General features: G+C 49.0%; 38 protein-coding genes, 1 other RNA gene and 3 pseudogenes (1 of these 42 running past the window's edge). 13 read left to right on the top strand and 29 right to left on the bottom strand.

The window, feature by feature from the left end; translation table 11 throughout:
- From QZ311_RS07410 to QZ311_RS07360, 11 genes and pseudogenes are all read right to left on the bottom strand, one after another.
- A pseudogene (locus QZ311_RS07410) lies at window positions 1–4739 on the bottom strand (helicase-related protein); it reaches 1003 nt to the left of the window's first position.
- Complete coding sequence (locus QZ311_RS07405; protein WP_297066124.1) at window positions 4729–5175, bottom strand: DUF1896 family protein; 447 nt, start codon at window positions 5173–5175, stop codon at window positions 4729–4731. Before QZ311_RS07405 ends, QZ311_RS07410 begins: the two are co-directional and overlap by 11 nt.
- A gap of 194 nt (window positions 5176–5369) precedes the next feature.
- Window positions 5370–6437, bottom strand: coding sequence for a hypothetical protein (locus QZ311_RS07400; RefSeq protein WP_297066122.1), 1068 nt, complete (start codon window positions 6435–6437; stop codon window positions 5370–5372).
- 159 nt (window positions 6438–6596) lie between these two features.
- Window positions 6597–8021, bottom strand: a complete 1425-nt coding sequence (locus QZ311_RS07395; protein ID WP_297066119.1) for a DUF4099 domain-containing protein — start codon at window positions 8019–8021, stop codon at window positions 6597–6599.
- A gap of 89 nt (window positions 8022–8110) precedes the next feature.
- The gene (locus tag QZ311_RS07390; protein WP_297066116.1) at window positions 8111–8404 is read right to left on the bottom strand and encodes a helix-turn-helix domain-containing protein; all 294 of its coding nucleotides are present in this window, start codon (window positions 8402–8404) and stop codon (window positions 8111–8113) included.
- Entirely contained in the window at window positions 8401–8760 is a 360-nt protein-coding gene (locus QZ311_RS07385; RefSeq protein ID WP_148463865.1) for a hypothetical protein, read from the bottom strand. The genes QZ311_RS07390 and QZ311_RS07385 overlap by 4 nt, the downstream gene beginning before the upstream one ends.
- A 174-nt stretch (window positions 8761–8934) precedes the next feature.
- Complete coding sequence (locus QZ311_RS07380; RefSeq protein WP_123612530.1) at window positions 8935–10155, bottom strand: site-specific integrase; 1221 nt, start codon at window positions 10153–10155, stop codon at window positions 8935–8937.
- A 506-nt stretch (window positions 10156–10661) separates the two neighbouring features.
- Window positions 10662–11060, bottom strand: a transfer-messenger RNA (tmRNA) gene (gene ssrA / locus QZ311_RS07375).
- A gap of 111 nt (window positions 11061–11171) precedes the next feature.
- Window positions 11172–12209, bottom strand: coding sequence for an alpha/beta hydrolase (locus QZ311_RS07370; protein WP_297066109.1), 1038 nt, complete (start codon window positions 12207–12209; stop codon window positions 11172–11174).
- Window positions 12210–12335: 126 nt separating this feature from the next.
- On the bottom strand, window positions 12336–13043 hold the full coding sequence (locus QZ311_RS07365; RefSeq protein WP_107033005.1) for a response regulator transcription factor: 708 nt from the start codon (window positions 13041–13043) through the stop codon (window positions 12336–12338).
- Between the two features lie 6 nt (window positions 13044–13049).
- Window positions 13050–14546: a HAMP domain-containing sensor histidine kinase gene (locus tag QZ311_RS07360; RefSeq protein WP_297066103.1), complete on the bottom strand. Its 1497-nt coding sequence runs from the start codon at window positions 14544–14546 to the stop codon at window positions 13050–13052.
- Between the two features lie 413 nt (window positions 14547–14959).
- On the opposite strand from QZ311_RS07360, the gene ahpC reads away from it, so the two are divergent.
- Window positions 14960–15526, top strand: coding sequence for an alkyl hydroperoxide reductase subunit C (gene ahpC, locus QZ311_RS07355; RefSeq protein ID WP_297066100.1), 567 nt, complete (start codon window positions 14960–14962; stop codon window positions 15524–15526).
- Between the two features lie 141 nt (window positions 15527–15667).
- Here the strand turns inward: ahpC and QZ311_RS07350 are convergent, their stop codons facing one another.
- On the bottom strand, window positions 15668–17566 hold the full coding sequence (locus QZ311_RS07350; RefSeq protein ID WP_297066096.1) for a YgiQ family radical SAM protein: 1899 nt from the start codon (window positions 17564–17566) through the stop codon (window positions 15668–15670).
- Window positions 17567–17630: 64 nt separating this feature from the next.
- Window positions 17631–19730: an excinuclease ABC subunit UvrB gene (gene uvrB / locus QZ311_RS07345; protein ID WP_297066094.1), complete on the bottom strand. Its 2100-nt coding sequence runs from the start codon at window positions 19728–19730 to the stop codon at window positions 17631–17633.
- 261 nt (window positions 19731–19991) lie between these two features.
- Here uvrB and QZ311_RS07340 point away from each other — a divergent pair, with 261 nt between their 5' ends.
- Window positions 19992–21956, top strand: coding sequence for a KUP/HAK/KT family potassium transporter (locus QZ311_RS07340; RefSeq protein WP_297066090.1), 1965 nt, complete (start codon window positions 19992–19994; stop codon window positions 21954–21956).
- 93 nt (window positions 21957–22049) lie between these two features.
- Here the strand turns inward: QZ311_RS07340 and QZ311_RS07335 are convergent, their stop codons facing one another.
- The 6 genes from QZ311_RS07335 to thrA all read right to left on the bottom strand — a co-directional run bounded on the left by QZ311_RS07335 (window position 22050) and on the right by thrA (window position 32666).
- On the bottom strand, window positions 22050–23219 hold the full coding sequence (locus QZ311_RS07335; protein ID WP_297066087.1) for an iron-containing alcohol dehydrogenase: 1170 nt from the start codon (window positions 23217–23219) through the stop codon (window positions 22050–22052).
- A gap of 110 nt (window positions 23220–23329) precedes the next feature.
- Window positions 23330–25465: a methylmalonyl-CoA mutase gene (scpA, locus tag QZ311_RS07330; RefSeq protein WP_297066084.1), complete on the bottom strand. Its 2136-nt coding sequence runs from the start codon at window positions 25463–25465 to the stop codon at window positions 23330–23332.
- Between the two features lie 33 nt (window positions 25466–25498).
- On the bottom strand, window positions 25499–27361 hold the full coding sequence (gene mutA / locus QZ311_RS07325) for a methylmalonyl-CoA mutase small subunit (RefSeq protein WP_297066081.1): 1863 nt from the start codon (window positions 27359–27361) through the stop codon (window positions 25499–25501).
- Between the two features lie 290 nt (window positions 27362–27651).
- Entirely contained in the window at window positions 27652–28956 is a 1305-nt protein-coding gene (gene thrC / locus QZ311_RS07320) for a threonine synthase (RefSeq protein ID WP_297066079.1), read from the bottom strand.
- Window positions 28957–28987: 31 nt separating this feature from the next.
- On the bottom strand, window positions 28988–30226 hold the full coding sequence (locus tag QZ311_RS07315; protein ID WP_297066076.1) for a cofactor-independent phosphoglycerate mutase: 1239 nt from the start codon (window positions 30224–30226) through the stop codon (window positions 28988–28990).
- 7 nt (window positions 30227–30233) lie between these two features.
- Window positions 30234–32666: a bifunctional aspartate kinase/homoserine dehydrogenase I gene (gene thrA, locus QZ311_RS07310; protein WP_297066074.1), complete on the bottom strand. Its 2433-nt coding sequence runs from the start codon at window positions 32664–32666 to the stop codon at window positions 30234–30236.
- A gap of 256 nt (window positions 32667–32922) precedes the next feature.
- On the opposite strand from thrA, the gene prfA reads away from it, so the two are divergent.
- The 8 genes and pseudogenes from prfA to QZ311_RS07270 all read left to right on the top strand — a co-directional run bounded on the left by prfA (window position 32923) and on the right by QZ311_RS07270 (window position 43754).
- Complete coding sequence (prfA, locus tag QZ311_RS07305) at window positions 32923–34032, top strand: peptide chain release factor 1 (protein ID WP_297066072.1); 1110 nt, start codon at window positions 32923–32925, stop codon at window positions 34030–34032.
- Between the two features lie 54 nt (window positions 34033–34086).
- Window positions 34087–34917, top strand: a complete 831-nt coding sequence (gene pyrF, locus QZ311_RS07300; RefSeq protein WP_297066069.1) for an orotidine-5'-phosphate decarboxylase — start codon at window positions 34087–34089, stop codon at window positions 34915–34917.
- A 308-nt stretch (window positions 34918–35225) separates the two neighbouring features.
- Window positions 35226–36104 (top strand): annotated as a pseudogene (locus QZ311_RS07295) (hypothetical protein); the annotation flags it as partial.
- A gap of 1529 nt (window positions 36105–37633) precedes the next feature.
- Window positions 37634–38500, top strand: a pseudogene (locus tag QZ311_RS07290) (pectate lyase); the annotation flags it as partial.
- Between the two features lie 156 nt (window positions 38501–38656).
- Window positions 38657–40546 carry a M64 family metallopeptidase gene (locus QZ311_RS07285; protein WP_366511798.1) on the top strand — a complete coding sequence of 630 codons (1890 nt, stop codon included), beginning with the start codon at window positions 38657–38659 and terminating at the stop codon, window positions 40544–40546.
- A 123-nt stretch (window positions 40547–40669) separates the two neighbouring features.
- Window positions 40670–40924 (top strand): type B 50S ribosomal protein L31, encoded by a 255-nt coding sequence (locus QZ311_RS07280; protein WP_123614388.1) that lies wholly within the window; start codon window positions 40670–40672, stop codon window positions 40922–40924.
- A gap of 194 nt (window positions 40925–41118) precedes the next feature.
- The gene (locus tag QZ311_RS07275) at window positions 41119–43008 is read left to right on the top strand and encodes a LysM peptidoglycan-binding domain-containing protein (RefSeq protein WP_297066065.1); all 1890 of its coding nucleotides are present in this window, start codon (window positions 41119–41121) and stop codon (window positions 43006–43008) included.
- Between the two features lie 2 nt (window positions 43009–43010).
- Window positions 43011–43754: a porin family protein gene (locus QZ311_RS07270; protein ID WP_297066063.1), complete on the top strand. Its 744-nt coding sequence runs from the start codon at window positions 43011–43013 to the stop codon at window positions 43752–43754.
- A 119-nt stretch (window positions 43755–43873) separates the two neighbouring features.
- Here the strand turns inward: QZ311_RS07270 and QZ311_RS07265 are convergent, their stop codons facing one another.
- From QZ311_RS07265 to rplM, 8 genes are all read right to left on the bottom strand, one after another.
- Entirely contained in the window at window positions 43874–44734 is an 861-nt protein-coding gene (locus QZ311_RS07265; RefSeq protein WP_297066060.1) for an SDR family NAD(P)-dependent oxidoreductase, read from the bottom strand.
- Between the two features lie 199 nt (window positions 44735–44933).
- On the bottom strand, window positions 44934–45599 hold the full coding sequence (locus QZ311_RS07260; protein ID WP_297066057.1) for a hypothetical protein: 666 nt from the start codon (window positions 45597–45599) through the stop codon (window positions 44934–44936).
- Window positions 45600–46053: 454 nt separating this feature from the next.
- Window positions 46054–46788: a LytTR family DNA-binding domain-containing protein gene (locus QZ311_RS07255; protein ID WP_297066053.1), complete on the bottom strand. Its 735-nt coding sequence runs from the start codon at window positions 46786–46788 to the stop codon at window positions 46054–46056.
- Between the two features lie 137 nt (window positions 46789–46925).
- A complete protein-coding gene (locus tag QZ311_RS07250; RefSeq protein WP_297066050.1) occupies window positions 46926–48035 on the bottom strand; it encodes a sensor histidine kinase in 1110 nt (369 codons plus the stop codon).
- 234 nt (window positions 48036–48269) lie between these two features.
- On the bottom strand, window positions 48270–49262 hold the full coding sequence (gene tsf / locus QZ311_RS07245) for a translation elongation factor Ts (RefSeq protein ID WP_297066047.1): 993 nt from the start codon (window positions 49260–49262) through the stop codon (window positions 48270–48272).
- A gap of 39 nt (window positions 49263–49301) precedes the next feature.
- On the bottom strand, window positions 49302–50117 hold the full coding sequence (gene rpsB, locus QZ311_RS07240) for a 30S ribosomal protein S2 (protein WP_297066045.1): 816 nt from the start codon (window positions 50115–50117) through the stop codon (window positions 49302–49304).
- Window positions 50118–50287: 170 nt separating this feature from the next.
- Window positions 50288–50674 (bottom strand): 30S ribosomal protein S9, encoded by a 387-nt coding sequence (gene rpsI, locus QZ311_RS07235; RefSeq protein WP_123614377.1) that lies wholly within the window; start codon window positions 50672–50674, stop codon window positions 50288–50290.
- 7 nt (window positions 50675–50681) lie between these two features.
- Window positions 50682–51161 (bottom strand): 50S ribosomal protein L13, encoded by a 480-nt coding sequence (rplM, locus tag QZ311_RS07230; RefSeq protein ID WP_297066040.1) that lies wholly within the window; start codon window positions 51159–51161, stop codon window positions 50682–50684.
- A 368-nt stretch (window positions 51162–51529) separates the two neighbouring features.
- Here rplM and QZ311_RS07225 point away from each other — a divergent pair, with 368 nt between their 5' ends.
- A complete protein-coding gene (locus QZ311_RS07225) occupies window positions 51530–52489 on the top strand; it encodes a YitT family protein (RefSeq protein WP_297066037.1) in 960 nt (319 codons plus the stop codon).
- 355 nt (window positions 52490–52844) lie between these two features.
- Here QZ311_RS07225 and QZ311_RS07220 read toward each other — a convergent pair whose 3' ends face one another.
- A complete protein-coding gene (locus QZ311_RS07220) occupies window positions 52845–54032 on the bottom strand; it encodes a pyridoxal phosphate-dependent aminotransferase family protein (RefSeq protein ID WP_297066033.1) in 1188 nt (395 codons plus the stop codon).
- Between the two features lie 243 nt (window positions 54033–54275).
- Between QZ311_RS07220 and QZ311_RS07215 the strand changes: the two genes are divergently transcribed.
- Window positions 54276–55124, top strand: coding sequence for a lysophospholipid acyltransferase family protein (locus QZ311_RS07215; protein ID WP_297066030.1), 849 nt, complete (start codon window positions 54276–54278; stop codon window positions 55122–55124).
- Between the two features lie 40 nt (window positions 55125–55164).
- A complete protein-coding gene (locus tag QZ311_RS07210) occupies window positions 55165–56430 on the top strand; it encodes a sigma-54 dependent transcriptional regulator (RefSeq protein ID WP_297066026.1) in 1266 nt (421 codons plus the stop codon).
- Window positions 56431–56535: 105 nt separating this feature from the next.
- On the opposite strand, the gene QZ311_RS07205 is transcribed toward QZ311_RS07210, so the two are convergent.
- Window positions 56536–57375 carry an N-acetylmuramoyl-L-alanine amidase-like domain-containing protein gene (locus QZ311_RS07205; RefSeq protein WP_297066022.1) on the bottom strand — a complete coding sequence of 280 codons (840 nt, stop codon included), beginning with the start codon at window positions 57373–57375 and terminating at the stop codon, window positions 56536–56538.
- Window positions 57376–57671 lie beyond the last annotated feature (296 nt).

Below are 57671 nucleotides of genomic sequence, written 5' to 3'. Positions count from 1 at the left end.
GCGTCCAACGTGCGCTCAACAGCGTAAATATTGACATCTACACGGTTGGCGTTGTGGAATTTGGCAACGATATTGCCTGTACGGACAGCGCGACCCTCGCGCTGGTCGAGGTCGGACGGTCGCCACGGGCAATCAAGATGATGCACCGCAATGGCTCGTTTCTGGGCGTTGACACCCGTGCCGAGCATTTCAGTGGAGCCGAACAACACTCGGATTTTACCCTCGCGCATCGCGTCAATCACCGCTTTCTTCGCCTTCTGTGTCTTCGTTTCCTGAATGAAACGTATTTCATGCGCCGGAATACCGTAATCCTCAATCAACTTGCGTTTGATTTCGGCATAGACATTCCATTGGCCCGGCTGGAATGTACTTAAATCGCTGAACACAAACTGCGTGGCTTGGTACTGCTCAAAGCGGCGATAGTAGTCGGCTATCCATTTTGCACATTCCGAAGCCTTGTTGCCGGGGTCGTCGCCATAGGCGGGGTCGATAAGTCGCATATCCATCGCCATTTTGCGGGCATAGTCAGTGGCAATCAGCATCTTCGCCTTTTCCTCCGTTTCCGACAGCGGTTCACGACCGAGTATCGTGGCATCGCCGTCTTTGGCAAACGCCATCAGCTTGGGGATAAAATCCTCTTGGTCGGGTGTAGGCGGTATCTTGCGCAGTATCTCCTGTTTTTCCGGACGGTCAACACCGACATCGGCGGCGGTTCGGTAATCCGTTATCTCATTGTAGAACGCCGCAAGTTCCGGCACCTTGATGAAATAGCGGAAACGCTCCTTCTGAATGATGTTGTTTGTCACGGAAAATTCAAAGTCGGTGGTTTTCTTGGCGAAAATAGCCGCCCATGCGTCAAAACACCTTATATCCTGCATTTCAAGCGCATTGGGACGCAGGTATTTGAACAGCAGATACAGCTCCGTCAACGAATTGGAGATAGTCGTTCCGGAAAGGAATGTGGCTCCGAGGTCTTTGCCTGTACGCTCCTGAATGGTACGGATTGCGAACAGCAGGTTAAGCGCACGGTTGCTGCCCTCGGAGTTGCCCAATCCCGCAACGCGGTTGTGACGGGTATTGAACGTGAGATTTTTGAAACGGTGGCTTTCATCAACCAGTATATGGTCGATGCCCATGCTTTTGAAATCCACCACGTCGTCACGCTGCCTTTCAAGACGATAGCGCACTGTTTCCAGCCTTGATTCAAGATTTTTCTTTCTCGCTTCCAGACCTTTCAGCATACCTACCGATATGTCCTTTCCTTGCTGGCGCACGACTTCAAGGTTTTCTTCCACGGTGTCAAGTTCCTCCTGCAATATGCGCTCCTGCAATTCCTCCGACTGCGGTATTTTGCCAAACTGATCGTGCGACATTATCACGCAGTCATAGTCATTGTTCTGGATACTGCGGAAGAAACGCTGACGGTTCTCCATAGAGAATGACTTTTCATCGGCATAAAGTATGCGGGCATTGGGATAGGCTACCTGATAAGTCTGGGCAATTTCAGCGACATTGGCTTTCATGCCGATAATCATAGGTTTGTTTGCCATGCCAAGACGCTTCATTTCATGTGCTGTTATGCACATAATCAGCGTTTTACCCGTGCCCACCTCGTGGTCACATATCCCTCCGCCGTTCTGTTTCAGCATCCATACACAGTCTTTCTGTGACTGATATATTGAGCTGATACCGAACTGTTCTCCCAACATTTTCATGTTTAGGTCAGGAAATGTCTGATGTGAGCCGTCGTAGTGCGGACGCACGAAACAGTTGAACTTGCGGTTATACAATGCCACAAGTTTATCCTTGAAATCGTCCGTCTGCTGTTCAAGCCACTCGGTAAAACCGTTGCGTATCTCATCAATCTTGGTATGGGCAAGCTGGATAGCCTCGGCATCGGGCACCTTGATGTCGTTGCCCTTGTCGTCTTTGCCGATTGACTTTGTAATATCCGGCACGGTGTTCTGCAAGGCGTGTTTCAACAGGTGCATACCGTCGTATGTGCGGTATTGACCCCTTACCTTGAACTCATCGGTAATCTTGGTGGTGTATGACGCATTGGTTACGGAATACTCATCAAGCGACGGTGAGTAGGCTATCTTGATGTCGGTTTCATAAAGATAGCTCATGTACTTTGCATATATCCCCGTCGGTATCCAGCGCTCTCCGAAGTTGAAATCAAGCTGCTCAAAGCGTATCGGTTCGGGGTATGCCTCCTTGAGTGCGGCAAGCGATTCGTTTATGCGGGTGTCGTCGGCCTCATGGTCGGCTATCCACCGCTCGATCTGTTCCGCTTTGGCAATCACGTTTCCGGCTATGAACTTGTCGGAGATCTCATAATTGTTGACAAGCGGATTGTAGAATATTCGTCCTTTCAGGTTATCAACCAGTTCATCTTCCGTCATATCCACAAGACGGCTCATGTAGCCGAGGTCAACGGCCCCGAACTTGTTGAGCGATGCAGATAACGCCTCTATGGGGGAATCCACCGAGGTAAGCTCGTCAACGGAGAAAGATACCGGGTGGTCGAAAATATCCGCCTTGACAAACATTCCGTTTTCACCGCGCTCCAATGCCAGAGCGTCACAGCCGTTTGCGTCCATGCGGATAAATTTCACATTCGACTTTTCATTGAGGTAGCCGTAACGCCTTACATACTCGTCATAATACTGATTGAGGTGTTCGCGCAGATGTTCACTCGGCTCATGTGTCTTCGCCTCGTAATCATAGAGCTGCTGATATGTGTCGGACAGAGTGATGTAGAGCAACGCACGTTTCATCTGTTCCGGTTTGAGCTGGAGCGGCGTGAATGTCGCTCCATTCTTATTTACATCGGAAAGAAAACCTACCTGCCCCTTGTCGCATACCATAGCACCTTCCTTATGGTAGGTCTGCAAATCCTCGGAGAAGGGGCGCTGCGAAAGATCCGGTTCCGGCTCAATTTCTTCAAGCGGGATAACGGTGGTTTTCCGCACATCGGTATGCACACCCGGAATGAAATCACCTTCGGTCATTTCGATATAGGGAGCATCGGAATTTGCCTGCTGCGCGGCTTTATCCGCTTCCTCCTGCAACCGCTTTTATTCAAGCTGTCGTTGGGCGATAGACATCATGGTTTCATAAAAACCGTTGATGGGCTGGTTATCCTCCCAGTTTAACGAGCCGTAGAATTTCAATTCCTCGTCGGTAAGTTTACGGTTGCTGTTGCCGGAAACAGTTCTTTCCGACATCGTTTCCTTTTTGGCCGGAGATTGGGGCTGATTTGGATGTGACGCCGCTTTTGACTTTTGCCCTTGTGCTTTTTGCCGTTGATTGTGGCGTTTCTTCGCACCGGGTATCTCCACCAATTCACCGAAAAGATTATACATCATCACTTTCGGGTCTGGATTATGTGTATAATCCGGTGTCGGGGCCTGATAGGTGTCTATTTCGGCGGGGTCACTTATGGACGAGGGCTGCGGTGTGTCGGTGCGGATTTCCTCCGCCTCCACATCTTCAATCTGTGGCTGTTCAGGCGGCAATGGCTCCTTTTCCGGTTTCTTTTCAACCGTCACATCATTTATAATATGTGTGGTCTGCTGTTTGCCGTGATACATCTCTATGTTCAGGTTGAGCGAAAGGGCCATTTCCAATGCTCCGCGCATATCTTCACCTATGCCATCTACGCCACCGCCATGTTTATAGACATAAGCCGGCTTTCCGTATGGGTCGGTGTCGAGTTTGGAATCAGTGCAGATGATATGCTGGGGATTGTCGATGAAATAGCGGTTGGTGCTGACACCCGTACTTGCATCTTTTTCAGCGACTACAAAGGCTTCTTCCAACTTGCTCAATCCTTTTTTCGCGGAATTTTTTTGCAATACTATGACATCGCTGCCCACCTCGGTGTTGGCAGAATCGGTGAATGTGTTGTTGGGCAGACGCAGTGCGCAGAGTAAATCGGCTTGGTTAACAAGTGCGCCACGGAGCAAAGCGTTGTTGCCGTTCATAAGCCCCTGCGAGGTTATGAACGCCACAATGCCGCCGTCACGGGCCGCTTCCAGACCTTTCAGGAAGAAATAATTGTGTATCATCTTCACCGACTGACGGTAAACGCCTATTCTACTTGTCGCATATACCGGATCTGATACCGCAAAATCGCCAAACGGAATGTTTGACGAAACGACATCGAAATATCCGTTCTGTGATTTGTCGAGTTTTTCAAATCCCTCAATATTTACATGGCAGTTAGGATATAGTTTCGACAATATTTTGCCTGTCAGCAGGTCTTTCTCAAACGCTGTTATCTCCGCGTGCGGGTCAACCCATGTGAAAGCATCGACAAACGCTCCCGACCCTGCACTGGGGTCAAGAAATCGCTTGGGCGACACTCCGGCAAACTGGAGGCTCTGCGATATGGCTTCAACCACGGGCTTCGGCGTGTAGAACGCAGACAGCACCGATGATTTCAATGAATCCATATAGCGGGCAAACTCCCTGTCGTCCTTTGAAAAATCGTGGATTAGCTGCCGCAACTCCACGGTGGGAGCGAACAGTTCAAGGTCGCTCTTATTCCATTTTGCGGCGTCGGAAATTTCGTTGGCGTCCTGCAATATACATTTCAAGCCACCGAATCCGGCATATTTTGACAGCAATTCCCACTCGGCATCGGTAGGCGGCCTGCGCTCAACATCAAGCTGAAACGCAGTGCGTATCGCCTCGATATTGCCGCGCAGTTTCTCTTTGCGGTTATAACTCATCGCCGTCCAGTATTTCGTTTATGGCGGCAAGCAGTTCATAGCGCAATGGCGGATAATCCTCTCTTGTGAGAAAATCCCCGTTCACCTCGTGGCGGTCGAGAATGGAGTGGATTACCGGCTTGGTGAGCATATACAACGCCTTTACCTCCATTTCATCGGACGGGATACGGAGCCAGCAATCTTCCTCGATGATTGTATGCACCACGTCGTAGCGCGATACATACAAACCTTTAAGCAGTTCGCGCATGGCAAGCTCTTGGGCTATATGCTGTGGCTTGCCCTGAAGGAACAGTGTAACATAGGTGTCGAGTGCGTTGTCAGCCCGTTCTGCGATAAACCTGCGGTCAACGCTCTGTGGAAAATAATGGGCGGAAAGATGTGCTTGGAGATAAACTATATAATAGTTCAACTCCGAATATTCATCGTTGGATTTCATAATTTGGATGGATTTAGTGGGTCTGTAATGGTGTTTTTCGGAATAGACAAGAAAAAGGACACCGGGATCCCTCCCGATGTCCGACCACTAAATCCATGTCAAAAATGATTTGAAAACAATTTATGACGATGAATCAGTGGCGAAGTTACGAATTTTTTCGCAAACGGGAGGTATCGGTATCCGGCTTTTTCCTGTCATTCACCCTCGAATGGGGTAAAGGCGTCGATGACCTGTTTCACAATATGGTCGTAGATTATACGCTCTATTCCTGTGAGGTCGGTGGGGTGCAGCCCGGTGGTCACTATGCCGTATGTTTCATACGCACCCTCGGGCACACCTTTGATTACGCAGCGTCGGCTGAGCTTTTTGAGGGCTTTCGCCTGTTCGCCCCAGCGTGAGTTGTAGCGGAGCATACGCATATTGCGCTTCATGTTGCGCCATACGCTGTAAGGTACGCCGCTCTGAATATCGGACGGGAACGAAATCAGTTTCTTCAGGTAGAGGCGCAGCACGGCATCGGCTGTTTCGTCGTGGTTATAACCGAACTCGGCGGATGCGGTGACGAGTAGCGAGAGAAAGCTGGGTAACACAGGGTAATCGACCAACTTGACCTCCTGACCGCTATAGATTACCGGCTTTTCTTCGCCGTCCTCCTTGCCTTCGGCCGCTTTGAGAGCCAGTTGTGCCTGTTCCTCGGCCTCGGCTTCACGCCAAATTTCATCTTCTTCAAGGAATTTGTCGTAGATGACTTTGCTGATATATTGCTTGTAGCGTTCATCGTCGATGCGAGGATTGTAGATTGCCCCACGGATGGCGCGGTTTGTCAGCACCGGGAGCCACACACGGCAGGTCTTGACCGGCACGGCGAGATACCAGTAGAGGTTCCAGAAAACGAGGTCGCAGTAAGGCGTCGGCATAGTGGCGTTGATTACAAGGCTGCTGTTTTTGAACAGCACCTTTATAGCGTCGAGCCGGGCGAGGTCTTCCGCTTTCTTGTCGTAACCCACAACCTTGTCGTAGTCGCGCACGGCGAAATCGAAATTGTGGGCGTACACCTGTTGGGGTGTCATGCTGTCGGAGAGGATAAAGGGCTGCTTGGGATTGTAGCTTGCCTCGACGATGCTGCCGTTTGTCCATGTGACGGCATAGCCTTCCTTTGCATAGTGGTATTCTCCTGCTGGTGTTGCGCCGATTGCTCTTGCGATGTTGTCTGCCATAAGATGGCTGTCGGCGACTATGGTGATTATCTTTTCAGTTTTCATATTTGTTTGACATGAATTTGGTGGTTTGTAATTCTTGGATGGATTCAGTGGTGAGGTAAGGCGCAGGGAGTTCCGGACCTCCTTGCGTCTTTACTGGGAGGGATACGGTTCAGAAAACCGCAGTCTGTTTCAACGTGGATTCAGTGGTGTGTTGTGGCGTTACAGTTTCGGGCCTTTAGGCTTACGCTGCTGTTTCTGTTGCTCATCGTTCTTGGGTTCTGTCTGACCCTTGTCGAGCGGTTCTTTCACGCCTTTTGTCGCTTCCTGCGTCTTACCGTCGTTGTTGACCGCAAGCTGTGTCTTGCTTTCGTTTGACGGTGTGATTTTGGTTGCGAGGCGGGGATCGTCAAGCGATGTTTCGGGTCGCTGTTTCTCTTTGTTGAAATAGAGATACACGGTGCAGGGCTTTCCCTTGTCGTCAACCATCTGGTCGAGCTTGGCGACATTGCCTGAAACGTAGTCATTCTGCTGCTGTTCGGTAAGCGGAATCTTGTTCCACTGTTTCAGCCGCTTTATGCCGCCGTCTTTGGTTATCCATGTGGAGCGTTTTTCGGTCTTTTCGCCATCACCGGCTTTCTGCTCCTGCTTGTTCTCATTTTTCTGCGTGGTCTTCTGTGTGCGCTGCTTGGGCACAAACTCCACGCCGCGGCGTTCTGCGCTCACTTGGAGAGTGGCATGGTAGGTCTTGCCGTTCTTGCCGATAATCTCCTTGTTGGGGATAGCCATTCCGGTTTTCAGAAATTCTATCTCCTGATTGGAGAGTTTCGTTTTTCCGATGGTATCATTGATTTCAAGCGTAGCGGCAGGAAAATGATACATTTCATGGGTGTAGCGGTCGATGCTGACATAGGACGGGATAACCTCTCCGGTGGATTTGTCCACAAGGTCAACGACTTTTCCGAGGTTGCCTGTTGTGCGCAGGTTCTCCTTATCCTCGTCGGTGAACTTGTATCCGTTGTATTCCTCGTTGAGATTGGGATACTTGCGGATAAGATGGGGCACGAGGTTCACTTTGCCCTGCTCATCGGTCTGGAACGACAGGCGTGCGTCCACCTGCTGAACCTTGCCGCCCACATCGGTGGTGATGGTGACAAGCGCTGATTTGCGGTTGAACAGCATTTCGCGCAGGTCGCCCGACTTTTCAAGCTGTTCTTTGTCAACGCCCCAGCGTTCTTTCAGCTCCGCCCAGTCAATCTTGCTTTCGTCAACGGGCTTGTTCTTCTGGGTTTCGCTGATTTCATCGGACGGTTTTACCTCGCGGTCTTCAAGCATCGACTTGTGCGTTTCGGGGTCTTTGAGCATTTCGCCCATTACCGGCGCCTCTTTTTCGTAGTTGTCGGCGTCAACTTTGAAAAAGCTGAACATCGAGGGATTCTTGCATTGACGCAGGAAATTCGACATGAAGGCTTCCAGCGGATTCTGCCGGATGTTGAATTTCACAAGGTCGGAGAGCTTGGCCGATTTTACATCGGACATCTTGGGTGTGCCGTCATCGTTCATGCCGGTCACTGCACCGATTTTCCCGCTTTCGTTGTCACGGGCAATCAGCACCTGATCTTTTTCTTGGGTCTGGTCTTGTTCCATAGAAATAAAGAATTTTGTTGTTTGACTTTGCACCGACAGGCGGTGCGGTTATTTTGGTGTATGTGTGTTGTGTGCTTATTTTATGCGGGTTACAGGTCAGCAAAGAAAGCCCTTACATCTGCGGGCAGATAATAGATTTTGCCGCGCTCTCCCTTACGGGTGAATGGAATCAGTTCCATTTTGCGGTAATTATACATCGTCTTGCGGTCGATGCTGTACTTTTCGCAAACCTGCTTTTCAGTCCACATCTTCTCATCGTCAATGATGCCGAAGCCTTTCAGAGCATCAAGATATGACCGTTCCATTTGGCGAAGACGCTCCATAAAGGTGTTTTCAAGGCTCTTTATCATCGCCGACACCTGTTTCAGTTCGTAGGCATTCATAAGCGCGGACGGTTTTTGTAGTTTGTTCGGATTTTATCAAACACGTCAGGATCCCACGGAAGATGATACACGTTGATGGCTTCGATAAGTGGGCCAAGAAAGTACAGCACCTCGCGTCCGCGTTTGAGCCATTTCAGATTGTACTGCTTTCTTATGCGCTGTAATTGGCGCGTTGAAATCCGGAGCAATGCTGCCGCTACCGAATTGGGGATTGGTGGCATGGTCGGCTGATTGTCCTTTTCTTCTTTCTGCCGACCTGTTTTCCCTTTCTCTTTATTAAGAAGGGTGAGAACCGAAGAAACAAGTTCCCGGAGAGCTTCTTGATTATCGTGAAGCGTTTCAAGAGTTATTTCCATAATCATTTTTGGATTTAGTGTTACGCTTGCAAAGTTCGGCAATCGCGCAAAGGCTCATTCGGGACGTTCCATGGAATATTCCACGACTTTAACCTGCGTTAACATTTTCAAAAAGACACAAAGTGCCGGCCATTGATATATAGCCAGCACTTTGTCAGATAGTTAGCCTGTATATCAATTAAAATCTAAAACTCCGAGATTGTGAGATAAAATCTCCATATCCTTACTGATTTTGTCGTTTGTGATTCTGGCGTAGATTTGTGTCGTCTGAATGTTGGTATGGCCCAGCATCTTCGACACAGATTCGATTGGCACACCCTTCCCGAGTGTCATGGTCGTTGCGAATGTGTGCCTCGCCAGATGGAAAGTTATGTTCTTGTTGATGCCGCATATATCGGCAATCTCCTTCAGATAGCAGTTGAGCTTCTGGTTAGTGATGATAGGTAGCAGTTTCCCATCGGTAAACTCTCCCTCATACTTTTTGAGTATCTTCATCGCAGGCGGCAGCAGTGGCACCATTACCTTTGTATTGGTCTTTTGTCGGTGGGTCACAATCCACCAGCGACCGTCAAACATCTTTTGAATGTTGTCAACACGAAGGTGGGCGAGGTCGATATATGCCAATCCGGTGAAGCAGGCGAAGATGAAAATGTCGCGTACCTGATTGAGCCGTGCGGAAGCGAAATTCTTTGACATCATTTTCTCAAGTTCATCTTCGGTGAGAAAACCTCGGTCAACACGCTCTGTTGAGATTTTGTAGCCGTTGAACGGATCTACAAAAATCAGTCCTGCGCGGATAGCTTTGTTAATTACCTGCTTGAAGAATTTCATACACTTGTAGGTAGTGTTTTGGCTGTACTTGTATTCCGTGCGCAGGAAAAATTCCAGATCGGTGATGAAGGATAGTTTTATTTCACGGAGCGGAATATCCGTGATGTTGTATTTCATCTTCATGAACTCCACCACACGGCGGTACATACGCTCGTATTTCTGATAGGTGGGATCCGCCTTGCTTAATCCCACAAGTTTTTTGGTGTCTTCAAGATGCTGTTCGTAAAGTTTCAGCAATGATTCTTCGCGGGCTGTAATACCCATATAGGCGTTTTTCACCATCTCTGCGGTAACATAGCCATGACGACGCTGAATATCATAGTAGTGATCTTTCATTATCACTTGAATGTCATTCAGGCGACTGTTAAGTTCAAGTATTTTGGCTGACCGACCCTTTGCTTTGGATGCTGCGACATCCCATAGCTGAGGCTCGATGGTGAGCTTCGAGTTGAGCTGCTCTACCTCTCCGTCAATGGTAATTCGTATCATGATGGGAGCCTTTCCCTCCTTGTTGATTTGATTACCACGGATGTAGAACAAGACTTTGAATGTGTTCTTTTTCATCCTTTCTAAGAGTTGTGTTATCAATCTTTGCCGTTTGACCGGCTTCGATATGAAAACGAGTTAAACAATTAGTGGGATTGGTCGCTTTTCAGAAACAAAAAGACGTATATCGGACAAGATAATTCGTTGATTCACAACGATATTTATTAACACAAGCCAATCTTGTCTGATAGGTGGCAGCAATACTCGATTGAAATAGTAGCAGTTATAGTCGGATTTAGTGTTGGATTAGACCTGTTTGATGTCCGATATTTTCCGACTTACGACTAAGTTGCGTCTTTGTAACTATGTGTATATTAAAATCTTATCGTGGTAATCGTTACTAAATCGTTACTATTTCATTTTCCAAAATTTTAGTAACGAGTTAGTAACGAAACTATGTCTGTAACGGTCTTTTCTTGGTCTGATTTCGGTCCTGAATCGAAAGGATTAGACACGAAAAAACCGCAGAACTAATTGATAGTCTGCGGTTTGTCTGATTTAATCTACTGAGTGTCCGTAGTAGCAAGTGGAACTGGAGGGATTTGAACCCTCGTCCAAACGTGGAACTAATGAGCTTTCTACATGCTTAGTTTCTACTTGGTTTTCGAGTGGAGACAGGCAAGAAACCACCAATCTCTACCTTATCCTCTAAGTGTCTCGGCGAGTCGCGAGGCTTTCATCGCCATATTTCCGATTTACCTGCACCACCTGTTCGATCCGTCTCGGAAAAAGGACAATCGGGTGATGTCTCGTTTCCGCAACTGTTGCGGAAATAAAGTTAATCTACTGTACTTCGATTAAGCAGCGAGAGCGTAGTTGTTTTCGCCATTTGAAATTTTGATGTCCCTGATTTAAGAGCGTAGCCATCATTGCTCTGCATGCTTACTCACCACCTCTACACGCTGTCAATACCGGTCAGCCCCGTAAATTTGGATTGGTGTGTAATAGTTTGCAAAATTACTGATTATAATTATGTCTTCAAAATAAAAGAGTGAATTATTAACTATAATTAACTCTTGAACCTCCGAAACAGGTTACAACCCGTTTCGGGCGAGCCAGTTGAAAATGTAGCGGTATAGCGGTTCTCTCACTTCGGGTGCTGAAAGGACGAGGTCGTGGAGTCCTCCATCGACGCGCGCACATGTGACATCAGGCCCGAGTTGTCGGCCGTATTTTTTGATGTCGTTTACATCGAGCACACCGTCTGCACGGTTGTGTTCGGGAGTCCATTCCGCGCCATTGACACTTCTTGACGAGTAGAGTAGCAGGATAGGAATCCGGATGTCGGCTTTGCCGTTGCGAAGACCTTTCTGGGCTTTGGTGATTGCTCGCACCCATCCGGCGGTTACGGGTGGCGACTGGGTGAATTTCCAGTCTGTGCGATAGTTCCATTCACCATGATGCTCTTTGAGCAGACTTTCGGCATAGGCTGTCGATTTTCCCTGACTGATTTTAAAATCGAGGAATAATTTACCGAGCAGGCATACGGCAGGTATCATTTTTTCTTTCCATCCGAGATTCCAGTCAAGGAAAGGACTGTTGAGAATGAGCGCTTTGATATCCTTTGGATGGCAGCGGCTTTCAAAATATGCTGAAATTAATCCTCCTGTTGAGTGTCCGATGAGTATGATTTCAGAAAGACCGTTACGGCTCATTGAGACGAGTGCCGAATCTATGTCGGGGAAATAATCGCTGAGGTCGCGGACATCAAAATTCCGTTGACCGTTGGTGATTGAGCGTCCGTAGCGCCTGAGATCGACTGCATAGAAGTCATAGCCGTGATTGACGAAACGGTTGCCCATTTCGGCCTGAAAAAAATAATCGTTAAATCCGTGGACATAGAGCACTCCGCGATGTGTGCGCGTGCTGTCAATCGATACGTCGGGACAAAGTTTGCGGATTATTGTAGAGACAGCCTCGCCTGTATAGTCGGCCGGATGATTGACCTGTCGCATTTCGTAGCCGTCGCCAAGGATGTCCGGTTTCCATCCGTCGGATGTTCCGGGAAACGCCTGCAGTGTTATGCTCAGCAGCAAAAGGCTCAGAACTGTGCGCAGAGAGTGTAGTTTCATAGACATTGTGTGATGTGTGTGGTAGCTGGTTAAATTATCCGGCCCGGTGCGTTGATGTGGTGCACCGGGCCGGTAAATGACATTGTTCAGGGCTGCTATCGCCCTGACACAATCAATAGAAATTGATTAGTTTGACGATTCGAGTTCAGGAGCAATCAGCTTGTAGCCCTTGCCGTGGATGTTGATGATTTCGATGGACGGGTCATCTTTGAGGTGCTTGCGGAGTTTGGTGATGTAGACGTCCATTGAACGGGCATTGAAATAGTTGTCGTCAATCCAGATTGTCTTGAGCGCGAAGTTGCGTTCGAGAATCTCGTTGACATGGGCGCAGAGTAGGCTCAGGAGTTCCGATTCCTTGGTGGTGAGCTTGGTCACTTTGTCGTCGATGAGGAGCACCTGTTTCTGGGTGTCGAAAGTGAACTTACCGATCTTGTACATGGTGATTTCTTTACCTTTCTTCCCTTTGACACGGCGGAGGATGGCTTCGATACGGAACACGAGTTCCTCCATCGAGAACGGTTTGGTGATATAGTCGTCAGCACCGATCTTGAATCCTTCGAGGATGTCTTCCTTGATTGACTTTGCAGTGAGGAAAATGATGGGTACTTCAGAGTTTACGGTTCTTATTTCCTGAGCGAGTGCGAAACCGTCTTTTTTGGGCATCATCACGTCAAGGACGCAGAGGTCATATTTCCCCTTGAGGAATGCTTTGTAGCCGCTTTCCCCGTCTGCGAACAGATCGGCGTTGAACCCTTTGGCCTGAAGATATTCTCTAAGGAGCATGCCGAGGTTCTCGTCGTCCTCGCAAAGTAGTATGCGCAAACGTTCTTCCATAGTTCTTTAGTTTTTAGTTATTGGTAATGTTATTATAAATTTTGTTCCTACATTGAGTTCGCTTTCCACGTTGATTTCTCCGCCGAGTTCTCCGACCATTTTCTTGACATACGCAAGTCCGAGGCCGAAGCCTTTCACGTCGTGGCGGTTGCCGGTGGATACGCGATAGAATTTTTCGAATATTTTTTTCAAGTCCTCACGCTTCATGCCTATGCCATTGTCGCTGATGGTTATGGCTATGCGTTCGTTGTTGTGGACGCTTACATCGCGCGTGCTGACCGTCAGTCTGAGTGGGACATCTTCACGGCGATATTTGACTGCATTGTCGAGTAGATTGAAAATCACATTTGTGAAGTGCATTTCATCGACATTGACGGTTGATTCCTCGGCGTCAAGCACCGCATCGATTTTTCCGCCATATTTCTCTACTTTGAGCTTGAACGTCGAGGTGATATTTGCAATCAGGACGTTTGCATCGACATGTTGCAGGCGCAATGTGGCTTTCTGGCGTTCAAACATTGACATCTGTAACACTTTTTCCACTTGGAAACGCAGACGTTTTGTCTCGTCGTTAATCACCGTGGATATGTGTGAGAGCATGGCCGGAGATTTCAGCACGGCCCCGTCGTTGAGCATCTGTGCCGCGAGTGATATGGTCGAGATTGGGGTCTTGAACTCGTGGGTCATGTTGTTGATGAAGTCGTTTTTCATCTCGGTGAGTTTTTTCTGCCTGAATGCGAGGATAATCGTGCAGAGGAATGTCACAAGCAGTATGAACGTGAAGATAAACGACGGTATCATGAAGCGTATCGACCCGAAAATATAGTCACTCTTTGTCGGGAAGTAGACTTTGAGATAATACATTTTGTTTTTCGGGTCGTTTGGAAAGAGTGTCTGTATGAACATCGAATTCTCATCGCTCAGGGTTGGATGGTATCCTCCCGAACGGTAGACTATCCCTCCGACACGGTTGACTACGGCGAATTCAAAGGGGAGAGTAAGCCCGTTGTTGTCGAGTTCTGAACGCAGGTAGCTGTTGACTTCGGCCGAGTCGGCGCGTTCGCTTATCGGACGGTTGCTGGATTGGGTGATGATGTTGAAAATTACTTCGTCGAGCAATCCTTTCTGATATAGATATTTCCCGCGCATGATTTCGCGCATCGAACTGTTGCCTTTGGGCTTGTCGTTGCTTCCTTTAAGCGTGAGGTCATAGTTTGTCCCGTCGTAAGTGGTGAAGTTATAGTTCATATCGACAGTTCCGTCGGCATTTGTGCGCGGATAGAACTGGGTCTCCATCGAAGCGATGTCTTCTTCAAGAAAATGTTTGGTCTCATCCTGTTCAAGGCGGGTGCTGACGGCATAGAGGGAGCGTTTCACGCCCTCCGCAAACTGGTCGTCACGCATTTTCTTCATGTTGTTCATATACATTATCTGTATATAGAGCAGTCCGATGAAAGTTAGCGCCATTATGATGGTCAGAAACCAGATAGTTGACTTTTTCATTCTCTCTTTTAAATATATGTAGGTGTGTCATCCGCGAACGGACTTTCACTTGGAGATTTGTGTGGATATTTAATATGTTAACAATTGCAATGTATAATTGTTGTGAATTTTTTCAAACAAGTTTCAATCGCGTTAACATTTCGCGTCAAAATTAACATAAAAATGTGAATAAAACAATGAAGTTTTCTATAATCTATACATTATTATAGCTAAATGATAGCTTTTAACTATTTATAATACTTTAAGTTGCGATAAAATTAAGTGAAAAGGTAAATCCGGTGAAAATCGAACCATTTTTGTGAGGCTTTTGTTTCTTCATACGATGATTCAACGGCTGTCACAAGGTTGCGTGGTTGCCGTTGGGTAGGGCTTTTGAAGCCTTCGTTTATTCTACTAAAAAACAAATACCGATTATGCAGACAATCATTAATCAAGAACTCCCTCAATTTTCCGTCGAAGCTTTTGTCGACGGAAATTTTAAGAAAGTGACCGATGCTGACCTCAAGGGCAAATGGTCAATCCTGTTTTTCTATCCGGCAGATTTCACGTTTGTTTGTCCGACCGAGTTGGTTGATATGGCCGATAACTATGAAAAATTCAAGGAACTCGGAGCGGAGGTCTATAGCGTCAGCACCGACAGCCAGTTTACACATAAGGCATGGCACGATGCGAGTGATTCAATCAAGAAAGTGAAATTCCCGATGCTCGCCGACAAGACGGGCGTGCTTTCCGAATATTTCGGTGTGCTCAACTCGGATGACTTTATGTCTTACCGAGGCACATTTGTCATCAATCCTGAAGGTAAAATCAAGATTGCCGAAATTCAGGACAACGGCATCGGACGTAATGCCGAGGAGCTTCTCCGTAAGCTCGAAGCCGCGCAGTTTGTAGCCGAACACGGCGATCAAGTCTGTCCCGCTCGCTGGAAACCCGGCAAAGAAACCCTCAAACCCGGCATTGATCTTGTCGGTAAGATTTAGATTGATGACCGTTAAGCGCTAAAGAAGAGAGGCTGTTTCCCGGATGATGAAGTGGGATGCAGCCTCGTCTTTGTTGCGGTATATTTCAATGCTGACAATACACCAACATACAGAGCTGTTGGATATTGTCTGGCTCTACTGTCATCTCTTTGCGTTTTTCCTGTAAGGATGCGAGGCCTGCTGAGGGAAGAGGCGTTTGAGCAGGTCGGGACGGTGGAGGCGCTGGAGCGAACGCATTATGTCGGGGCGGTAGGCACGGTCATACCAGAAGAAATATTTTCGCTGGGCGAGTTTTTCATCCGGAGTGATGGCCGTGAAGACTTTCTCTCCTGTGTAGGGGTGATAGCCGGTGTAATATATCTCCGTCGAGAGGGTCATGGGGGTAGGAGTGAAGTCCTGCACCTGCTCAAGATGCAGATTGAGCTCCTTGGTCTCGGCTGCAAGCTCGGCCATGTCAACTTCGCGACATGCCGGATGCGACGAAATGAAGTAGGGGATTAGTTGCTGTTTTAGTCCGTGGCGCGAGTTGACACGCTCAAAGAAGCGGCTGAACTCGTGATAGAGCTGGAACGAGGGCTTGCGCATCATGTTGAGCACCGTGTCTGAGGTGTGTTCAGGGGCCACTTTGAGTCGGCCGGAGACATGTGATGTGATAAGTTCTTCGTTATATTGTCGGTTGGCGGCATCAATCACCGGGTCTCCTGTATGGTGCATGGACAGGTCATAGCGGACACCGCTGCCGATAAACGATTTCTTTATCCCGGGAATTGCATCCACGGCATGGTAGAGGTCGAGCAGCGGACGGTGGTCGGTGTTGAGGTTCGGACATACTTTCGGGTGGAGGCACGACGGTTTGAGGCATTTTTCGCATATAGCGAGATTCTTGCCTCCCATGCGGTACATGTTTGCGCTCGGTGCACCGACATCGCTGATATAGCCTTTGAAATCGGGCATCTGTGTGACCTTTCTGACTTCACGCAACACCGACTCCTTGCTCCTCGATGCGATGAACTTACCCTGATGTGCCGAGATGGTGCAGAATGAGCAGCCTCCGAAACAGCCTCGGTGGATGTTGACCGAATGGCGTATCATCTCGTAGGCCGGAATGCGTTTGTCCTTGTAGCGCGGGTGTGGCAGACGTGTATATGGAAGGTCGAACGAGGCATCGATTTCTTCGGTGGTCATTGGTGGATACATCGGGTTGACTTTCACCCAAAAGCCGTTGTGGAGCTGCCATAGAGTCCGGCCGTGCATTGCGTTGCTCTGCTGTTCGATGTGTTTGAAGTTCTCCGCCTGAAGTCGCTTGTCGCGTAGGCAGTCGGCGAAAGAGTGGAGAATTATATCGTCTTTACCGGCTGAAAAATCGGCCTCCGATATGCGGATGACAGTTTGCGGCAGGTCTGTCATTGATGACAGGGGTGTGCCTTCGTCGAGCATCCGGGCTATCTCGACTATTATTTTCTCGCCCATGCCATAGCTGATAATGTCGGCTTCGCAGTCGGCGAGGAGCGAGGGGCGCAGACGGTCCTCCCAGTAATCATAGTGGCTCAGTCGGCGCATGGAGGCTTCGATTCCTCCGGCTATGATAGGAGTGTCGGGATAGAGTTCACGGAGTATTTTTGAATAGACTATCGTCGGATAGTCAGGGCGCGCTCCGTGGCGTCCGCCGGGTGTATATGCGTCATCACTGCGGCGGCGGCGTGCGGCAGTGTAGTGGTTGACCATCGAGTCCATAGCTCCTGCCGATACCCCGAAAAAGAGTCTCGGAGCTCCGAACTTTTTGAAATCACGGAGGTCATCCTGCCAGTTGGGCTGTGGCACTATGGCCACATTGTAGCCTGCGTCCTGAAGCACACGTCCGAGCACGGCAGCACCGAATGACGGATGGTCGACATAGGCATCTCCTGAAAAAAGGACAATATCTACGTGGTCCCAGCCCAGAGCTTTCATTTCCTTGACGCTGGTTGGCAGAAACCTGTCGGCGGAAGGATATGGAGCGCGGTTGGCAGCCGGTCTGTTAGTCTTGGATGTGTTATACATATTTATATAATTTGTTTAGATTTTGTGGGTGGTTATCTGGATTGGATTTCATGTTGTCTGGTTGTCATTCCTCGGCCGGCATTTTTGAAAGCTGGTCCTCCATCGCGAGAACTTCGTCGCGCAGACGGGCGGCTTCGATGAAATCCATGCGTTTGGCGGCTTCGACCATATCCAGACGGCGTTTGGTGATGAGCTTCTGGAGTGCATCGGCCGACAGGTATGGCATGACAGGGTCGGCGGCAAGGTTGACTTTCGTGCCATATTCCTCGGCATAGGGGACAGGGGCTTTCGAGCGCCCGGTCTTTTGCTCCTTGCCGGAGGCCGTGCGCTGGCGGTTTGGCTTGAGTTTATCTGTAGTCTCGTCGTCGGTTTCAAGTCCGATGATTGAATTGCGTGCCTTTATGATGGCTTGAGGTGTGATGCCGTGTTCTTCATTGTAGGCGAGCTGGACAGCGCGTCGGCGAGCAGTCTCGTCGATGGTCTGTTGCATTGAATCTGTAATCTTGTCGGCATACATTATGACAGTGCCGTTGAGGTTACGTGCGGCGCGGCCGACAGTCTGCGTGAGCGATCGGTGGCTTCGCAGGAATCCCTCCTTGTCGGCATCGAGGATGGCTACGAGAGAAACTTCCGGAAGGTCGAGGCCTTCACGCAACAGATTGACACCGACAAGCACGTCGAATTCTCCGGCTCTCAGGCCGTCGAGAATCTTGATGCGGTCAAGGGTGTCGACATCGCTGTGGATGTAGGCTGTCTTTATGCGCAGTCTCGTGAGGTAGTCGTTAAGCTCTTCGGCCATTCTTTTGGTAAGGGTGGTGACAAGCACACGTTCGTCGCGTTCGATGCGCTCGTTGATTTCATGGAGCAGGTCGTCAATCTGGTTGAGCGACGGGCGCACTTCTATAATAGGATCAAGCAGACCTGTGGGACGGATAATCTGTTCGACCACCACACCCTCGCATTTTTCAAGTTCATAGTCGGCGGGGGTAGCGCTGACATACAGCACCTGTGGTGTCAGTTTTTCGAACTCATCGAATTTCAGCGGACGGTTGTCAAGGGCCGCCGGCAGCCGGAATCCATATTCTACGAGATTCATCTTTCTCGACAGGTCGCCTCCATACATCGCACGGCACTGCGGGAGGGTCACATGGCTCTCGTCGATGATGGTCAGGAAGTCTTTCGGGAAGTAGTCGAGGAGACAGAACGGGCGCATGCCGGGCTGCCGTCCGTCGAAATAGCGGCTGTAATTTTCTATCCCTGAACAATGGCCGACCTCACGGAGCATCTCGACATCGTAGGTCACTCGTTCGAGGAGTCGTTTGGCCTCCATTTCCTTAGCCTCGCGCATGAAATAGTTATATTGCTCGCCGAGGTCGAGTTCAATCTGGCCTATTGCCGAACCCATGCGTTCGGGTGAGGTGACAAATAGGTTGGCCGGATATATCTGGAATATGTCGTGAGAGCCGAGCGATGTGTTGTCGTCGGGGTGGAGGGTCTTGATGGATTCTATTTCATCGCCCCAGAAGGTGACGCGCACAATGATTTCTTCATACGCGAGGCGGATGTCGACGGTGTCGCCTTTGACGCGGAATGTTCCGCGCGATAGTTCGACCTCATTGCGTGAGTACAACGACCCGACAAGGGAGCGGAGGAATTTGTTGCGTGTTATCTTCTGGCCGACTTTTACAGTCACGACATTACTGTCGAAGTCTTCTGGATTGCCCATGCCGTAGAGACACGAGACGGACGAGACGACGATGACATCTTTTCGGCCTGAAAGTAGAGCCGACACTGTCGACAGACGCAGTTTCTCAATCTCATCATTTATCATGAGGTCTTTTTCGATATATTTGTCGACTGTCGGTATATAGGCTTCCGGCTGGTAATAGTCGTAGTACGACACGAAATACTGCACCGAGTTGTTGGGGAAAAATCCCTTGAACTCGCTGTAGAGCTGTGCCGCAAGTGTCTTGTTGTGGCTGAGGATGAGGGTGGGTTTTTCAATCCGGGCAATGACGTTGGCCATTGTGAAAGTCTTGCCGGAACCGGTCACACCGAGGAGTGTCTGTGCCTTCTCCCCGGCTTCGATTCCTGCCACAAGCTGCTCGATGGCCTGAGGCTGGTCGCCTGTCGGCTGATATTGTGAAGATAACTCGAATTTCATAACCTACAAAATTACGGAAATTACTCATAATATCCTATAGGTAAATTCCATCTGCTAAGAATTTTTATGGACTATTTGCAAATGTATTCTCCTGACGGGGTCAGTTTGCTGACAATGGCATTGATCGACGGTTGGGAAAAGATAGATTGTCCGTAACAGCGTATCGTTTAAGTTGTTCATTCATAACAAAGTGATGTTGTCGCCGGAACAATTTTTGCGATATGATGGTTTATAATGTTGATATAACACGTTTGACACATTATGCAGACAGAAACAACAACCACACGTCAGAATCAACATATTCATCGTGTCACCATTGCGGCGCTATTGGTGGCGATAGGTATTGTTTTCGGTGATATAGGGACTTCGCCTCTCTATGTAATGAAGGCCATCATGGGTGTTGACCACGGCTATGGGCCTGACTACGTGATAGGTGCTGTGTCGTGTGTTATATGGACACTGACATTGCAGACGACGCTGAAATATGTTGTCATCGCTCTGCGCGCCGACAATAAGGGGGAGGGCGGCATCCTTGCGCTCTATTCGCTTATAAAGGGCTTGAAGCGGAAATGGATTTACATTCTCGCAGCCGTCGGGGCAAGCGCATTGATTGCCGACGGAGTCATCACGCCTGCCATGACGGTCACTTCGGCCATAGAAGGGCTGAGGGATCTCAATCCCGACGCGCCTGTCATGCCGATTGTGATAGTGATTATTTCAGGCATATTCCTTGTGCAGCGTCTCGGGACTAAGGCTATCGGAAAGTTTTTCGGCCCGTTTATGCTTGCTTGGTTTCTCATGCTCGGAATCCTCGGTGTGGTACATCTCTCTGATCATTGGGCAATCATGAAGGCTTTCAATCCTTGGTATGCCGTAAGGCTTCTGGTGGATTATCCGGGTTGGTTTATGATTCTTGGAGCTGTGTTCTTGTGTACGACAGGTGCTGAGGCCCTATATTCGGATCTTGGTCACTGCGGCAGAATGAACATCACATACAGCTGGCTGTTCGTGAAACTCATGCTGATACTTAATTATCTCGGTCAGGGGGCATGGATAATATCTCAAGCCTCAGGCTATCCCGAAGGAGTCAATCCGTTCTACGGGGTCATGCCTCGGTGGTTTCTGCCTGCCGGAATCATTATCAGCACCGGAGCTGCCATCATTGCGAGTCAGGCATTGCTGAGCGGGTCGTTCACTATATTCAGCGAGGCCATGAGTCTCGATTTCTGGCCTCGTCTGCGCATTAAATACCCGTCTACGGTAAAGGGGCAGTTATACATTCCACTTGTAAACGGCTTTTTGTATATAGGATGTATCCTGACGGTTGTCATCTTCCGGACTTCCGGCCATATGGAAGCGGCCTATGGCCTTGCAATCACTGTCACCATGCTTATGACAACGATACTTCTCGCCTTGTATCTCAGGCATAAGGGTGTGAAGCTATGGATGGTCGGAGTCTTTACGGTCGTTTTCACCTTGATAGAGGGCGCGTTTTTCGTGGCCAATATGTTTAAATTCACACACGGAGGCTGGTTTACCCTGTTGATAGCCGGACTGGTGTGTGGTGTGATGCTTGTGTGGCGCAAGGCAACAAGAATCAGACGTAAATACATAGAATACAGGTCGTTCGACGATTATACCGATATTATCAAGGATATAAAATCAGATAAGGAAATACCAAAGTATGCTTCTAACCTTGTGTATATGAGCCGTTCGGACAATGCCTGTGAAGTTGAAAGCAAGCTGATTTATTCAATTGTCAACAAGCAGCCCAAACGGGCCGACCATTACTGGATACTGCGTGTCGAGTTTACCGACAATCCTGATACATTGGAATATGAGCGGACTGTTATAGTGCCGGATACTATTACAAGTTTCAAATTCCGTATCGGATTCAGGATTCAACCACAGTTAAGCGTTTATCTTCGTCAGGCTATCGAGGATATGGTTGAAGACGGGCTGATTGACCTGACAAGTAATTATCCGTCGCTACGCAGTCATGGCATATCAGGCGATTTCAGGTTTATTATCATTCATCGCGTGTTCTCACCATCAAGCCAGTGTAACAGTCGCGACAGATTCCTGATGAACTTTCATGCCTTGTTGCACAGGATGGAGCTTGATGCCGGAAATGCTTTCGGATTCGACACAAGTAATTTGAAAATAGAGACAGTCCCGCTGATTATCAACACTCATATCCCACGCCGTATCATGCGCGTACAATAGACGCGGATATTGGCTATGGAAAAATGCGAACGGCCCATGCAAAATCAACTTGCATAGGCCGTTTAGTCTATAGTGTTATAATCATGAGTGGGATTACTGTGCGAGAATGAATATTGCCTTTGAGTCTTCGGCTTCAAGCGTCAGGTAGCCACCGATTTTCGGTCCTTTGTTCTCGTGAAGTTTTCTGACGAGCAGTTCGATATCCGGATTCTCTATGCCGAGTTCTTTCATTGAAACCGGAAGCCCGATGGAATGGAAAAATTCGCGCAGCTGTCTGATTCCTTCCATCGCAGCCTTGAGGTCGTCGCTTTCTGTCACGTCGAATACCCGTCGGGCGAACTGGGCTACTTTAGCCGGACGGCGTTCTCCGACATAGCTCATCCAAGCGGGGGTGATTACGGCAAGTCCTGCACCGTGAGTGACGTTATAAAGCGCGCTCAGTTCATGTTCGATGAAGTGTGAGGCCCAGTCCTCGCGACGTCCGCATCCGCAGATTCCATTGTGGGCAAGAGTTCCGCTCCACATTATGTTTGCACGTGCGTCGTAGTTCTCCGGTTCGGCCATTACTCTAGGGGCTTCTGCGATTATTGCTTTTAGCAGTCCTTCACACAGACGGTCGGTTACTTCCACTCCTTCCGTCGGGGTGAAGTAACGCTCCATTATGTGGACCATCATGTCGGCGATGCCGCTTGCTGTCTGATAGGGTGGGAGTGTATAGGTGAGTTCCGGGTTAAGGCATGCGAATTTCGGGCGCAGTGCGGTGTCGGTGCGCAATGAAAGTTTTCGCAGTCCGTCGATGCGTGTGATGACCGAGTTGCCGCTACCTTCGCTTCCTGCTGCCGGTATAGTAAGGATAACTCCTAACGGAAGAGCCTTGGTGACGGTTGACTTGCCGCAATAGAAGTCCCAGAAATCACCTTCATACGGTATGCCGCCGGCAATGGCTTTTGCAGTGTCGATTACAGAGCCTCCGCCAACGGCAAGAAGCGCGTCAACTCCCGTTTCACGTCCGAGGGCGATACCTTCGTATACTTTGTCATCCGTAGGATTCGGCTGGACGCCGCCAAGCTCTGTGACTTTGATGCCTGTGTCGGAAAGTGACTTTCTGACGCGTTCAAGCAGTCCGCTTCGTATCGCCGACTGTCCGCCGTAGACAATCATGACGCTTTTCCATCCGGCCTCATGGCAGAGGTCTGCGGCCTTACATTCAGCTTCACGTCCGAATACGTATCTCGTTGGAGTGCATAGTGAGAAATTATCCATTGAATGCAACTGTTTTAGAGTGATTATTGATATGATATTAGAAATAGCAGGGGCGCCCGAATCGAGCGTCCCTGCTGAAATGATTTATCTGAAAAAAGTCTCAGTCGGGTTTATTCCTCGCCTTCGAGAAGTTCGAGCATCTTGATTGCAGAGACGGGGATGCGTGTGCCGGGACCGAAGATGGCTGCTACACCAGCCTTGTAGAGGAAGTCGTAGTCCTGAGCGGGGATAACACCGCCGGCGGTAACGAGAATGTCCTCACGGCCGAGCTTCTTGAGCTCTTCGATAACTTGCGGGATGAGTGTCTTGTGGCCTGCTGCGAGCGACGACACACCGAGGATGTGAACGTCGTTTTCAACTGCCTGACGAGCGGCCTCGGCCGGAGTCTGGAAGAGCGGGCCCATGTCGACGTCGAAACCGCAGTCGGCATAACCTGTAGCGACAACTTTTGCTCCGCGGTCATGACCGTCCTGACCCATCTTGGCAATCATGATACGGGGTTGACGACCTTCGCGCTTAGCGAATTCTTCACACATCTGCTGAGCCTTCACGAAGTCGGGGTCAGCCTTGGTTTCTGATGAGTACACGCCTGAAATTGTTCTGATTACAGCTTTATAACGGCCTACGACATCTTCGCAGGCATCCGAAATTTCGCCGAGTGTAGCGCGAAGACCTGCAGCCTTGACAGCGAGGTCAAGGAGGTTGCCTTCCTTGGTGCGGACACATTCGGTGATTGCTTCAAGAGCTTTCTTGACAGCCTCTTCGTCGCGGTTAGCCTTGAGGTCGACGAGACGGGCCACCTGATCCTTGCGGACTTCAGTGTTGTCGATTTCGAGGATATCAATCGGGTCTTCGTGGTCAAGACGATACTTGTTGATACCGACGATTGTCTGACGGCCTGAGTCGATGCGGGCCTGAGTGCGTGCGGAAGCTTCTTCGATACGCATTTTGGGGAGACCTGACTCGATAGCCTTGGCCATACCGCCGAGCTTCTCGATTTCCTGAATGTGCTCCCATGCGCGGTGTGCGATTTCGTTGGTGAGCGCTTCCACGTAGTATGAACCGCCCCACGGGTCTACCTGCTTGGTGACCATGGTCTCTTCCTGAATGTAGATCTGGGTGTTACGTGCGATACGAGCCGAGAAGTCGGTCGGAAGGGCGATTGCTTCGTCGAGAGCGTTTGTGTGGAGCGACTGTGTGTGGCCGAGAGCTGCGCCCATAGCCTCGATACATGTACGGCCCACGTTGTTGAAGGGATCCTGTTCGGTGAGCGACCAGCCTGAAGTCTGAGAGTGTGTGCGGAGTGCGAGCGACTTGGGGTTCTTCGGGTTGAACTGCTTGACAATCTTGGCCCAGAGAAGACGAGCGGCACGCATCTTTGCAACTTCCATGAAGTAGTTCATGCCGATAGCCCAGAAGAATGACAGACGGGGAGCGAAAGCGTCGATGTCGATGCCTGCGTTGATACCTGCACGGAGATATTCGAGACCGTCGGCAAGAGTGTAGGCAAGCTCGATGTCGCATGTCGCGCCGGCTTCCTGCATGTGGTAGCCTGAAATCGAAATCGAGTTGAACTTAGGCATGTTCTGTGAGGTGTACTCGAAGATGTCGGCGATGATTCGCATCGAGAATTCCGGCGGGTAGATATAGGTGTTGCGCACCATGAATTCCTTGAGGATGTCGTTCTGGATAGTACCTGCCATCTCTTCAAGTTTCGCGCCCTGTTCGAGACCGGCGTTGATGTAGAAGGCGAGCACTGGAAGCACCGCACCGTTCATGGTCATCGACACTGACATCTTGTTCAAGGGGATACCTTCGAAGAGCACTTTCATGTCTTCGAGAGAGCAGATTGACACACCGGCCTTACCTACGTCGCCGACTACGCGCTCGTGGTCAGCGTCATATCCGCGGTGTGTTGCGAGGTCAAACGCAACTGACAGACCTTTCTGTCCCGACGCAAGGTTGCGGCGGTAGAAGGCGTTTGATTCTGCTGCTGTGGAGAATCCGGCATACTGACGGATAGTCCAAGGACGGAGGGGATACATGGCGCTGTACGGGCCACGGAGGAAAGGAGGAATACCTGAAACATAGTTGAGGTGTTCGAGACCCTCAAGGTCGTTTTTGGTATAGATAGGCTTTACCGGAATGAGTTCGGGGGTAAGCCAGTCTTCCCCCTGAGTTTCGGGAACTTGCTGCTCGCCGAAAGCATCCTTTACTATATCGATTTCTTTGAAATTGGGTTTCATATCTAAATAAATATGTATGATGGGGGTGACTTTTTACTTCTTAAGCAGTTTTGCGTTGAATGCACGGAGTGTTTCGAGCACATTGCAGCGTACATGAACGAAATCGTTGATGCCGATAGCCTTGAGGTCGTCGGTGCATGCGGGAGCGCCTGCGACTACAAACTCTGCGCGGCCGTCGAGATACTTGAATGCTGCCGGAGCGAGTTCTGCATATTCGTCGTCGCTTGAACAGAGCACAACGATGTCAGCACCCTTTTCGAGAGCTGCGTCAACGCCCTGCTCAACGGTGTCGAAGCCGAGGTTGTCGATGATTTCGTAACCGGCGCAACCGAAGAAGTTTGATGAGAACTGGGCGCGAGCGAGACGCATGGCTAGGTTACCGATGGTGAGCATGAATACCTTCGGACGGTTTGAAGCTGCTTCTGTTTCGAGGCGGAGTGCTTCGAAATCGCTTGCCGCACGCTTGGTGGGAAGACCGGCCGGAGTCTCGCAGGCATCGCTGTGACCGCCGCAAGAACATGAAAGCGAACCCTTGAGGTCGACAATCTTGTCGGCTGCCATTTCGTTGATGTTGGGATATTGGTTTGTTCCGAGAAGGATTTCCTTGCGGCGTGCCACGTCGGTGTGACGCTTTTCAGCGCTTTCGCGGATAGCCTTCTGGATGGTGTCGTCGTTGCAGCATGCGAGGAAGCCTCCGTTTTCCTCTACTTCGAGGAAGAGTTTCCATGCTTCCTTGGAAATGGCTACAGTGAGAGTCTCGACATAGTAGCTACCGCCTGCAGGGTCGATCACCTTGTCAAGATGGCTTTCTTCCTTAAGGAGGAACTGCTGGTTGCGGGCAATGCGCTCTGAGAATTCATCGGGTGTCTTGTAGGGGACATCAAACGGAGTGACTGTGATTGAGTCGACACCTGCAAGAGCGGCTGACATTGCTTCTGTCTGGCTGCGGAGCAGATTGACGTGTGCGTCGTAGAGGGTCTGGTTGAAGCGCGATGTGATTGCGTGTGCCACCATCTTGGCTGCTTCCTCAGATGCTCCATACTGCTTCACGATCTGAGCCCAGAGCATGCGGGCTGCGCGGAACTTTGAAAGCTCCATGAAGAAGTTTGACGAAACGCCCATGTTGAACTTGATGCGTCCGGCAACTTCATCGGCGCTGCGTCCGGCATCGGTAAGAAGTGTCATCCACTGTGCGCCCCATGCAAGAGCGTAGCCGAGTTCCTGATAGATATATGCACCGGCGTTGCTGAGCATGTCGCTGTTGACAGAGAGAACGCGGAGACCTTTGACACCCTTGACGGCATCGAGGAGCTCGCATGCCATTTCTGTGAGGGTGGCGGCGTCAAACGCTACACCTTTGCGCAGAGGCTTGCGGAATGGATTGAAGTCGATAGAACCCTTGAATGTGTCGGCACATCCCTTTGATTCGATATATTCTACGAGAGCTTTTGCAAGAGGAAGTGCTTTCTTGATGCAGCAGGTAAAGTTGATTTCCACCTTTGCGAGGTCAATGCCGTTGAGAGTGGCCTCGATGGTTTCGGCTGTAGGCTCGTCAATATGGAAACCGAGTGAAGTGACACCTTTTGTGAGCACGTCGAGAGCCTTTTCGTTGGCTTCGGCCGGGGTTTCGGCGATGATTTCCTGACGGGTAAGCCAGTCGTTGTCGGTACGTGTACCGCGAACGTAGGGATATTCTCCCGGAAGAGAGTTTGTGGTTTTGAAGTCTTCGATGTCTTCAAGCCTGTACATGGGTTGAACATTGAAACCTTCGTTTGTGCGCCACACTAATTTCTTGTCAAATGGAGCGCCTTTAAGGTCAGCTTCCACCTTGGCTTTCCACTCTGCGGTGGATATAGGAGGAAACTGGTCAAACAATTTTTCTTTTTTTTCTGCCATAATTTATGGTATTAAATATTCTGTATCGGGGTTTAGGTTAACCAAGATTTCAGTAAATTCGATATGCAAAGTTAATTGGAAACTTCCTAAAAGCAAAGAAAATAAAAAGAAAAAGTTGGGAGAATTGGCGAAATTGAATGAATCAGAGCTGTCAGAGAACTTTCCCGCTCGTTGAGATTAGGGGTTCTTTGACAGCTCCGGATTATACTATGATTGTCTTCCGATATGATGCGTAGTGATTGCTGCTGACGTTTATCGGTAGCACGACACACATTATTATATATGTATGTCTATTGTTTCATCAGATATGCCTTGAAGTCTTTGAAGTCGGAAGTCATGGCTACAGATTGTTTTTGCCCTTTCATGAAATCGGCGAGACGTTCCGGGATACGGATTTCTGTGTTTATGGCATGTTCGACAGTCTCTTTGAATTTGGCCGGGTGGGCGGTTTCAAGGAATACTCCTGTTTCGTTTTCGCGCAGGTCGGATTTTAATGCGCGGTAGCCGCATGCGCCGTGAGGGTCAAGGACGTAGCCGATGCGGTTGTAGCATTCGTCCATTGTCTCCCGTATTTGGGAGTCGGTGAATGTGTAACCGCTGATAAGTGATGATATGCGTTCATGAGAACCTCCATAGAGGTCGAAAATACGTGCGAAATTGCTCGGATCGCCGACGTCCATAGCGTTTGCGATAGTCTGGACACTCGCTTTGGGCGAATAGACTCCCGAAAGAAGATAGTTGTAAAATATGTCGTTGGCGTTGTTGGCTGCAATGAAACGTTTGACGGGAAGTCCCATGCGGTGGGCGAAAAGTCCGGCGGTGATATTGCCGAAATTTCCGCTGGGGACACTTATTACAAGATTGTCGCCCTTGCCGATGGCCTTCATGCGGGCGTAGGCATTGAAATAGTAGAATGCTTGCGGAAGGAAGCGGGCGACGTTGATTGAGTTGGCTGAGGTGAGTGTCAGATGCTGACACAGGTCCTGATCCATGAAGGCGCTCTTTACCAGACGCTGGCAGTCATCGAACACGCCGTCTACTTCAACTGCGGTGATATTACGTCCGAGAGTGGTGAACTGACACTCCTGAATCGGGCTGACTTTCCCCTTGGGGTAAAGCACGTAGACATGTATGCCGTCAACGCCGAGAAAGCCGTTGGCCACAGCCGAGCCTGTGTCACCGCTGGTGGCGACGAGGACGTTGACATTGCGTGTGTGGGAACGTTTCTTGATGAAATATTGGAGCAATCTGGCCATGAAGCGTGCCCCGACATCCTTGAACGCAAGAGTCGGCCCGTGGAACAGTTCGAGGCTATAGATGTCAGAATCGACTTCGGCTACAGGACAGTCAAACGAAAGGGTATCGCAGACGATTCGGTGGAGTTCGTCGGCTGGAATGTCTTCTCCAAAAAATGCGTCGGCAACCCGGCATGCGATTTCGTGAAATGACATTTTGTCGATGTCATTGAAGAATTCTTTAGGAAGAGCCTTGATGTGTTCAGGCATATATAGTCCCCTGTCAGATGCGAGTCCTTTGACTACGGCTTCTTCAAGAGTTGCTTCAGGGGATGAGTGGTTGGTGCTGTAATAAAGCATTTTGCTGATGTTTAAAAGTGTGTGTTAAGTGTCAGAGTCTCATGAATTCCTGCATGAACTCTTGAAGATGGAGAGTCCCGTAAGCTCCTTCGCGACAGCTTTTTTCATCGTAGGCTGTGACGCTGTCGGGGATTCCGCCGGGTGTATAGATGGTGAACGGTACTGGGTCGCCGATGTGTATGCGGCGTTCGGCAGGGGTTGCATGGTCCGGCAGAAGGGCTATGCGGACCGGTTCGTCCCATCCGGCGAGTTCCTGCATTATCGGGCCTATGATGCGTTTGTCGAGATATTCGATTGCGCGGATTTTGAGGTCAATGTTTCCATCGTGACCGGCTTCGTCGGTTGCCTCCACATGGAGAAATACAAAATCATCGGTGCGCAGAGCTTCGATTGCAGCCTTGGCTTTGCCCTCGTAGTTCGTGTCGGCGAGGCCTGTCATGCCGGGGACGATTATGGTTCGCAGTCCTGCATAGTGGCCTATTCCTCTGATGAGGTCGACCGCCGAGATTACAGCTCCGCTTTTGATTGATGGATACATCTGCTGCAGGGTCTGCATTCGCGGGCGGTAGCCGGGACTCCAAGGCCAGATTGAATTTGCTGTCGGGCGGCCTTCGGCTTTCCGTCGAAGATTTATCGGATGTTCGGCAAGCAGTTGCTGAGATCGGAGTATGAGGTCGTTGAGCAGTCGGGCGGTTTCCTGCGATGACATGCGCGATGCTTCGGGGGCTGTTTCTGTCTCAGGTTTGACAAGCAGGTCGCGCCATTGTTCTCCGGGATGGTCGTGAGGAGGGGCGCACTCGATGTGCTTGTTGCCACCCTTGATGACGAGCAAGTGTCTGTATTGTATGCCCGGGATGAATTTCACGCCCTCACTGCCAAGACGGCTGTTCAGGTAGTTGATGAGTTCAGTCCCTTCTTCGGTGGACAGATGGCCTCCGTGATGGTTGGCGATTTCACCTTGCTGGCCGAGGGTGATGATGTTGCATCGCATTGCCATGTCGCCGGCTTCCATTTCGTAGCCTATACTTGCGGCTTCGAGAGGTCCGCGTCCTTCATAGACTTCATTCAGGTCATAGCCCAGAATGGAGGTGTTGGCGACTTCGCTGCCGGGGGCGAATCCGTCGGGTATGGTGACAAGTGTTCCGCAGCGTCCGGAAGAGGCAAGACGGTCAAACGAGGGTGTTGAGGCATACTGGAGAGGTGTTTTTCCTCCCAGAGAGGCGATGGGATGGTCCGACATCCCGTCGCCAAGTATTATGAGATGCTTCATAGGCGCATCAGTTGTTGACGGTCGACATGATGTTGGCGAATACTCCGGCGGCGGTGACTTCAGCCCCTGCGCCATAGCCTTGGATAAGCATGGGATATTCGCGGTAGCGTTCGGTTGTCAGAAGGACTATGTTGTTTGAGCCTTCCAGTCCGTAGAAAGGATGACGGCTGTCGACGGCTTCCAGCCCGACACTCATCTTGCCCATTTCCATTCTGGCCACGAAGCGCCAACGTTTCCCTTCCGATTCAAGCACCTTGCGACGGGCTTCGAAATCTTCGTCAAGTTCTGGAAGCCTGTGCCAGAAGTCGTCGAGCGAGCCTTCGAAAAGCTCGGTCGGGATGAAAAGGTGTTTTTCGACTTCGCTTTGTTCGGCCTTGTAGCCTCCTTCGCGGGTGAGGATTACAAGTTTTCTGATAACGTCCTGACCGCTGAGGTCGATGCGCGGGTCAGGTTCGCTGTAGCCGAGCTCCTTTGCCAGCCGGACTGTTTCGGAGAATGGAACGGTGGAAGAAAGTGCGTTGAAAATGAAGTTGAGAGTTCCGCTGAGGACTGCTTCAATCTTCAGGATTCTGTCACCCGATGAAATTAGGTCGTTTATAGTGCCGATTATTGGCAGTCCCGCTCCGACATTGGTCTCAAACAGATATTTGACGCCACGGCTGAGGGCTGTGTCCTTGAGGCGGCGATATATGTCATAGCTGCTTGAGGCCGCTACTTTATTGGCGGCTACGACCGAAATATTGTGGTCAAGGAATGTCTGGTAGAGGGCGGCTACCTCGTGGCTCGCGGTGCAGTCGACAAACACGCTGTTGAATATGTTCATGCCGACGATTTCGTCGCGCAGACGTTCGGGGGTGCTTGCCGGGCTTGCGTCAAGCTCTTTGCGGTAGTTGGCAAGGTCGATGCCTGAACGCGAGAAAATGGCGCGTCGGCTTGAGGCGATTCCGACAACGTTGAGTTTCAGTCGGTGTGTGTTTCTAAGTGTCTCCTGCTGGCTGCGTATCTGCTCGATAAGCATTCCTCCGACAGTTCCCACTCCGCATATGAACAGGTTGAGCTCCTTATATTCGCTCAGGAAGAACGAATCGTGGATGACATTGAGCGATTTTCTCAGTGAATCGCCGTGGACCACAAACGAGATGTTTGTCTCGCTTGCGCCTTGGGCACATGCGATTACGCTGATACCGCTTCGGCCAAGAGTGCCGAAGAGTTTTCCGGCAATGCCGGGGGTATGTTTCATGTTCTCACCGACGATTGCCACTGTGGCGAGTCCGCTTTCGGCGTGCATTGGAAACATCGCTCCCTCTTCGATTTCCTTTGCGAACTCATTGTCGAGCACACGGATGGCTTCGTCCGCATCTTCGTCACGGACACCGATTGAAGTGGAGTTTTCCGACGATGCCTGACTCACCATGAAGACTGAAATGCCATTTTCGGCAAGGGCGGTGAAAATGCGGCGGTTGACACCGATGACACCAACCATCGACAGGCCGGTCACGGTGATGAGCGAAGTCCCGCTTATGCTTGATATGCCTTTGATTGGCTTGCGGTCATCCTCGACATCGTTGAGGATGATTGTGCCCGGGCCGTCGGGATTGAAAGTGTTTTTAACTCGGATTGGTATGTTTTTTACACAAACCGGATATATGGTGGGGGGATAGATGACCTTTGCCCCGAAGTTGCAAAGTTCCATGGCCTCGACATAGCTCAGGGAATTTATGGTGTAGGCTGTCGGAATGACACGTGGGTCGGCGGTCATGAAGCCGTCGACATCGGTCCAGATTTCCAGAGCCTCGGCGTTGAGTGCTGCGGCGATGATTGAAGCCGTGTAGTCGCTACCTCCGCGTCCGAGATTGGTGACCTCGCCCGAATGTTTGTCGGTGCTTATGAAGCCGGGGACTATATGGATGCGTCCGGCGAGAACTTCAGGTTTGAATTCTTCTGCTACGAGGGCTCGAGTCAGCTCGCTGTCGAGGATTGAACGTCCGTGTTTCTGCTCGGTCTTGATGAATTCGCGTGAGTCGTGGAGCATGCTTCCGCTTATAAGCCTGCTCACTATACGGCTGCTGAGGCGCTCGCCATAGCTGACGATTGCGGCCTGTGTTTTGGGGCTGAGGTCACGGATGAGGTAGACTCCCTGATAGATTGACGAAAGCTCGGAGAGGAGTGTGTCGATTTCCTCTGTCAGTTCATCAGGGCGGTCTGTAATCACACTGGCGATAATATCGTGATGACGTTTGACTATGGTCTCAAAAAGTTCCCGATAATACTCATTGCCTTCGGCTGCTGTCCGGGCTGTCTTGATAAGAAGGTCGGTCACTCCGCCAAGGGCGCTTACTACGATTATGGTCGGTAAATTCTGACCTTCGACGATGCTTCTGAGATTTAGAAGGCTGTTTGCGGAACCTACGGATGTCCCGCCAAATTTTAATACTTTCATTGGTTTTGGTGAGAATTGTGTCGGCCGTCGCGACGGTAGACTTAACTTTACAAACAGTTGTTTAATTTGAGGGGCAAAATTACTCAAATTTATTATTGAAGACAATGTTTTTAAGAAAATTATTAAGTAAAAACGGCCTGAAAACTGAAAAATTATTGCTACCGACATCCCGGAGTGAGGTTTTATGGAGTATAAGTCGGTATATGTCGGGAAAATTTCGTAAATTTGCACGTTCAAAACATGCTCTTAAATCTGTATGGCAGAAAACTCCCTATTGTCACGTCTTGATGGAATCGAGGCCCGCTTTGAAGAAGTGGGCACGCTTATCACCGACCCTTCGGTAATTCAGGATATGAAACGCTATGTCCGTCTGACCAAGGAATATAAGGATCTTGAAAAACTTACGGCTGTCACACGTCACTACCGTTCGTTGCTCGGCAATATCGAAGAGGCTCGCGAAGTGCTTGCTTCGGAAAGCGACGCGGAACTCCGCGACATGGCCAAGGAGGAGCTTGACTCAGCTACCGGGGCGCTTCCGGCTATTGAAGAGGAAATCAAGCTGCTTCTGATTCCGGCAGATCCGGAGGATGCTAAAAACGCAATCGTTGAAATCCGTGGCGGAACAGGTGGCGACGAAGCTGCCATATTTGCCGGCGATTTATATAAGATGTATGTGAAATACTGCGAGTCGAAAGGCTGGAGTGTTGCTGTCACAAGTTTCAGCGAAGGTGCGGCCGGCGGTTTCAAGGAAATCGTAATGGCTGTCACCGGCGACAACGTCTATGGGACGATGAAATACGAAAGTGGTGTCCATCGAGTGCAGCGCGTTCCGGCTACTGAGACTCAGGGACGTGTACACACATCGGCCGCCACGGTCGCTGTCCTCCCAGAAGCCGAGGCATTCGATGTGGAAATCAATGAAGGCGAAATCAAATGGGATACCTTCCGTTCGGGCGGAGCAGGCGGTCAGAATGTGAACAAGGTGGAATCCGGTGTGCGTCTGCGCTACATGTGGCGTAATCCGAACACAGGCGAAAGCGAGGAGATTCTCATCGAGTGTACCGAGACCCGCGACCAGCCAAAGAACAAGGAGCGCGCGCTCAGCCGACTCCGCACCTTCATTTACGACAAGGAACATCAGAAATATATCGACGATATAGCTTCGCGCCGAAAAACACTGGTGTCAACTGGAGACCGTTCGGCAAAAATACGCACCTATAATTATCCGCAGGGCCGCATCACCGACCATCGCATCAACTATACCATATATAATCTTCAGGCCTTCATGGACGGGGAGATTCAGGATGTGATCGACCAGCTGACAATTGCTGAAAACGCCGAGAAACTTAAGGCGGCAGAGCTCTGAGACGAGTCTCCGTGCCATATCATCAACAAAGAACAATAATATCAATAAAAATATATGAATCGCGAGCAAATCATTGAACAGATTAAGAAAAAAGGTTCTTTCCTCTGTGTCGGTCTCGATACGGACATAAAGAAAATCCCAGAACATCTTCTGAAAGAGGAAGATCCGATTTTCGCATTCAACAAGGCTATCATTGATGCTACCGCTCCCTACTGCGTAGCCTACAAGCCGAACACCGCTTTTTATGAAAGTCTCGGCGTTGACGGCTGGAAGGCTCTTGACCGTACTGTCAGATACCTCCGTGAAAACTATCCCGACCAGTTTATAATAGCTGATGCGAAGCGAGGCGACATAGGCAATACCTCGTCGCTCTACGCACGGGCGTTTTTTGAAAATATGGGCGTGGACGCCATAACCGTCGCTCCATACATGGGTTTTGACAGTGTGAAGCCTTTTATGGATTATGATGGCAAGTGGGTCATACTTCTTGCGCTCACTTCCAATCCCGGAAGCCATGATTTCCAGTTCCGCACAGACATGACCGGCACACGTCTTTTCGAACATGTGCTTGAGACAGCGCAGAAGTGGGGCACACCTGACAACCTTATGTTTGTCGTAGGTGCTACTCAGGGTGCGATGTTCGCTGAAGTGCGACGTGTCGCTCCGTCAAGTTTCCTGCTTGTTCCCGGCGTTGGCGCTCAGGGTGGCAGCCTTGAAGAAGTGGCAAAGTGGGGCATCACACATGAATGCGGTCTGCTCGTCAACTCTTCGCGAGGAATCATCTATGCCTCCAAAGGCGAGGATTTCGCCGAGGCCGCCGCTGCCGAAGCGCGTAAGCTCCGTGACCACATGACCATACTTCTCTCGACCTACGGTGTGATTTAAGCTCGTAGGCATTACGATTGGGAAATTCATACAGCCCCGTGACCGCCGGCGTTTTTTCACCCGGCGGTCACGGGCTTTTGTGTCGGATTCATATATAGTCATAGTTTTTTTATTTCAAATTTTACGGTTTTGTAGTGAATTACCGTCAATAGCGACATGCACGTTTTGATTATTAGTCAGAAAAACCGTATATTTGCATACTGTTAGTAACTTAATCTATATTTAATCCATACGCTGATACTAATATTTGAAACTTAAAAATTAATACCATATTCAGTTCATTTATGAAACATGTATTACTCAGTTCGATGCTTGCAACGGTGTGTGCTGTAGGCAGCGCATCTCCGGCTACCATCGACAAGCTTGAATCCTTTCCGGGTGCGGAGGGGTATGGCCGTTACACCACCGGCGGACGTGGCGGCAAGGTTTATCATGTAACCACTCTTGAAGACAACAATAAGCCCGGTTCATTCCGCTATGCCTGCAATCAGTCGGGGGCACGCACAATCGTCTTTGATGTGTCGGGTAATATCCATCTGACCTCGGCATTGAATTTAAGAAGCGGCAATGTGACTATCGCCGGACAGACAGCCCCGGGCGATGGTATCTGTATCACCGACTATCCATTCAGCATCAAGGCTGACAACGTTATCATTCGCTTTGTCCGTTTCCGCCTTGGCAACAAGAATGTAACGCTCAACGGCGCTGACGGCTGGGATGCGCTTGGTTCGCTTGACCAGAAAAATATCATGGTTGACCACTGTTCGGTCAGCTGGAGCATTGATGAATGTCTGTCGTTCAGCGGGACGAGCAACACCACAGTCCAGTGGTGTATAGTCTCACAAAGCCTTGTAAACTCAGGCCACAGCAAGGGTGGTCATGGCTATGGAGGCAACTGGGGCGGTGAGTACGGTTCGTATCACCACAATCTTCTTGCACATCACACATCGCGTTCGCCACGCCTCGGCCCGCGCCCGACCACTCAGCTCAATGAGGTGATGGACATGCGCAACAACGTTATGTTCAACTATTCAGGCGAAAGTTGTTATGGCGGTGAAGGCATGAACGTGAATATCGTCAACAATTACTATCAGCCCGGGCCCGGTAACAAATATTCGGGCAAGACAAAGGAATCGCGCATCGCGTCGGTGGGCATCCGTACTGTGGATTATTGTCTTGATAAAGACAAAATCGCAACTGCCTACAACAATGCTATGGGCACAAAGATAACCAAAAGTAATCTGACAGGATCGTTTGTCAACGGTAAACCGCATATTTCCATATCAGGAAAGCGTTACGAAATCTCCGATGACAACAAGATTACGGTAGACGACAAGAGTATTTCAATTTTCTGGAACAGCTACTATCCCGCGCTTCACCTTGTCGGTACTTACTATGTCGATGGAAACAGCAACCGCAATCAGTCGAAGGTCTACGAAGATAACTGGGCCAATGGTATGTATAATCAGATTTCACGCTGGGAAATGTGTAGCGACAATGCTTCATGGGAAAACACCAAGCAGAACATGAAGCGTGACCTCCCGATTGAATATGTCTATACGACTACACATTCGGCTGATGATGCTTATAAAAATGTGTTGGCCTATGCCGGTGCGTCGCTGAGGCGTGACGCGCTTGATGAAATGATTGTCAATGATGCGAAGAACAATGTCGCCGCTTCAGGAACAGGCTCCGGTCTTGACAAGGGCTTCATCAACACACCTAATGATATCACTTATCCTGAAGGTACGGAACTTGACGGTGTGCTCCCGGTGCTTAAATCGGCTGAGGCTCTTGCCGACCGCGATGGCGACGGTATTCCTGACGCGTGGGAAGAAGCCAACGGTCTTAACCCGGATGACGCTGATGATGGTGCTAAGGTCACTTCAAGCGGATATACCAATCTTGAAGTCTATCTCAATTCTCTCGTAGCGCATATCATGGAAGGCGGAAACGCTAACGGTAAGATGCTTAACGGAGAGCTGACGTTTGCGGATGATGCGGTAGAACTTCCCGTCTATAATCCGTCGGTTGATGATCCTACCGTTATTCCCGGCGAAGTGTTTGAATGGGAGATTTCCGATCTTACAGCTCAGGAGTCTGGTATGATACATAAGGAGAGTCCTCTGCCATTCAAGTTTGGACCCGAGATAGAGATTGACTGTAGCAACGGTTCTCGTACCTACAATCATGGTTCAGGCGTAACCGCTGAATATATAAAGTTTGCCCGTAACGACACTTGGACCATAAAATTGCCGGAAGGAAAGGTTGCAACTGAGCTTACATTCGAGGGCTGGTCCAACGCCAAGGATGAGACTTCAAGCTACATCATGTCGATCGGTGATACGCAGTTTGACGCTATGCAATATACCTTCCCAGTAAATTCAAACCCGGCGGCCGTGCACACCGTTACGCTGTCAGAGCCGATGAATAAAATTGCAGTCAGATTTGGTGCGGTTGAATCAGTGTTGAAGATACGCGTTAAGGGCACTAATGCCGATAAGAGTGGCATTGAGGATATAGTGGTCGATTCTGCTGTCGGCAATGGAAAGATTTACAATATCATGGGAGTCGAAGTCCGCGAACCGCTTCTCCCCGGAGTATATATCCGTGACGGTAAGAAGTTCATCGTTCGTTGAAAACAAAGTAATCTGATGGTAAAAGCGGGAGAGATACAAAATCTTCCGCTTTTACTGATATAATCACGTTATAAGATATGATAGTGAAAAATTTTTTTACTTCAATCGCAGTGGGGCTGCTGTCGGTGTCAGCTGTTTCGGCAGGGAGTCTTGCGGCAGCCGCTGTCCCGTCATTTCCGGGTGCTGAAGGTTTCGGCCGTTACACGACCGGCGGACGTGGAGGGGATGTATATCATGTGACCACGCTTGACGACAATGAGCTCCCCGGTTCATTTCGATATGCCTGTAACCAGACCGGTCCGAGAACCATAGTTTTCGACGTTTCCGGCACTATTTTTCTCAAGTCGCAATTGCGACTTGAAAATCCCGATGTCACGATTGCCGGCCAGACTGCTCCCGGCGATGGAATCTGCATTGCCGATTATCCGTTTTTAATTCAGGCCGACAATGTGATTGTACGCTTCATGCGTTTCCGTCTCGGAGACAGGCAGGTGGCACACCACGAAGGTGATGGTCTTGGCGGAAGCGGACACCGTAATGTAATGGTCGACCATTGTTCGGTCAGCTGGAGCATTGACGAGTGTATCTCTGTCTATGGAATGACGGATTGCACCGTCCAGTGGTGCATCGCATCCCACAGCCTTCACAACAGCGGTCATAAGAAGGGCCCCCACGGTTATGGAGGTAACTGGGGCGGAAGCGGAGCAAGCTACCACCATAATCTTATGGCAAATCATACATCGCGCACTCCGCGTCTCGGCCCGAGCCCTCACACTCAGACAGACGAAAGGATGGATCTGCGTAACAATGTCATCTATAACTACGGTTCTAACGGGTGTTACGGCGGCGAGGGGATGACGGTCAATATCGTCAACAATTATTTCCGCCCGGGAGTGACATCAAACCTCATGCCTGAGCGTATAGCAAGTCCCGGAATCCGCACGGTGCGTTATTGTCTCAATACACGCCGTCTTGCTGAAGACTATAACAGCTATTTCGGCACATCCGTCACTCCCGGTGACTTCAAGGGCATAAGGACCGGCGGTGTGTCAGGAGGTAAGAACCAGATTGTCATATCCGACAGGACATTCGATATCGACATGACGGATAACACTATAGACGTTGAAGGTCGTAAACTCGGCATCGGGTGGAACACTTGGTCGCGCATGCTTCATAAATGGGGGCGCTTCTATGTGAGGGGCAATGTCAATCATGAAATAGCAGCCGTCGGTGAAGACAACTGGAAACTCGGTGTGCTTGACCAGATAAAGCCCGGGGAGTTTGACGGATATTGGGATGAAAGTATCGAGCGTGACATTCAGCTCCGGTCGCCGATGCCTTATGAGCAGACTACGACGCATTCGGCCGAGAAGGCCTATGAACTGGTCCTTGCCTATGCCGGGGCTTCGCTCAGCCGTGACGCGTATGATGAGATTGTTGTCAACGACACGCGCAATGGAAAAGCGTCGTTTGGCAACCGTGGGATAATCGACTCGCAAGACGAGGTTGTCTATCCCGACGGATCGCGGGCGTGGCCTGAGCTGAAGAGCGCAAAAGCTCCGCGCGATAGCGACGGCGACGGCATTCCGGATGTCTGGGAAAAATCACATGGGCTGAATCCTAAAAATCCGGCTGACGGCAAAGAGCTGGCGGCATCAGGCTACACTAATCTTGAGGAGTATATGAATTCTCTTGTGTCGCCGATAATGGAAGCAGGCATGGCCGGCGGAAAAGTAATGGGCGGAACGAAGGAATTTTCATCGCTTGGCTTTGACCGTAACTTTGAGAACAGGACTCTCCGGCTCGACTATCTGTTTTCGGCAGATACCGAAGGGACGCGCGGAGTGCATCTATCAGGGCAGTCGTCCATCGACGGCTGGGCCGGCCGCCGATACAATCTTTCGGCTCTGCCGCTTCAGGGGGCAGGGGTTGTGACAGTGTGTTCGGAGGCGACGGGCGATACAATCTACCGCACTTCATTCTCATCGCTCTACCATGAATGGCTTTCGACCGAAGAGGCTGCGGCGACCCCAAAATCATTCGAGCACTGTGTGCTTGTCCCTTATCCGAAAGAACCGGCCGTTATTTATATCGACCTGCTTGATAACAGGCATGAATCTATGGCTTCGATGAAGCATCGTTTCGACCCGAAAGATATTCTCGTCGCAAAGAAAGGTCACGGTAAATTGCCTGATTACCGCTACATACATAAAGGTGGCGATAGTGATGTGGTCATTGATGTGGCGATTCTTGCCGAAGGATATACTAAGGAAGAAATGGACAGTTTCTACCGTCATGCCGGAATAGCTGTCGAGGCTATCCTGTCGCATGAACCGTTCAAAAGCAAGGCTTCGAAGTTCAATTTTGTCGCTGTGGCCACGCCGTCGGATGATTCCGGAGTGAGTGTCCCGCGTTTCGGAAAGTGGAAGTCGACAGCATTCTCGTCAAATTTCTCAACGTTCTATTCAGACCGCTATCTGACCACTCTGCATGTAAAGGACATCCACGATGCGATTGCCGGGATACCCTACGAGCATATCATCATTCTTGCGAATACCGATGAATACGGTGGTGGTGGCATCTATAACAGTTACACTCTGACAACATCGCGCCATAAAGATTTCAGGCCGGTGGTTGTACATGAGTTCGGTCATAGTTTCGGCGGTCTTGCCGATGAGTATTTCTACGAGGGCGACATCATGGATGAAAGCTATCCGAAGGATATCGAACCGTGGGAGCCGAACATCACCACTCTTGTGGATTTTGACAGCAAATGGAAATCGCAGATTCCTGATGGCACTCCTGTCCCGACACCTGTTTCGGAGGCTAAGAAGCATCCTGTCGGTGTGTATGAAGGGGGAGGGTACACGTTCAAAGGAGTCTACCGCCCTGCCGACAGATGCAGGATGCGTGACAACGCATGGCCTGTGTTCTGTCCGGCCTGTCAACAGGCGTTGTCGAATCTGATTGATTTCTACGTAAGTGAGTAAAAAATATGGCTTAGAGTTTTGATAAATCGATTAAAATCCATACCTTTGCACCGCCATTACGAATTTATGCGTCCTACCAGCGCAATTTCGGTAACTTTGACAATAAAAACTCCAGATAAGAAAATGAAAGCAGATCTCCATCCTTCCAACTACCGCGAAGTAGTATTCAAGGACATGTCGAACGACGAAATCTTCATCACTCGTTCAACCATCGCCTCAAAGGAAACTATTGAAGTTGACGGCGTGACCTATCCTCTGGTCAAGCTTGAAATCACCAGCTCATCTCACCCCTTCTTTACCGGTAAGCAGAAGCTCGTTGACACCGCCGGTCGTGTGGACAAGTTCATGAGCCGTTATGGCAACCGCAAGAAGAAATAAGACTGAGGCTTATCACTATCATTTGCTTTAACGCATATCACGCGCTTCATATCCGCATGCCGGAGTGGAGCGCGTGTTGCTTACCATTTTATGTTGTTGCTATCTGATTGCTTTGTATCCTGAAAAATAAACACTTTGTAGTCTGAATAATTCTGCGTAAATTTGCAGGTACTTTACACTGAAAATCATAGTATATGAAATTCACTCGACTCAGCATATTGGGTGCGGTAGTGCTCGGTGCATCTCTTTCCGGCATTACTGCTTCAATCAAGGATTTGCCTACCCGTGAAGTAAATGGCCGTAACTATTACTATTATGAAGTTGCGCCTAAGGAGACTGTATATTCGATCTGTCATCGTCTCGGCATCACTAAGGACGAACTTGTAAAGTCCAATCCAAGTGTGGCCGACGGCTTGCGATGGGGGACTGTATTGTTTTTCCCTGTCGACGGGGAAAATACCGACGAATCATCGTCTTCACCATCAGCCGCCTCGTCTGCTGAACCGAAGGGTGTCAGCATAATCACCCACAAGGTTGAAAAAGGACAGACGATATATGGCATAGCTACCCGCTATGGCATAAGTACAAAAGAACTAATCGAACAGAATCCGATTGTAAGCGAAGGCCTTAAAGCCGGACAGACGCTCCATATCAGTGTTCCGGCCAAGGAATCGTCGGCTCCGCAACCATCTGCTCAGACTGCTGCTCCTGCCTCTGTCGCCTCAACGACAGTCAGCCATGAGGCTTCTGCCAGCAGTGGCTATATCGTTAAAAAGAAGGAGACATTTTACTCTATAGCACATGCCAACGGTATAACAGTCAAGGAGCTTGAGGCGGCCAATCCCGGCATCACTGTTCTCCGCGAAGGGCAGGTGTTGAATATCCCGACAGCAAGTGCGCCTGCCAAAATCAGTGTCGATCAGCTTGCCGAGGCGGCAGGTGTAAAGCCCGACAGTCTGAATAGCAGCCGTCAGGACGGTGTGCCCTCTGTCAGCGTCAACGACCTTGCGGCGGCAGCCGGTGTCCCTGAACAAGGGACAGAGCTGTCAGTGGCGGTCGTTCTTCCGTTCATGCTCAACGAGGAGACTCCGTCGAAAAGCGCACAGCGCTACACCGAATTCTACAAAGGTTTCCTTCTCGCGGCCGACAGTCTGCGCAGCAACGGGACTCCTGTGCGCATAAGCGTGTTTGACACGGAAGGCTCGACTGCAAAAGTCCATGATATTATTGCAAATCCGGAGCTGAAGAAGCATCGCTTAATCATAGCTCCCGACAATGTTGAGCAGTTTGCTATGCTCGGTGAGTTCGGACGTGTAAACGGTATAAAGGTTCTCAATGACTTTATCGTCCGCGACGAGACATACAGGACAAATCCTGCGGTCATGCATGGTAATATACCGAGTGCGCTTATGTTTGAAAAGGCTGCTGACGTTATGGTTGCCAGAATGGCATACACAGTGCCTGTTTTCCTTAATCTGACTGACGGCGCTAACGATAAGACTGAATTTATTGATGCCGTTAAGAAGCGTCTTGATGGAAAAGGCACGAAGTATAAGACCATAACAGTTGATGGTAAGCTGACAAAAGCGAACCTTAAGGAGCTTCCGGCGGAAGGAAATTATACATTCATCCTCAACACCGGCCGTCAGAGCGATGTCAACCGTCTGCTGCCCGGGCTGATTGAATGGCGTGATGAGGCAGTCATGCCATCGATTAAGGTTGTCGGTTATCCTGAATGGATTACGTTCAGAGGCGAAACGCTTTCAAATATGCACAACCTCAACACTCTGGTCTACTCGCGGTTCTTTGACAATGAAGAAAGCCCCCGTTCGCGCCGTATTGAAAGCAAGTTCAAGCAATGGTATGGCGTCGGAATGGAAAATGCTATTCCGCGTCAGGGAATCCTTGGATTCGACACCGGAATGTTTGTGTTGAACTATTTGAAAAATTCCGCCCATAGTTATGATGGTGTGCAGAACGGTTTCAGTTTCTTTGTCCCGGAAGGAGCTGCCGGCGACTGCAACGGGCTGCTTTATATCATCAACTATCGTCCGGGCGGACTTATTGAAAAGGCCAGTATCTAAAGATGAATTCCAACCGTATCATAAGGGGTTTCCGTAAGATTGCCTGTAGTTTCTATTCCTGCAGAGCCGGGCTTCTGCTGGCGGGGATGCTCCTGCCGTCATGCCTTCTGGCTCAAAGGGAGTATTCTCCGAATTTTGCCATCGGAGGCAAGGCCGGTGCTACGCTTTCGAGCGTATCGTTCTCGCCGGAGGTCCATACGAAATTTGCCCAAGGCCTGACGATGGGTATAGCTGCGCGATATACCGAGGAGAAATATTTCGGTCTTATCGCCGAGGTGAATTTCACTCAACGTGGCTGGGCGGAGGATTTCGTGCGTGACGAAGCTCCGCAATTCAACTACACGCGGACGCTCAATTATGTATCGATTCCGTTGTTGACACATATCTACTTCGGTTCGAATAAGGTCAGAGGCTTTGTCAATCTCGGCCCGGAGGTCGGTTTCATGCTGTCGAATTCAATCTCGGCAAATTTCGATTATGAGAATTACAGTTCTGTCCCTGATTTTCCGCAAGGCTACAGGACCAATGAACAGTTGAACATGCCGATTGACCGGAAGTTTGACTACGGAATTCTTGGTGGAGCAGGTGTCGAATTTATAATCAGACGCAAACATTCGATAATGCTTGAAGGACGTTACTATTTCGGCCTTGGAAATATCTATAAGGATTCAAAACGCGACTTTTTTGCCGCATCGAGAAACCAGTCAATAGAAATTTCATTGAAATACATGATAAGGGTCAGATAGACCAACGGCCCTTTGGCTTAAAAATAGGACAAGTGCGAAATTCCATTACGACAATATCGTCAGATGTGGATTTTCGCACTTGTCCTATTTTTATAAGTCGGCAGATTCCGGCAGGTGTGTCAGCTCAGATCAGTCGATGATGCCGACGAGAGTGGGGCAGGGACGGCAATCTTGGCCGGAGGTTCGGGTGACTGGAGCTGCTTTTCGGTTTTGGCATCAGCCTTGTCTTCGGCAAATGTGGCTTGTGTCGACACTCGGATTGGAAGAAGCTCCCACAGACGGTCAGGAAGGAGGCTCCATGCTCTGACAAGGAGATTCCAGCGCCAGTCGACTATGCAGACTCGTTTGCGTGCTATGATTGCCTTTACGATTCCTACTACGGCATGGTCAAGAGTCATTGTCATCGGATAGATGCGGTCAGGATTGAGGAGAGGGGTGCGTATCCATCCCGGACGGATATCTGTGAATGATATGTCGAGGCCTTGCATGCGTGCAAGCTGGTCGAGTGCTGTCAGATAGGTCTGCTGATATTTTTTAGATGCGGAGTAGGAGGCGAGTTCTCCGATTCCATTTGTTCCGGCCACAGAGGTGACTGCTGCGATGCGTCCGCGTCGACCGTGAGACCGGAAATAGCGGAAGGCAGTGTCGATCATGCGGGTGAATCCGACTACATTGGTCTGTGCGGTGGCTGTGTCGTGTTCTGTTATAAGAGCTTCGTTCTCATATCCGATTCCGGCGACATGGAAGTAGATGTCCATGCCTCCGAGACGGTTGATAAGGTCGCGCATCCTGTTGGGGGCATCTGTGTCGTTGATGTTTATCTGTGCATAGCGTATCTTGTCGGTATAGTCGGACTGGAGTTTGCGCAATACTTTCTCTTTGCGTCCGGCTGCGCCGACAAGCCATCCGGCTTTTGCGAAAATCTCGGCTACGCGCAATCCGATGCCTGACGTAGCTCCCATTATTATAATTCGTTTCATCTATAAATGTTGATAGGTGAGTGTATATTATGTGTTGTTATTTTTCGGGCAATTGTCGTCTATAAGAAGAAACGCAGATTAGTGGCGGATAGTTTAATAAATTAATGATATTATGAATAATAAAAAAGCCGGTCGGCATGATGAATGCCGACCGACAAAATTATAATATTGAGTTATGGAATGCTAAAGCTGACAAAGTTTATTTTACGATTACTTTCTCTACCTTAGAACCCTGACGCTTGATGAAGATTCCGTTTGCAGGATTCTCAACGCGAACACCCTGAAGGTTGAAGTATTCGACGGGAGCGTTTTCGTCAGAAACGATATCGGTGATGGCTGAAGTATTTCCGGGCTCGTATTCAACAACGAGTACAGCAAACGGCTGTTCACCGGCATTCTTGAATGTAAAAGAGTTGAGCTTGTTGACAGTAAACGATTGGATGTTAGGGTTTTCATAATCCTTGAATGATTCTATGATTCCGTTGTTTTCGTCAACAGTGTATTCAGCACCTGCGACTTCTGCCCAGTAGCAAGGACGGTTAGTTGCTCCGTCTTTATTGATTGTAGCGTAGAATGTCACTTTAGTAGCAACTAAACCTGCAGGAAGAGTAACTGTGTTTTGTGCACCATTTGAGAATTTGATTGCACGGTAAGCATTGCCGTCAATAGTGAATTCGTTTCCGCTTTCGAGGTTCTTGGCTTCGTTCATGCACTGGAGTGACCAGCCTTCAGGAACATCTGTACCAAGTTCAGAGCCACTGAGGATGTTTTGCTTAACTTTACCTACATTTGAAAGAATCATGGTGTCGGCCATTGCTGAAAATGAAAGGAGCGTAGCGGCAAGAAGAGTAAAAATCTTTTTCATAAAAATTGATTTAAGTAAAAAAATAAAAAAACAAAAAATAAATAATTGATTTTCAAGAATTAGTGTGATGAACAAATGTTGTAAAACAATTCTAAATTCGCAAGTTTCATGGTTAGGATTATCATGAATTCATACACATGGCAAATTTACACCGAATTAAATTTTCTGACAACTATTTAACTGTATTTAACGTCGTGAGTTTTTCATGCAGGGTTTCTAATCTTGAAATATTAAATGATGTGAAAATCGCTGTCCGGATGTAACTATTTGGCGGCATTGAACGTCTTATATATAAAGAGAGCACATTAGGCTCTTTAATACGAAATTAATTAAGCTTCCATTTTGTAATTAAATCAGATTACATTTGCACTGATTTGAATATAAAGCAACAGAGGGTTGGTCGTGATGACCGACCCTCTGTTGCTTTGGGTGTTATAAGGAATAAATGTTTTTTTCAGGCTAAGGTCCGGCGGTTGATGTAGTCGGAGAAAGCATCCTTGTAGCTGTCGGAGATTGGAATCTGGACTTTTCCGAAAAGGATGCGGTTGCGTTCGATGATTTTTATTTTTGACAGATTTACGATAAATGATCTATGGACACGCATGAATTGTGACGCAGGGAGGGTCTGTTCGAGGGTCTTCATGCTGAGAAGAGACATGATTGATTTATCAGTCCCGTCGACATATATTTTCACGTAGTCTTTAAGCCCTTCGATGTATATGATGTCGTTGATGTTGATCTGCACGAGCTTATATTCGCTTTTTATAATCACATAGTCGCCGTCGGTGAAAGCGTTTTCGGCTGCTTTATGAGTAGAGTTGCGTCTGGTCAGCTCATGCCAGTTGAGGGCGCGGTTTGCGGCCTCAAGAAATTCCTCGTAGCTTATGGGTTTGAGGAGATAGTCGAGCGCATTGACCTTGAATCCTTCGACTGCATAGTTGGAATAGGCTGTCGTGAAGATTATTCGCGTTGTCGGAGGTATGATTTTTGCGAATTCTATGCCGTTTAACTGTGGCATTTGGATGTCAAGGAACACGATGTCGATATTGTCATTAAGAATCACGGAGATGGCGTCTCTTGGCGATGAGAATTCTCCGACGAATTCAAGAAACGGGGTTTTCTCTATGTAGGATTTGATTAGGCCTGATGCGAGAGGTTCGTCATCAATGACGCAGCAGCGGAGTGACATGTATGGTGTTGTTTAAGCTGTGGTTATTTCTTTATTATACGATAGTCTTATGTTATGGAATTCCATTGTCTGAGGGAGAGAGATGGTAGTTAGACTGATTTTTTGTTGAAAAGTTTAAACAGCCTCCAAGATACATTTTAATTATAAGTGTCAGTGATATGGATTTTCAGGCTCACTTCGTATGATTTATCAGTTGTGATTATGTCGAGCTGTGCATTCCGGCCATATATCAGGTCGAGACGCCGGCGAAGATTGGACAGCCCGATTCCACCGCTGTTGGAGTCATCGTGGTCAGTTGCAGGCAGCGCCGGCAGTTTGGTGTGGCTTCCGGTTGCAGAATGTCCGTTGGATGTGCGGCATTCGATGGTGTCGCCGTGTGCAATGACTGATATTTCAAGCGGGATTTCCGGTGTGTGTATCCCGTGTTTGAAAACGTTTTCAATGAGTGTTATGAAAAGCAGTGGTGCGATGTGGAGATTTTCATTGTTTCCGGCATCAAGCGTCACGTTGAGTTTTATCGCGGAGCTCAGTCGTAGCTTCATAAGGCTGACATAGTTGTCGATAAACGCGAGTTCCTGTCTGAGTGAGACTGTGGCTGAAGTGTCGTAGAGCACGTAGCGGAGTAGTCGGCTCAGTTCGTGGACGGCACTCTGAGCTTTGGATGGAGAGATTGCGATGAGTGCATATATTGAGTTAAGGGTGTTGAAAAGGAAATGAGGATTGAGCTGGCTTTTCAGATTTTTCAGTTCTTCCTCATGCTGCATGTTGATGAGGTCCTGCCGTTTGCGGTCAAGCTTGAGCCATTTGTCGCCTAACCGTAGGGCTGTCGCAAAACCGATAACAAGAATCAGCATCACTACGTCGCGCGAGAGCATGCCGATTGATTTTGCAAAATACATGCTTTCGGTAGGTGATGGGTGGTTTCTGAGTGGTGTGCGCCCTCCAAGATGGCCTTTAAAGCGCCAGATGAGATATATGAGTCCGAGGGCTACTATGATTAGAAGGAAATTGTAGCCGAAAAAACGAAGGAAACGTTTGGGCTTGTCAAACGATTGCTCTATTATGCAGTAGTAGTTGGTGTAGAATACCCCGATGAATACAAATGTCTTTGTATACATCCACATTTTTATCGGACGCCCCGGATTGGCAAGGCTCGATAGAATCTCCGGAAGGATGATAAGGATGATTATGCAGAGCAGGTGTGTCAGAAAAGTGGTGAGACGCTGACGTGTCAGGATTTCCTTCATGGTTTTCTAAAATTGTGCGATGCTGTTTTACAAAAGTAAAAATTTTCAGTCGCTCATGCAAATCGGATGGACAATGCCGTGGTTTTCACCGACTAACAGATTAAAGATGTAAAAAACTTAAAATATCGCGTTCGGGGGGGAGAGAAAAGCCGGACGGCTGTCTCGCTGACAAAGCAGCGGGACAGCCGTCCTTGGAATATTGCGTTGTTATGACTTTCAGTATTAACCGGTAGATTAGTCCTGATTGAGGTTAACGCGCTTGAAGGCTACTACAACAAGGCCCTTCTGAGTGTTGTCGAGGAACTGACCTACAGTGAGCTTGCTGTCCTGTACGTATTCCTGTTCCATGAGGCAAGATTCTTTGAAGAACTTGTTGAGACGTCCGTTGGCAATGTTCTGAATCATTGCTTCGGGGAGGTTTGCAGCCTTAGCTTCAGCAGTGACCTTGATGATTTCGCGACCCTTGGCAGCGTCTTCTTCAGTAATCCAGCCCTTAGAGATGTTGGATTCGATGTGGTCCTCTGAGTCGAAGTGGTTGGGGTTGAGGCCGGCTTTCTTAAGAGCGGCTTCAACAGCCTTGCGTACCTGTTCCTGCTTGGTCTTTTCAACGGCAACTGCGATTTCCTGATCGATAGTGGCCTGAGGAACGTCTTCGCGGCTAACAGCAACGGGGTTCATTGATGCAATCTGCATACATACTTCGCGACCAATCTGAGCGTCGACACCTTCGAGGTTGAAGCCTACGATTGCAGCGAGTTTGTTGTTGAAGTGGTTGTAAGCAGCGGTTGTGGGAGCTTCAACTACTTCGTATGCGCCGATTTCAGTCTTTTCGCCGGTCTTACCGCTCTCTTCAGTGATGAGGTCGGCAACAGTCTGTCCGTCAACAGTGAAAGCCTTGAGCTCTTCAACAGTCTTGAACTTGTTTTCCATGGCGATGTCCATGAGCTTGTTGGCGAGGGCTACGAAGCCAGCGTTCTTAGCTACGAAGTCAGTTTCGCAGTTAAGAGCGAGTACAGCGGCGAAAGTGCCGTCTGTGCGGGCGATTACGCAGCCTTCTGCTGCCTGACGGTCTTCGCGCTTGGCGGCTACAGCCTGACCTTTTTTGCGGAGAATCTCGACAGCTGCTTCGATGTCACCGTCGGTTTCGGCGAGAGCTTTTTTGCAGTCCATCAAACCGGCGCTTGTAAGATTGCGCAGTTTGGTGATGTCTGCCATTGTTACTGCCATAATATAATTGGAGTTAGAATGTTAGAAATAAAAAATTGATTATTCAGCTTCAGCTGCAGGTTCAGCTGCTACTTCAGCTTCGTTTTCGTCCTTGCGGCTTACGCGGCGACGGTCGCGACGGGGAGCGTCGGCATTTTCACCGGCTGCTTTTTCGTCGGCCTTTTCAACCTTACGCTCTTCAAGACCTTCGGTGATTGAAGCGCATACGGTGTTGAGGATAAGTTCGATTGACTTAGATGCGTCGTCGTTAGCGGGAATTACGAAATCAACGTTTGAGGGATCAGAGTTGGTGTCGACGATAGCGAATACGGGGATACCGAGACGGTTGGCTTCGGCAACGGCGATGTGTTCCTTGCAAACGTCAACGATGAAGAGGGCAGAGGGAAGACGGTTGAGGTCGGCGATTGAACCAAGGTTCTTTTCGAGCTTGGCGCGCTGACGTGAAATCTGGAGCTTTTCGCGCTTTGAAAGGTTGTCGAAAGTTCCGTCCTTCTGCATCTTGTCGATAGAGGTCATCTTCTTCACAGCCTTGCGGATTGTGGGGAAGTTTGTGAGCATACCGCCGGGCCAACGTTCGATAACGTAGGGCATGTTGACGCTCTGAGCCTTCTCGGCAAGGATTTCTTTGGCCTGCTTCTTGGTAGCTACGAAAAGGATTTTCTTGCCACCCTTTGCGATGTTGCGGAGTGCGGCAGCAGCTTCTTCGAGCTTGGCCTGAGTCTTATAGAGGTCGATGATGTGGATACCGTTGCGCTCCATGAAGATGTAAGGAGCCATTGCAGGATTCCATTTTCTTTTCATGTGGCCAAAATGGCAACCTGCTTCGAGGAGTTGGTCAAAATTTGGAGTTGACATTGTCTGTTTTGGTGTTGTTTACGTTCTTTAGAAAATTACAACCGTGGAGTAGGGAACGTGTCCATCTCGGCGGTTTAGATACTAAACACTTTGGAGCGTCGTGGCTTTCGATTGATGTCAGGCTCTAAGCTCTGAGCCTGCAAGAGAGCCATATATGCTCCTGATAAATATTAACGCTTTGAGAACTGGAAGCGCTTGCGTGCTTTGGGACGACCGGGCTTCTTACGTTCAACGACGCGCGGGTCGCGGGTCATGAAGCCTTCGACGCGGAGTGCGTGCTTGTCTTCGGGGTTGATCTTAACAAGTGCGCGTGCGATAGCAAGACGAAGAGCTTCTGCCTGTCCCTTGTAGCCACCTCCGTTGAGGTTAACCTTGATGTCGTATTTCTCGGTTGCTTCGAGAGTGAGCAGGGGCTGCTTAACGATGTACTGAAGGATGGAAGAGGGGAAATAAACATCGAGGGGACGTTTGTTGATGGTGATTTGACCGTTTCCTTCTTTAACGATCACGCGAGCTACGGCAGCTTTACGGCGGCCAACTGCATTAACTGATTCCATTCTTCAATTATTTAATTTTGTTAATGTCGATAAGTACTGGATTCTGTGCTTCGTGGGGGTGGTTAGGACCGTTGTAAACGTGCATGTTTTCGATGATTGCACGACCAAGACGGTTCTTGGGAAGCATGCCTTTCACAACCTTGATGAAGAGGGGGTGATAGCCGGGCTTGAGGTGCTTGTTGAGCGATTTCTTCATCATGATTTCGGGGGTAGCGACGCGCTGACCGCCGGGATAGCCGGTGTATGAAAGATATTCGCGGTCAGTCCACTTTTTGCCTGTGAGACGAACCTTATCGGCATTGATGATGATTACGTTGTCGCCGCACTCGATGTTGGGTGAGTAGCTGGGCTTGTTCTTTCCACGAAGAATCAAGGCGACTTTGGCACAAAGGCGACCGAGCACCTGATCGGTAGCATCGATAACGACCCAGTTGTGTTCAACGCTCTGCGCGTTGGGAGTAATGGTCTTGTAGCTTAAAGTATCCACGTTAAATGTTTAATTAATAGAAAGTTACTTTTGACATCTCCAAGGCTTGACTTGGCCAAAAGTTTAGGCCGGAGGCTGTCGGGTTTATTAATTGGACATAATCGGTCTGCAAAGGTAGTTATTTTTTGGCTATTAGCAAATGTGTTTTATGAATCTTTAACATTTTGCTTTGTCGTTTATTTTGCGAGTCAAGCAGGGGGCGCTTGCAAAGAATCGTTACGAAACCTGACTTTTTTGCATCATATTATTATATAAGGTGAAAAAAAGGTTTCATCCGGTGGTAAGTTATATGCCTCTATCATTTGGAGGTGATTATGAAATGACTTAAATTTGCGAAGTAATCATTCATCAGTTCAAATATAGCAGTAATGACTTTTACAAGAAAACAATTATGGATGTCGAGTCGCGACTACATAATGATTACGCTGGCAGTCCTTATTTATGGATTTGGCTTTTCAGCTTTCATCCTTCCTGAAAAGGTGGTGATAGGTGGTGTGACCGGTCTGGGCACGATTGTCTATTTCCTTACGGGCAATCCTTATTCAATCGGTATCACCCAATATGCCATAAATCTGGTATTGCTGGCTATTGCATGGAAGATTGTCGGGCATTCCTTTGTCTACAGGACTCTCTATGGGGCGACGGCGATTTCGATTGTCGTGACTTTTATGCCTCCGTTGTTTGACGGACCACTTGTCCCGGACCAGCCGTTCATGTGTGTGTGCATTGGTTCGGTGCTTTCCGGTCTTGCTCTCGGAATCGTGTTCATACATAACGGTAGCACCGGCGGAACGGACATTGTCGGTGCGATTGTTGCCAAAAAGACGAATGTCTCGGTCGGCCGCACGATGCTCTATGTCGATTTTGCGATTATATCTTCGAGCTATCTCTTTTTTCATAACATCACCACGGTGGTCTATGGCTTCATTGTGCTCTTCATCCTTACATATATGGTGGATCTCATGATCAACACCAACAGGCAGGCAGTCCAGTTTATCATTATTTCGAAGCACTGGGAAAAAATAGCGACTGCCGTCAACAAGTACGGCCGAAGAGGTGTGACGGTGCTCGACGGTATGGGATGGTATACGAAACAGCATCTGAAGATATTGCTTATCGTGAGCCGTAAGTCAGAATCGGTGACTATTTTCCGAATCGTGAAAGATGTCGACCCGGATGCCTTTATCACGCAAGGCAATGTGAACGGTGTTTACGGACAGGGTTTTGACCGTATCAAGCTGAAGGCTGATCATGAACTGAGCAAGAAACTTGGCGAAGAGGCCGACCCTGAGCTTACGGCGGCCAATGCCTCTGATGTCAAAGCCTGACGATCGAGGCGACGATATTTTGCGAACCCCTCCCGGCGTTGTTCGACGACGGGAGGGGCTCGTAGTTTTTCAGGGTGTTTTCTTTCAAGCATAAGGCTGCATCATGGCATACCGTGTATATTTTATGTGAATATTTCGTATATTTATGAAAATTGTGTATCTTTGCAGGGAATAGAAATATTCGCATCCCTATACTCCGGCCTTTGCTTAATCTAATTGATTTTGTTTATGGATATTTGGATTGTCTATGATTCACTTATTATTTTAACGTAAATCCATAAAATCAGCGCCCCGTTTTCACGATTGAAAACGGGGCGCTGATTTTATGGATTGTTTTTCCTTTTCAGGAATGATATCAGTGGAGGATATCGTATTTGCGGAATATGCGTGTGATTGTTTCAAGAGCGCGGTCGACCTGCTCCATTGTGTGCGTAGCCATGAGTGAGAAGCGGATGAGAGTGTCGGTTGGGGCTACGGCCGGCGAAACCACGGGGTTGACGAAGATGCCTTCTTCGAGAAGGTCGTGGGTGATTGCGAAAGTCTTGAAGTCGTCGCGGATGAAGAGGGGGATAATCGGGGTGGATGTGTTGCCGATTTCAAATCCCTGTGAGCGGAAGCCGTCCAGCGCGTGGTTTGTGAGCTTCCAGAGGTTTTCCTGACGTTCCGGCTCGGTCTGCATGATTTCAAGAGCCTTGAGGGCTGCTGCTGTTGATGCAGGTGTGATGCTCGCAGTGAATATGTATGAGCGTGAGTGGTGGCGGAGATAGTTGGTGACTTCCTTGTTTGTGGCGATGAATCCTCCGAGTGATGAGAATGATTTGGAGAATGTTCCCATTATGAGGTCTACATCGTCAGACATGCCGTAGTGATGTACAAGTCCGCGGCCGCCTTCGCCGAACACGCCGATGCCGTGTGCTTCGTCAATCATGAGGCTGGCATCATATTTCTTTGCAAGCTCAACCATCGCAGGGATGTTGGCAACGTCGCCTTCCATTGAAAACACACTGTCGCTGACGATGAGTTTCACTTTGTCGGGAGCACACTTCTGGAGCTGCTTTTCGAGCGACTCCATGTCGTTGTGTTTATACTTGAACTGCTGGCTGAATGAAAGACGACGTCCTTCGATGATTGAAGCGTGGTCCTGTTCGTCCCAGAGGATATAGTCCTCACGGCCGGTAAGGCAGGAAACAACGCCAAGGTTGACCTCAAAACCGGTAGAGTAGACCATAACGTCTTCTTTTCCTATATATTCAGCGAGCTTTGCTTCGAGTTCCTTATGGATGTCAAGTGTTCCGTTAAGGAATGGAGATCCGGCACATCCCGTGCCGTATTTGCGGGTTGCTTCGATGGCGGCTTCTTTTATACGTGGGTCGTTGACAAGGCCTGTGTAACAGTTAGAACCGAACATCAGCACTTTTTTACCGTTGATGATGACCTCAGGGTCCTGTTCGCTTGAAATTGCGCGGAAATAAGGGTAAACTCCGGCCGCTTTGGCTTCCTGAGGCGCTGTGTATTTGGATAATTTTTTCTGTAGTAAATTCATAATCGGTAACTTGCTTCCGCTGTTAGACTATATGACTATGCTTTATTTTGCAGTGCGCAAAGGTAGGAATTTTTTCACATTTTTATACTTTTTGTGCGTAATTTAATTGTTAATTTTACGAAACAGGGCTTTTGTCGTGTCATATTTGTGCGATTTTTCCCTTGTTTTGGGCTAATAAACCGGGCCATACCATGTAATTGCTGGATTTTTGCTAATTTTGCGCTCTTAAAAGAATTCAACTTTATGGAAACTAATGAAACTACCGCTGTCAAGCGCACTGTGCTTGACTATGATGATATAGTTAAGATGGCTCCTTTCCTTAATGGCAAGCGCCGTCTTGTCAATTGGTTTATGAAGCTGCTGGATATTGACAAGGTCAATTGGATTCATGACCACAATTTTGACACTCCCGGCCCGCAATTCTGCCGTGGATTGCTTGAAGACCTTAATATAAAATTGCGGATTGACAATGAGAAGGTGCTCGACAACCTTCCCGAAGGAGCTTTCATTACCATAAGCAATCATCCTTTCGGCGCGCTTGACGGAATTACGCTTATCGACATCATCGGCCGTCGCCGTCCTGATTTCAAGGTCATGGTCAATATGATTCTGAACTACATAGTGGCCATGCGTCCGAATTTCATTGCTGTCGATCAGACTGCGAGCGACGATCCTGCTAAGAAAGCTGTGTCGATGAAGGGAATCAAAGAAGCGATCATGCAGGTGCGCAAGGGGCATCCTATCGGTTTCTTCCCTGCCGGTGCGGTCGGCAATTACAACAAGCATCTCAGGTTCGAGGACCGAGAGTGGCGTGAATCTGTGATTCGTCTCATTCAGCAGCTCAAAGTCCCGGTGATTCCGATATTCTTCCACGGCTACAACAGCTGGTGGTTCCGTATGCTTGGCATTATCAGTTGGCAACTCCGCACGCTCCGTCTGCCGGCCGAAGTTTTCCGTCGCAAGAACGATACACTTCATATTTCTGTCGGCGACCCTATCACTGTGGAGGAAATCGAGGCCCATTCCGGCTCGCTGAAGGAACTGAGCGATTTCCTTCGTCAACGCACATATTCGCTCAAGGCTATAAAATAGTACAGTCATCGTCAGATATAATTTTTATAATTCAGAAGGCATGCAGCTTAATCTTCAGGAACTCCCTGCCGAAATCTTACAGGCCAAACAGCGCTACGGCATCGTCGGTAATGCCCCCGGGCTTATCGCTGCTGTCTCGCGTGCCATACAGGTCGCTCCGATAGACCTTTCGGTGTTAGTAACCGGCGAAAGCGGTTCTGGCAAAGAGTTTTTCCCAAAAATCATACATGGATTTTCATCGCGCAAACATTCCAAGTATATTGCTGTCAACTGTGGCGCGATTCCTGAGGGCACTATCGATTCAGAGCTTTTCGGCCATGAGAAAGGTTCGTTCACAGGGGCTATATCTTCGCGAAAAGGTTATTTCGAAGAGGCCGACGGCGGTACGATTTTTCTTGACGAGGTGGCCGAACTTCCGCTGACCACTCAGGCGCGCCTTTTGCGCGTGCTTGAAAGCGGTGAGTTCATAAAGGTCGGTTCGTCCGCTGTCCAGAGGTCGAATGTCAGGATTGTAGCCGCTACCAACGTCGATATGGCAAAGGCTGTCGCTGAAGGCCGTTTCCGCGAAGATTTGTACTATCGTCTGTCGACTGTTTCAATCCAGATTCCACCATTGCGTGACCGAGGCAACGACATTGCGCTTCTTGCACGTAAGTTTGTCGCTGATTTTGCGGAGCGCTACACAATGCCTTCGATTTCGTTTGACGATTCGGCGCGTTCGGCGTTGTTGCGCTATCGGTGGCCCGGTAATGTCCGTCAGCTGAAAAATGTCGTCGAGCAGATTGCGCTGTTCGAATCGGGCAATACAATTGATGCTGAAATCGTGGGGAATTTTCTTCCTGAAGGCTCGATGAACTACACCCCGGTTGCCCACCATGTCGAGAGCGCTCATGAGTATGAATCGGAACGGGATGCTTTGTTTGGCATGATTCTGAGACTTCAGCGCCAGATAGAGGCGCTCAATATACGCATTGATGAACTTGGGGCTTCGTCGCGCAATGTTCCTTCAGGTGGTTTCCAGTCGGTAGAGGATGTTTTGCCTCGAGGAGCGGAAAGCTCGGTGAGATCGATTGTGAAATTTCAGCCGTTTTCATCCTCGTTCCCTCCCTCGGGAAATCCGTCGGGGAGTGTCAGCGATGTAGTGGCTGTGCAGTCTTCTCCTGTCACGCTTGAAGATACTGAGCGTGACACTATCCGTCGAGCACTTGAGCGTAACGGCGGTAAGCGTAAGGAGGCTGCTCGCGAGCTGAATATTTCAGAGAGGACGCTCTATCGTAAAATTAAAGACTATGGAATAGACCTGTAAATCTTTTTTATCGCATAATCATAAAATATAAGCCCCGGCTATATCGTATGTGAACTTCACACATCGGTAGGCCGGGGCTTATATTTTATGATTATTGGGGTTTCTTTATTGGGCTTGCAACCTGATGACGCGTATTCCTGTCAGGTTGGGTGATTTGCGCATGTATTCCGCAAGGGTTAATTTGTCTACTACCACTTTCCCTTCACGAGATGATGCATGGAGAAGGTGAGGCCCGTCTTTCTCAATCACGATAAGCCCGACGTGGCTGATGTCTAATCCGCCGGCCTTTGTTGTGAGCGCTACAATGTCGCCTGCTTTCAGTGCATTTATAACCGGTTTCGATGTAAGTCGTGTCGACTTTATGTATGGATATTTATGTGAGCGGTATCCGACTTCCATATTCTTTATGCCTTCGAATGTTGCCGAATCTTTCAACGCTGGATAAGATGAGCGGTTTTGCGACATGTAGTCGAGCGTCTTTATCTGCGAGTCGGATTGGGGGATTCTATCGGTCACTTCTTTTATGTAGCCACGATGGGTATTGGTGACAATCCAGTCGCTGAAGTAGTGGAGACGCGATGCGTAGCCGTTGGCTTCACCTTGACGGTAGCGGATCGATTCGAGAACATTGGCGAAATCCTGCCATGAATTCTTCCTGTCCTCTATGGTCAGAGCAAGCGCTGATACCGTTTCTATAAATGTTGTACAGTCAAATTCGTCAAGATTTATTGTCAGTGTTTCCGGCTCTCCTTCGAGAGAACCGCCTTTATATTGAGCACCGATGAATTGTCTACCGATAAATTCCACGAGCTCGTTGGGGGTGGATGCACTGAAGTCGGTGGCTTTAATCAGCAGTTTTGTAATTTTTGTTGTATCGGTGCTTTCGTTGTGCCATCTGATTTGTGATGGTGTGACTCCGCGCAATGAAAAAGGTATGAGTAGCAAAATTGCTATATATATTAATGTGGTTATTTTTCGCATGTGATTTTTGGTTATTGATTAGACTGGCGGAGAGCATTTTTTATAAGGCCAAAATTACTCAAATCTTTATTTATTTCAAAATCGAATAGAAGTAATGGTATATATTTTTATTCTGTAATTGTGAAAATCTGTAATCAGATATTGTGAAAACGTCCTTAAGTGTTAAAATTCTGTTAAAATACCATGTAAAATTTGGAGGGAATGCAGAAAGTTCCTACCTTTGCACTCGCTTTTGAGAAGCAAACCTCACAGCGGTGAAG

It is taken from the genome of uncultured Duncaniella sp., assembly GCF_910578445.1.
Classification (GTDB): Bacteria; Bacteroidota; Bacteroidia; order Bacteroidales; family Muribaculaceae; genus Duncaniella.
Note: the sequence above shows the minus strand (reverse complement) of the source record. Positions and strands in the feature narration are given on the sequence as shown.

Excerpts from the sequence above, each read along its gene's own strand:
- QZ311_RS07380 (WP_123612530.1), bottom strand. The coding sequence starts at position 10,155 with ATGAAAAAGAACACATTCAAAGTCTTGTTCTACATCCGTGGTAATCAA.
- thrA (WP_297066074.1), bottom strand. The coding sequence starts at position 32,666 with ATGAAAGTATTAAAATTTGGCGGGACATCCGTAGGTTCCGCAAACAGC.
- QZ311_RS07335 (WP_297066087.1), bottom strand. The coding sequence starts at position 23,219 with ATGGATAATTTCTCACTATGCACTCCAACGAGATACGTATTCGGACGT.
- QZ311_RS07270 (WP_297066063.1), top strand. The coding sequence starts at position 43,011 with ATGAATTCCAACCGTATCATAAGGGGTTTCCGTAAGATTGCCTGTAGT.
- prfA (WP_297066072.1), top strand. The coding sequence starts at position 32,923 with ATGGCAGAAAACTCCCTATTGTCACGTCTTGATGGAATCGAGGCCCGC.
- QZ311_RS07260 (WP_297066057.1), bottom strand. The coding sequence starts at position 45,599 with ATGAAAAAGATTTTTACTCTTCTTGCCGCTACGCTCCTTTCATTTTCA.
- QZ311_RS07405 (WP_297066124.1), bottom strand. The coding sequence starts at position 5,175 with ATGAAATCCAACGATGAATATTCGGAGTTGAACTATTATATAGTTTAT.
- QZ311_RS07400 (WP_297066122.1), bottom strand. The coding sequence starts at position 6,437 with ATGAAAACTGAAAAGATAATCACCATAGTCGCCGACAGCCATCTTATG.
- tsf (WP_297066047.1), bottom strand. The coding sequence starts at position 49,262 with ATGGCAGTAACAATGGCAGACATCACCAAACTGCGCAATCTTACAAGC.
- rpsI (WP_123614377.1), bottom strand. The coding sequence starts at position 50,674 with ATGGAATCAGTTAATGCAGTTGGCCGCCGTAAAGCTGCCGTAGCTCGC.
- QZ311_RS07385 (WP_148463865.1), bottom strand. The coding sequence starts at position 8,760 with ATGGAAATAACTCTTGAAACGCTTCACGATAATCAAGAAGCTCTCCGG.
- scpA (WP_297066084.1), bottom strand. The coding sequence starts at position 25,465 with ATGAAACCCAATTTCAAAGAAATCGATATAGTAAAGGATGCTTTCGGC.
- QZ311_RS07225 (WP_297066037.1), top strand. The coding sequence starts at position 51,530 with ATGACTTTTACAAGAAAACAATTATGGATGTCGAGTCGCGACTACATA.
- QZ311_RS07280 (WP_123614388.1), top strand. The coding sequence starts at position 40,670 with ATGAAAGCAGATCTCCATCCTTCCAACTACCGCGAAGTAGTATTCAAG.
- QZ311_RS07215 (WP_297066030.1), top strand. The coding sequence starts at position 54,276 with ATGGAAACTAATGAAACTACCGCTGTCAAGCGCACTGTGCTTGACTAT.
- pyrF (WP_297066069.1), top strand. The coding sequence starts at position 34,087 with ATGAATCGCGAGCAAATCATTGAACAGATTAAGAAAAAAGGTTCTTTC.
- QZ311_RS07255 (WP_297066053.1), bottom strand. The coding sequence starts at position 46,788 with ATGTCACTCCGCTGCTGCGTCATTGATGACGAACCTCTCGCATCAGGC.
- QZ311_RS07390 (WP_297066116.1), bottom strand. The coding sequence starts at position 8,404 with ATGAATGCCTACGAACTGAAACAGGTGTCGGCGATGATAAAGAGCCTT.
- QZ311_RS07360 (WP_297066103.1), bottom strand. The coding sequence starts at position 14,546 with ATGAAAAAGTCAACTATCTGGTTTCTGACCATCATAATGGCGCTAACT.
- thrC (WP_297066079.1), bottom strand. The coding sequence starts at position 28,956 with ATGCTTTATTACAGCACCAACCACTCATCCCCTGAAGCAACTCTTGAA.
- QZ311_RS07365 (WP_107033005.1), bottom strand. The coding sequence starts at position 13,043 with ATGGAAGAACGTTTGCGCATACTACTTTGCGAGGACGACGAGAACCTC.
- QZ311_RS07340 (WP_297066090.1), top strand. The coding sequence starts at position 19,992 with ATGCAGACAGAAACAACAACCACACGTCAGAATCAACATATTCATCGT.
- QZ311_RS07250 (WP_297066050.1), bottom strand. The coding sequence starts at position 48,035 with ATGAAGGAAATCCTGACACGTCAGCGTCTCACCACTTTTCTGACACAC.
- mutA (WP_297066081.1), bottom strand. The coding sequence starts at position 27,361 with ATGGCAGAAAAAAAAGAAAAATTGTTTGACCAGTTTCCTCCTATATCC.
- uvrB (WP_297066094.1), bottom strand. The coding sequence starts at position 19,730 with ATGAAATTCGAGTTATCTTCACAATATCAGCCGACAGGCGACCAGCCT.
- QZ311_RS07370 (WP_297066109.1), bottom strand. The coding sequence starts at position 12,209 with ATGAAACTACACTCTCTGCGCACAGTTCTGAGCCTTTTGCTGCTGAGC.
- QZ311_RS07395 (WP_297066119.1), bottom strand. The coding sequence starts at position 8,021 with ATGGAACAAGACCAGACCCAAGAAAAAGATCAGGTGCTGATTGCCCGT.
- QZ311_RS07210 (WP_297066026.1), top strand. The coding sequence starts at position 55,165 with ATGCAGCTTAATCTTCAGGAACTCCCTGCCGAAATCTTACAGGCCAAA.
- QZ311_RS07220 (WP_297066033.1), bottom strand. The coding sequence starts at position 54,032 with ATGAATTTACTACAGAAAAAATTATCCAAATACACAGCGCCTCAGGAA.
- QZ311_RS07350 (WP_297066096.1), bottom strand. The coding sequence starts at position 17,566 with ATGTATAACACATCCAAGACTAACAGACCGGCTGCCAACCGCGCTCCA.
- QZ311_RS07265 (WP_297066060.1), bottom strand. The coding sequence starts at position 44,734 with ATGAAACGAATTATAATAATGGGAGCTACGTCAGGCATCGGATTGCGC.
- rpsB (WP_297066045.1), bottom strand. The coding sequence starts at position 50,117 with ATGTCAACTCCAAATTTTGACCAACTCCTCGAAGCAGGTTGCCATTTT.
- QZ311_RS07285 (WP_366511798.1), top strand. The coding sequence starts at position 38,657 with ATGACGGATAACACTATAGACGTTGAAGGTCGTAAACTCGGCATCGGG.
- QZ311_RS07275 (WP_297066065.1), top strand. The coding sequence starts at position 41,119 with ATGAAATTCACTCGACTCAGCATATTGGGTGCGGTAGTGCTCGGTGCA.
- QZ311_RS07315 (WP_297066076.1), bottom strand. The coding sequence starts at position 30,226 with ATGAAGCATCTCATAATACTTGGCGACGGGATGTCGGACCATCCCATC.
- ahpC (WP_297066100.1), top strand. The coding sequence starts at position 14,960 with ATGCAGACAATCATTAATCAAGAACTCCCTCAATTTTCCGTCGAAGCT.